Genomic DNA, 57671 nt, shown 5'->3' on the forward strand with positions numbered 1-57671 from the left:
AGCCGTTTGGTGACCGCCCGCGCCGCGATGGTGAGGGTGACCGTCGTGGTTTCGGTGGCGGTGCCGGTGACCGTGACCGCAAACCCTACGGCGAGCGTGATCGTAAGCCGTTTGGTGACCGCCCGCGTCGTGATGGTGAGGGTGACCGTCGTGGTTTCAGTGGCGGTGAGAACCGCAAGCCCTACGGCGACCGGCAGGACCGGGCGCCACGCAGCTTCGATCGCAGTGACTCCCGCGCCGAGTCCGGCCGTGGCGGTTCGGGTCCGCGCAGCTTTGGGCGTGACCGCCAGGAGGATCGCCCCGTCCGCGTGCCCAACGCCGCCGACCTTCGGAGCGCCAACCGGCCGGACCGGGAGCGTTCACCGGAGATCGATGAGGACGTCACAGGCAAGGAACTGGACCGCGCTACGCAGCACCAGATCAAGACCCTCGAGCCCAAGAGCTCGGAGTGGGTGGCCCGCCACCTGGTCATGGCCGGACGCCTCATCGACGACGAGCCCGAACTTGCCTTCCAGCACGCACTTGCTGCAAGCCGTCGCGGCGGCAGGCTCGCGGCCGTCCGCGAAGCGGTTGGGCTTACTGCCTACTCTGCCGGCCACTACGGTGAGGCGCTTCGCGAGTTCCGCACCTTCCGCCGGATCAGCGGCTCCAACGTGCACCTCCCCGTGATGGCTGATTGCGAGCGTGGCCTGGGACGTCCCGACCGGGCTCTTGACGTGGCCCGCTCGGAGGAAGCCCAGGACCTTGACGCTCCCGGAAAGGTTGAACTGGCCATCGTGGCTGCCGGCGCGCGCACCGACCTCGGCCAGCTGGACGCGGCCGTAGCCGAACTTGAGATCGCGCAGCTGGACATCAACCGTGCGTTCTCCTACAGCCCCCGCCTCTTCCGTGCATACGCGGACGCCCTTGCAGCGGTAGGACGCCAGGAAGAGTCGGAAAAGTGGAACCGCCAGGCGGTCGTGGCAGAAAACGCCCTGGGCCAGGGTGTGGACCAGGAACCCGAAATCATCGACCTCGGCTGGGACGAGGAAGAGGAGGCCCGGGAAGAGGCCGAACGCCGCAGGACACTCGACCACGCCTCCAAGGCCTCGGCAACCGAATCCCCGGCAGGGGCGTCGATAGAGGCTTCGGCGGAGGGCGCGCGCGCCATTGAAGCAGAGGCTTCCCAGGGGAGCAGCATCGACGACCAGGACGGTGACTACTTCGTCTCCGACGACGCAGAATCGGACCAGGACTCTGTGGAACATGACGAGCTCGATGCGTCAGCTGCAGGCGACGCCCGCGCAGAGGACGCCGTCGCTGAGGACTTCCGCGCCGGGGACAACGGGGAACACCGGCACGACGAAGAACGCCGGGAAGACTGAAGCATGATGAGCGACGTTTCCCTGGTCTCCCGTTTCGATGCGCTCCTCGCCGACCTGGACGGTGTGGTCTACGCCGGTCCGCACGCCATTCCCGGAGCTGTTGACTCGCTGAAGCAGCTCTCCGGGCTGGGCATCGGCTTGGGTTATGTAACGAACAACGCCTCGCGGTCTCCCGCGGAGGTGGCAGCACACCTCCGCGAGCTCGGCGCGCCCGCAGAGGACAACCAGGTGGTCAGTTCCTCCCAGGCCGCAGCGGACCTGCTGGCCTCGCTGCTGGCACCCGGTTCGAGGGTCCTCATCACGGGCAGCCCCGCCCTGGCACGGGAAATCGAGCTGGCAGGCCTGGTCCCTGTAGGCAGCCAGGACGACGAACCGGTGGCCGTGGTCCAGGGCTTCAGCCCCGCTATCGGCTGGAAGGACCTGGCGGAAGCCACGTACGTAGTCTCCGCGGGAGCGCTCTGGGTAGCCACCAACACGGACATGACCATTCCGCAAGCGCGCGGCATCGCCCCTGGGAACGGCACCTTGGTGGCCGCCGTCGCCGCGGCCACCGGGCAGCAGCCCAAGGTTGCGGGAAAACCCGAGGCGCCACTGTTCCATTCGGCCGCCAAACGCCTCGGGGCTGAACGCCCCCTGGTGGTGGGCGACCGGCTGGACACGGACATCCTGGGCGGCAACAACGCCGGCTTTGCCACTGTGGCCGTCCTGACCGGCGTCGACACGCGTGAAACCATCCTTGCGGCGCGCTCTGCGGAACGGCCCAACTACATCATCGACAACCTGGCGGACCTGCACCGTCCATACCCGGAAATAACGCACGACGACGGCACCTACACGTGCGGCCAGGCAACGGCACGCGTCGCCAACGGGGCAGTAGGCGTCATTGGCAGCCGGGACGACCTCAACTCCTGGCGCGCGGCGTGCGCGGCGTGGTGGGCCGCGACGCCGGAAGCCGCCGCCGCCAAGGCGCCCAAACTGGCATGGCTGGATCACTAGACTGGTTGCATGACTGAGCTGACCGAACCGGACAACGTGCCAGCCCAGCCCGCCCCGGATTGGCCGGAGGCGCGCGGCCAGGACATCACGGATCCACAGGTGGCGCAGGCCGTGGCGCGGCTGTTGGATGTCCCGCGGCTCCCAACAGCGGACCACGAAGCCGTCTACAACGGGCTTCACGACGACCTGCTGGCCGCCCTCAACGGTGACCCCGCAGATGGGGGTCCCTCAGGTGCTGCCCCCGCCGGCGGTGAAGCCTGATGCCGGTGCGCCTGGACCAGGCACTGGTAGCCCGTGGATTGGCAAGGTCCCGGACGCATGCGGCGTCCCTCATCGCCGAAGGCAAGGTCAGTTCCGCCGGCCAGGTCCTCGCCAAGGCCTCCCTGCAGGTTGACGACACCCGGGCCCTGACCGTCGAGCACGACGACCAGGACACCTACGCCAGCCGGGCAGGCCATAAACTGGCCGGCGCGCTTGACGCCTTCCCGGAAGTTTCGGCCCAGGGCAAAAGGTGCCTTGACGCCGGTGCCTCCACCGGCGGCTTCACCGACGTCCTCCTTCGGCGCGGCGCCTCGCACGTGGTGGCGGTCGACGTCGGGCACGGCCAGTTGGTGCCGCACCTGCGCAGCGACCAGCGCGTCGACGTTCACGAAGGAATGAACGTCAGGTACATGGCGCCGGCGGACATCGGCGGCCCGGCCGCGCTGACCGTCGCCGACCTCTCCTTCATCTCCCTCACCCTCGTGGTGCAGCCGCTGGCGGACTGCACCGAACCCGGCGGCGACCTGGTACTGATGGTCAAGCCGCAGTTCGAAATCGGCAAGGACCGCCTGGGCCGCACCGGCGTCGTCACGTCGGAGCGCGAACGCCGGATGGCCGTGGAGAAGGTGGCCAGGGCAGCGCTCGACGCCGGCCTGGACCTTTGCGGCCTGGCGGTCAGTCCGTTGCCCGGACAGGACGGAAACGTCGAATACTTCCTGTGGATAAAACGCAGGATCACCAAAGATTTGCCTAAGATCGAAGAGCGGGAGGCAGCAGCCGCTGCCTTGCTCGGACAAATCTGGCAGAACCACTAGAGAGCGGAACCTGATGAGCAGGCGTGTACTGGTCCTTGCCCACACCGGCCGCGAGGAGTCACTGAAAGCCGCCTGGGAAGCCTGCGCCCTGCTGCATGCCTCGGGCATGGTCCCCGTAATGCAGGAATCCGAGCTGGGGGACATGGAACGGTTCTTCGGCCACCTGGCGCAGCCGGTGGAGGTGCTCCACGACCACGTCCAGCTGCCGGATGTTGAGCTGGTCATGGTCCTCGGCGGTGACGGAACCATCCTCCGGGCAGCGGAACTGGTCCGCGAGGTGGACGTGCCGCTGCTGGGCGTCAACCTGGGCCACGTGGGCTTCCTGGCCGAAAGCGAGCGGGCGGACCTTGCCCAAACCGTCGAATGGATCGCCAGCCGCGAGTACACGGTCGAAGAGCGGATGACCATCGATGTCCAGGTCTGGGTCCGCGGCCAGAAGATTTGGCACACCTGGGCTTTGAACGAGGCCGCCATCGAAAAGGCCAACCGCGAACGGATGCTCGAGGTGGTGACCGAAGTGGATGAGCGGCCGCTGACCTCCTTCGGCTCGGACGGCATCGTGCTGGCCACCCCCACAGGGTCCACGGCCTACGCGTTCTCGGCCGGTGGACCGGTGGTCTGGCCGGAGGTGGAGGCCCTGGTGATCGTGCCCATCAGCGCCCATGCGCTCTTCGCCAAGCCCTTGGTCGTCTCGCCCCGGTCCCGGCTCGCCGTCGAGGTGCTGGGCCGCACCGATGCCCTGGGCGTGCTCTGGTGCGACGGCCGGCGCTCCGTGGACCTGCCGCCCGGTGCCCGCGTGGAAGTCACCAAGTCTGCCACTCCGGTCCGGCTTGCACGGACCCACCAGACACCGTTCTCCGCCCGCCTGGTCCGCAAATTCCAGCTGCCCATCCACGGATGGCGCGGCCCGGTGCCCAAATCCGATGCCGTGCATACCGGACCGATTCCCATTGTGCGGACGCCACGGCCCATGCCGCCGCTGCCGGTGACACATGCGGAAAACCCAGGCAGCGATCCCGAACCGTCGACTGCAAAGTGAATCCATGCTTGAAGAACTGAGAATCCGCGATCTGGGCGTCATCACCGAGGCAACGCTTCCGCTCGGCCCGGGGCTGAGCGTCGTCACCGGCGAAACCGGTGCGGGCAAGACCATGGTGGTCACCGCCGTCGGGCTGCTGCTGGGTGCGCGTTCCGACGCCGGAGCCGTCCGCAGCGGCGCCAAAAGCGCCACCGCTGAGGCGGTTTTGAAGCTCGACGCCGGGCACCCCGCCGTCGCCCGTGCCATCGACGCCGGCGCCGAAGCCGAAGAGTTCGACGGCGGCGCCGAGCTCATCCTCGCCCGTCGCCTGGGTGCGGACGGCCGCAGCCGTGCCTTCCTGGGCGGCCGGGCAGCGCCCGTGGGCGTCCTGGCGGAGATCGGCGAATCCCTGGTGGTGGTGCACGGACAATCGGACCAGATCCGGCTCAAAAGCGCCACGGCGCAGCGGGAGGCCCTGGACAAGTTCGCGGGGGAAAGCGTGGCCGGCCCGCTGACTGCGTACCAGGAGCTGTACAGCCGGTGGAAGTCCAGCCAGGCGGAACTGGACAGCCTGCGGAGCGCCGCGCGGGACAGGCTCCGCGAAGCCGAATCCCTGGAAGCAGCCCTCGCAGAAATAGACGAAGTCGACCCACAGGCGGGGGAGGACGAGCTGCTGAAGGCCGAGGCCGTGAAGCTCGCCAACGTGGAGGAACTCCGGATCGCCGCCAGCACCGCGCACCAGGCCCTCATCGCCGAGGACTTCGCCGAATCCGGTGATGCCACCACCCTGGTGGACTCCGCCAAACGCACCCTGGAGCACGTGGCCGAGCATGACGCCGAACTGGGGTCTGCGGCCGCGCGGCTGGCAGAGGTGTGCTTCCTGCTCAACGACATCGCTACGGAACTGGCCAGCTACCAGGCCGGCCTGGACTCGGAGGGGCCGGAACGGCTCGCCGAGATCGAGGACCGGCGGGCAGCCCTGGCCAAGCTGGTCCGCAAATATGCCCCCACCATCGATGAAGTGCTGGAGTGGGCGGAAACGGCGCGCGTCCGGTACGACGAGCTGCAGGACGACTCCTCCCGCATTGAGGCGCTGGACGCAGAGGTGGTCCGTGCCGAAGCGGAGCTGAAAAAGCAGTCCGCGGCCATCGGCAAGATCCGGGCGAAGGCAGCCAAGGAACTGTCCACCCGCGTCAGCGCGGAGCTGAAAGCCCTGGCCATGGCAGACGCCACCCTGGTGATCAACCTCGAGCCTGCCGGGCAGCTGGGCCCGCACGGCGCGGATGAGATCAGCTTCCTGCTCCGGCCGCATTCCGGCGCTCCGGCCCGGCCACTGGGCAAGGGTGCATCCGGCGGTGAACTGTCCCGCGTGATGCTGGCCATCGAAGTGGTGCTCGCCGCCGTCGATCCCGTCCCCACCTTCGTCTTCGACGAGGTGGACGCCGGCGTGGGCGGCCGGGCCGCCGTCGAGATCGGCCGCCGGCTGGCCATGCTGGCGCGCCACGTCCAGGTGTTGGTGGTCACGCACCTGCCGCAGGTGGCCGCGTTCGCGGACCAGCACATCACCGTGACCAAAACCTCCGTCAGGGGTGCCGACGGCGGCACCGCCACCGGGTTCACCTCCAGTGACGTCCGCCTGCTGGACGGCCAGGAGCGGGTGCGTGAGCTCGCCCGCATGCTGGCCGGCCAGGAGGACTCCGAATCGGCGCAGGCGCACGCCCAGGAGCTGCTGGATGACGCTAAACTCCTGCCCCAGCGCGCCTGACCGGACAACCGCGGGAAGACTGAATTGATGATAGGCTCGAATTCCGTGGTGCAGCGATCAAATTCCCGTGTAAATTCCCGGTTCCCGGGCTCCTCCAAGACGACCAAGCACATCTTCGTCACCGGTGGTGTGGCGTCCTCGCTCGGCAAGGGACTGACGGCGTCCAGCCTTGGTCATCTGCTGCGGGCGCGCGGACTCTCCGTAACGATGCAGAAGCTCGATCCCTACCTGAACGTGGATCCGGGCACGATGAACCCCTTCCAGCACGGCGAGGTCTTCGTCACAGATGATGGCGCCGAGACGGACCTGGACATCGGGCACTACGAGCGCTTCCTCGACGAGAACCTCGAAGGTTCAGCGAACGTGACCACGGGCCAGGTGTACTCCACCGTGATCGCCAAGGAACGCCGCGGCGAGTACCTCGGTGACACGGTCCAGGTCATCCCCCACATCACGGATGAAATCAAGCGCCGCATGCGCTTGCCCGCTGAGGGCAAGAACGCCCCGGACGTCATCATCACGGAAATCGGCGGAACTGTTGGCGACATCGAGTCCCAGCCCTTCCTTGAATCCGCGCGCCAGGTCCGCCAGGACGTCGGGCGCGGCAACGTGTTTTTCCTCCACGTTTCCCTGGTGCCCTACATCGGCCCTTCCCAGGAACTGAAGACCAAGCCCACGCAGCACTCCGTTGCCGCCCTGCGCTCCATCGGCATCCAGCCCGAGGCGATCGTCATCCGCTCCGACCGCGAAGTGCCGGACGCCATGCGGGAGAAGATCGGCCGCATGTGCGACGTCGATATCGACGCCGTGGTGAACGCCGCCGACGCCCCGAGCATCTACGACATCCCCAAGACCCTGCACGGGCAGGGCCTGGACTCCTACATCGTCCGTGCCCTGGACCTGCCGTTCAAGGACGTGGACTGGACCAGCTGGGACCGTCTCCTGGAGGCCGTCCACAACCCGAAGCACCAGGTCGAAATCGCCTTGGTGGGCAAGTACATCGACCTTCCGGATGCCTACCTCTCGGTCACCGAAGCGCTGCGCGCCGGCGGCTTCGCCAACGAGGCAAAGGTCAAGATCCGCTGGGTCCCGTCGGACGAGTGCGACACCCGTGAGGGCGCCATTAAGGCGCTCGACGGCGTGGACGCCATCTGCGTCCCCGGCGGCTTCGGCATCCGCGGCCTCGAAGGCAAGCTCGGCGCCCTGAAGTTCGCCCGCGAAACCAAGCTGCCAGTCCTGGGCCTCTGCCTGGGCCTGCAGTGCATTGTCATCGAGTACGCACGCAACGTGGTGGGCCTGGAGGGCGCCTCCTCCAGCGAGTTCGACCCGGATTCCAAGTACCCCGTGATCGCCACCATGGAGGAGCAGCTGGAGTTTGTCGAGGGCCGCGGCGACCTCGGCGGCACCATGCGCCTGGGCCTTTACGAAGCCAAGCTCGACGAAGGCTCCGTCATCGCGGGGACCTACGGCAAGACCGCCGTCAGCGAACGCCACCGGCACCGCTATGAGGTCAACAACAAGTACCGCCAGCAGATTGCGGACAAGGGCCTGGTCTTTTCCGGCACGTCCCCGGACGGCAAGCTGGTGGAGTTCGTTGAACTGCCCGCTGAAGTCCACCCGTACTACGTGGCCACCCAGGCGCACCCCGAGCTGAGCTCGCGGCCCACGCGCCCGCACCCGCTGTTCGCCGGCCTGGTCAAGGCGGCACTGGACCACCAGGAGGCCGGCCACCAGGGCGCCGGCGCGGCTGCAGCCGACACGGCCGTGCCAGCGGCCGGGGAGCCTGCAGCATCCGGTACCGTTACCGCTAAGTAGTCAATAGAACAAAAGGACGGTGCGATGCCTGGTACACCTGAAGCCACCCCTGCCAAACAGGTTTCGGATGCACCAAGCCCGCGCCGTCTTTTGTCTACCGAGAAGGTTTACCAGGGCCGCATCTGGGACGTCGTCAGCGACACGTTCCAGCTCTCCGAGTCCGGGGACGCCCTCACCCGCGATTACATCGACCACCCCGGCGCCGTCGCCGTCCTTCCCATGAATGACGAGGGCCGGATCCTCCTCCTGAAGCAGTACCGGCATCCGGTGGGCATGGACCTCTGGGAGGTCCCCGCCGGCCTCCTGGATATCGAGGGCGAAGACTTCGTGGTGGGGGCAGCACGCGAACTGGCTGAGGAAGCGGACCTGGCCGCCGCAACCTGGAATGTCCTGGCCGATGTCTTCAATTCCCCAGGGTCCTCCAGTGAGGCCATCCGCATCTACCTCGCCCGGGACCTCACGGAAGTGCCGCACCACGAGCGCCACGAGCGGACGGACGAGGAAGCGGAGATCGAGTTCCACTGGATCAGCCTGGACGACGCCGTGGCCTCCGTACTCGCCGGCCGCCTGCACAACCCGTCCGCCGTCGTCGGCATCCTTGCCGCCGCGGCAGCCAAGGCCGACAACTATGAAGGACTGCGCCCCGCCGACGCTCCCTGGCCCGCCCACCCCAGCCAGCGCTGATGGCTCCGGCTCCCTCGGCTGAAGCTGCACCTGCACCCCCGGTCGTACAGGCTCCGAATCCGGACGCGGCAGGCGCTGCCCCGGCGGCAATTCCGGCGGCCGTGGACCGGGGAATCACCGATTACCTCCAGCACATGGGGGTGGAACGGGGACTGGCGGCAAATACCCTGGCAGCCTACCGCCGGGACCTGGCCCGCTACGCCCGCTACCTCGCCGCCGCGGGCTGCACGCGCCCGGAGGACATCACCCGGCATCACGTGACCGGATACGTCCGGGCCCTCTCCGACGGGTCCGACGGCGGGTCCACCCTGGGCGTACGATCGGCGGCGCGCACGGTGGTGGCAGTACGCGGACTGCACAAGTTCTGGGCCCTGGAAGGTTACACACCCGCGGACCCCGCCAGCGAAGTCCATCCGCCAATGGCCGGCAAGCGGCTGCCCAAAGCCATCACCGTTGATGAGGTAACCCGCATCCTCGAGGCGGCGGGAACTGACACCGCCACGGGGCTGCGCGACCGCGCCCTGCTCGAATTCCTCTACTCCACCGGCGCCAGGATCAGTGAAGCAGTGGGACTGGACGTTGACGATCTCTCCCTCGCGGAGCCGGAATCCGGGCCCGCCATTGTCCGGCTGTTCGGCAAGGGATCGAAGGAACGGCTGGTGCCGCTTGGCTCCTACGGCGCCCGGGCGCTCGATGCCTACCTGGTCCGCGGGCGGCCGCTGCTTGCCGCGAAAGGGAAGGGCACACCGGCGCTGTTCCTCAATGCCCGCGGCGGAAGGATCAGCCGGCAGAGCGCCTGGACCATCCTGAAGGCGGCAGCGGAGAAGGCCAACATCACCCGGGACGTTTCGCCGCACACGCTGCGTCACTCGTTCGCCACCCACCTGCTTGAAGGCGGCGCCGACGTGCGTGTGGTCCAGGAACTGCTGGGCCACGCGTCCGTGACCACCACCCAGGTGTACACCCTGGTCACGGCTGACACCCTGCGCGAGATCTACGCCGCGGCCCACCCCAGGGCGTTGGGTTAAGGGGTTGGGATGAGCGCAGCCGCTGTGACCCTGTGCTTCCTGATCCGCGACGGGGCCAACGGGGCGGAAGTGCTCCTGGGGCTCAAGCAAACCGGGTTTGGCAAAGGCAAGATCGTGGGCATCGGCGGCCACGTGGAACGCGGGGAGACCGACGCCCAGGCGGTGATCCGTGAGGTGCTTGAAGAAACTGGCGTGGTGCTGCGCCACGAAGATCTGGCCGATGCCGGAACCGTCCGTTTCGTCTTCCCCGCGAGGCCGGAATGGAACATGGCCACCCGGATCTTCACCGCGCGCACGTGGCACGGCGAGCCGGTGCCAAGCGATGAGATCCTGCCTGAATGGTTCAGCGTGGAGGCCTTGCCGGTAGACCGGATGTGGCAGGACGCCGACCACTGGCTGCCGGTGGTGCTCGAAGGCGGCCGGGTCAATGTGGTGGTCACCATGCACACCGATAACGAATCCGTCGCGTCATCTGAGAGCCGCTTGGACTGAGCGTTAAAGGCCGACGGCGGCCCGGGCACCAAAGTCCCGGGCCGCCGTCGGACGTTCCTGCCTTAAGCGGGGAAACGCTAGGGGAGGTGCCGCTCCTCGTGGCCGTTGTATTCGCTCAGGGGCCTGATCAGCGAGTTGGCGTCAAGCTGCTCCATGATGTGCGCGGTCCAGCCCGTGATCCGGCTGGCCACGAACAGGGGAGTGAACGTGGGTGTGTCGAAGCCCATCAGGTGGTACGTCGGCCCCGCTGGGTAGTCGAGGTTCGGCTTGATGGCCTTTGCCTCGTCCATGGCCGTTTCCAGGCCGTTGTACAGCCCCAGCAGCTCGGGTCGGCCGTAATGGGCGATCATCTTGTCCAGGGCGGCCTTCATGGTGGGCACCCGGGAGTCGCCATGCTTGTAGACGCGGTGGCCGAAGCCCATGACCTTCTTCTTCTTCGCCAGGGCATCCTCCATCCAGGCCTTCGCCCGGGCTGCGGCCTCCTCGAGGGACTCCTCCTGCCGGATGCCGATCTCGTCGAAGGTGTGCATGACGGCTTCGTTCGCACCGCCGTGCAGCGGACCCTTCAGGGCGCCGATGGCTCCTGTCACCGCCGAGTGCAGGTCCGAGAGTGTCGAGGTGATGACGCGCGCGGTGAAGGTGGACGCGTTGAAGGAGTGCTCGGCGTAGAGGATCATCGAGACGTTGAAGGCGTCCACCACCTCGGGCACCTGTTCCTCGCCGAAGGCCATCCACAGGAAGTTGGCCGAGTAGCCAAGGTCTTCGCGGGGCTCCACGAGCTCCTGGCCGTGGCGGCGGCGCTGGTCGTAGGCCACAACGGCCGGCATGGCGGCGAACAGGTCCACGGCCTTGGCCATGTTGGCTTCCCGTGAGGAGTCTTCCGCCAGCGGGTGGCGGGCGCCCATCACGGAGGCAGCGGTCCTGCAGACATCCATCGGGTGCGAGGTCACCGGCAAGGCATCGATGACCTGCTTGACTACCGGATCAAGGGCGCGCCCGGCGCGCTCCCTTGCGGTGAATTCCGCCAACTGCTCCTTGGTGGGCAGTTCGCCGTTCCAGAGCAGGTAGGCCACTTCCTCGAAGCTGCACCTGGCTGCCAGTTCCTGGACCGGATAGCCCCGGTACAGCAGGGAGTTTGTGTCAGGGTTGACCTTGGAGACCGCGGTGTAGTCAACCACGACGCCGGCAAGGCCCTTTTTGATCTCATTTTCAGCCATGCTGAAACTCCTTTGTTCCTAAAGCCTGTTATCCGGCCGGGGCCGGCATTCCGGGGATATTAGATGCCGGGGATCTGGAAGTTGAACACCCCGGTGTCGAAGCGGTTGTAAGCCTCGTAATCGACGAGGTCGTAGAGCCGGGCACGGGTCAGCATGCTTGGAACCTGTGCCTCCTGGGTGCCGTCGGATTTGATCGATTCCAGAGTACGCTCAGCAGCGCCCATGGCACTACGGAGCAGCGTTACCGGATAGATGACCATGTTCACGCCGACGCCGGCCAGCTCATCCACAGTGAACAGTGCGCTCTTGCCGAACTCGGTCATGTTCGCCAGGATCGGCACGTCCACCGCGTCCCGGATGGCCTGGAACTCGCTGAGGTCCTTCATGGCCTCAGGGAATATCGCGTCCGCCCCGGCTTCAACCAGGGCCTTGGCCCGCTGCTGCGCGGCTTCCAGGCCATCGGTGGCCCGGATATCGGTGCGGGCCATGATCAGGAAGTTCGGGTCGCGCCGTGCGTCGGCGGCGGCACGGATCCGCTTGGTGGCTGTGTCCAGGTCCACCACGTTCTTCCCGTCGAGGTGGCCGCAGCGCTTCGGGTTGAACTGGTCCTCGATGTGGCAGCCGGCCAGGCCAGCGTTCTCGAGTTCCTGCACGGTGCGGGCCACGTTCATGGGCTCGCCGAAGCCGGTGTCGGCGTCCACGATCGAAGGCAGGTCCGTCATGCGCGCAATCTGCCCGGCCCGGGTGGCAACTTCGGTGAGGGTTGTGAGTCCGATGTCGGGCAGGCCGAGGTCGTTGGCCAGCACGGCGCCGGAGATGTAGACGCCGGCGAAGCCTTTTTCCTCGATCAGCCTGGCCGAGAGCGGGTTGAACGCGCCCGGGAACTGCTGGACGGTCCCGGAAGACAGCAGTTCCCGGAAGCGGAGCCGTTTCTGCTCCGGCGTGGTCTTCGAGTACAGCATCAGAAGAGTCCCTTCGGTGCCGCCGCCAGGTCGATGACGCCGGGGGCGGCGGTGATGTTGAGCTGGTCCAGTTCGCCTGCCGCGAGTTCGGGGAGGCGTTCGACGGCGGCGAGGAACCTCTCGATTTCGGCCTCCTCCACAAGCCCTGCGGCGAGGGTGCGGAACTTGTTGACGTACTGTTCGCGGGCGAAGGGCCGGGCGCCCAGGGGATGCGCGTCAGCGACGGCGATCTGGTCGGTGATGACGGTGCCGTCCTTGAGCGTGATTTCCACTGAACCGCCGAAGGCCTTCTCCGCGATGTCCAGGGAGTGGTAGCGGCGGGTCCATTCCGGATCTTCCACCGTGGCCACCTTGTGCCACAGTTCCACGGTGTCCGGGCGTGCAGCACGCTGCGGGGCGTAGGAGTCCACGTGGTGCCAGGCTCCGTCCTGCAGGGCGACGGTGAAGATGTAAGGGATGGAGTGGTCCAGGGTTTCCCGGCTGGCTGTGGGGCTGTATTTTTGGGGATCGTTGGCGCCGGAGCCGATCACGTAGTGGGTGTGGTGGCTGGTCTTGATCAGTACGGATTCGACATTGGCCGGGTCCGTGACTTCGGGGTGTTCGCGGTTCAGCTTGCGGGCCAGGTCGATCCAGGCCTGCGCCTGGTATTCGGCGGAGTGTTCCTTGGTGTAGGTGTCCAGGATGGCGCGCTTGGCTTCGCCGGGCGTGGGGAGCGGGACCATGTAGGACGCGTCCGGGCCGTCGAGCATCCAGGCGATGACGCCGTCTTCGCCTTCGTAGATCGGCACGGGCGAGGTCTGGCCGCGCATGGCACGGTCGGCGGACTCGATGGCCATCTTGCCGGCAAACGCCGGGGCGTGCGCCTTCCAGGTGGAGATCTCGCCCTTGCGGGACTGCCGGGTTGCGGTGGTGGTGTGCAGTGCCTGCCCCACGGACTGGAAGATGGTTTCGACGTCGAGGCCCAGCAGTGTGCCGATCCCGGCGGCGGCGGAGGGGCCCAGATGGGCTACGTGGTCGATCTTGTGCTTGTGCAGGCAGATGGCCTTGACCAGGTTGACCTGGATCTCGTAGCCGGTGGCAATGCCGCGGACCAGGTCCTGGCCGCTGGCGCCCACGTGCTGGGCGACGGCGAGGATCGGCGGGATATTGTCCCCGGGGTGGGAGTAGTCGGCCGCGAGGAAGGTGTCGTGGTAGTCCAGCTCGCGGACGGCCACACCGTTGGCCCACGCAGCCCATTCCGGTGCCACCCGCTCTTCGATGCCGAAGACCTTGGACCCCTGGCCGCCGGTGCTGGGGCCATGGGTGAGCGCCTGCGCGCGGGCGGCGACGATGGGCGCGCGGTTAAGGGAGGCGATGGCAACCGAGGCGTTGTCGATGACCCGGTTGATCACCATGTCGGTCACCTCGGGGGAGACGGCGACGGGGTCCGCCGCGACCTGGGCGATCTTGTACGCGAGCTGGTCCTCGCGGGGCAGGTACTCTTCGCTCTTGTAGACGCGGACGTGGTGTTCCTTAACCATGGTGCTCCTTCGGGTGGGATGCGTGGGTTGCTTTGACGTGGGAGAGGCTGCGGTGCAGGTGGACGACGGTGGCCGCCTCTGCGAGTTTCGGGTTGCCGGCCGCTATGGCCTCTGCGATGGCGGCATGCTCGGCGGCCGCAGCGGTCAGGCGGCAGGCGTCGTCGGCCGCAAGCCTGCGGATCCGGACCAGGTGCACGCGCAGGCTTCGCATGGCCTGGGCCAGGTAGGAGTTGGAGATAGCTGCATCGATGGCTGTGTCCAGCCTGCCCACCAGCTCGTAGTAGTCGTGCAGGGCGGGATCATCGCCGCTGATCAGCTCCGGAGCCTGGAGCAGTTCGCGCTGCAGGCGCTCGAACGTTGCGGCGTCGCCGCGCCGTGCGGCCAACGCTGCGGCCCTGCCCTCGAGGGTTTCCCGGAGTTCGAAAAGTTCGTCGATGTCCTCAAGGGAGATGTCGGTGACGACGACGCCGCGGCCGCCCGCCGTCGTCAGTCCTTCCGCTGTGAGTCTCCCCAGTGCTTCGCGCAGCGGCGTCCGTGAGACACCGAGGCGTTCGGACTGCTCCACCTCGGCAAGAACCGTGCCGGGCGCCAGCCGCCATTCGACGATGTCCTCCCGCAGGGCGGCATAGGCCTTGTCACTGGCGCGCATGGTGGTCTCCTTCCTCGCTGACTGGATCAGTGTATACATAGCGGCCGCTGGAATACAGCAAATAAGGAAAAATCCGACTTTCTGTATACAGAACCCTTGTGGGTGTCGCAGGCCTGCAGCTACGATGAGCTGCATCACAATGTCGTGGACGGGATTACCTCATGGTCATCAACAGCTACCGGGACAGCTACCGGCGCAGCGTGGAACAACCCGAAGAATTCTGGCTGGAAGCAGCGGAAAAGATTTCCTGGAACACCCCGCCGGGCCGGGCCCTGGACTCCAGCCGGGCGCCCTTGTACAGCTGGTTTCCCGAGGGGACGCTGAACACCTGCTACAACGCCCTGGACCGTCACGTTGCCGCGGGCCGTGGAGGCCAGGACGCCCTGATCTACGACTCCGCCATGCTCGGCTCGCAGCAGCGCTTCAGCTACGCAGAGCTCACCGAACTCGTCGCCCGCTTCGCCGGGGTGCTGCGCAGCCACGGCGTGCGCAAAGGGGACCGCGTGGTGATCTACATGCCGATGATCCCGGAAGCCGCCATCGCCATGCTCGCCACCGCCAGGCTGGGGGCGGTCCACTCGGTGGTCTTTGGGGGATTTGCGCCCAAGGAGCTCGCCGCACGGATCCGCGATGCAGCCCCGGCTGCGGTGGTCACCGCCTCGGGTGGGATCGAACCTTCACGACGCATCGAGTACCTGCCGGCGGTCGCGGAGGCGCTCGAGTTGGCCGGCGCGCCGGACATCCCCGTGCTGGTCAAGGCGCGCGACGGTTTCGCCTCCGCCGTGTCGGACCACACCGGCTGGCTCGACTGGGACACGGAAGCGGCAGCCGCGGACCCGGCCGCCCCGGTGGACGTGAAGGCCACGGACCCGCTCTACATCCTTTACACGTCGGGCACCACCGGAACGCCCAAGGGCGTGGTGCGTGACAACGGCGGCCACGCCGTCGCCCTGCGCTGGACGCTGGAGAACATCTACGACGTCGGACCCGGCGACGTCCTGTGGACCGCCTCTGACGTCGGCTGGGTGGTGGGGCACTCGTACATCGTCTACGGTCCGCTGCTGGCCGGTGCCACGACAGTGATGTACGAAGGCAAGCCGGTGGGCACCCCGGACGCGGGCGCATTCTGGCGCGTAGTCCAGGACCACAGGGTCAACGTGCTGTTCACTGCCCCCACGGCGCTGCGGGCCATCCGCAAAGCCGACCCCGAGGCGAAGCTGCTGGATAAATACGACATCTCCAGCCTGCGCACGCTGTTCGCGGCCGGCGAGCGGCTGGACACGGACACGTTCCACTGGGCATCCCGGGTCCTCGGCGTGCCGGTGGTGGACCACTGGTGGCAGACCGAGACCGGCTGGGCCATCTGCGCCAACCCGCGGGGCCTGGACGGGCTCCCGATCAAGGCTGGTTCGCCCAGCGTCCCCATGCCGGGCTTCAGGCTGCGGATCCTTGACGGTGCGGGCGGGGAAGTCGAGCCGGGAACCGAAGGCAACATCGTCCTGGGGCTGCCGCTGCCGCCGGGTACCCTGACTACGCTGTGGGGAAACGACGAACGCTACATCTCCTCCTACCTGACGGCCTTCGAGGGCTCCTATGCCACGGGCGATTCCGGATACCGCGATGAGGACGGGTATCTCTTCGTCATGGGCCGCACCGACGACATCATCAACGTTGCCGGCCACCGGCTCTCCACGGGCGCCATGGAACAGGTGATCGGCCAGCACCCCGCCATTGCCGAGTGCGCGGTGATCGGCCTGGCCGATCCGCTGAAGGGCCAACGCCCAAGCGGCTACGTGGTGCTCAAATCAGGGGTAGACATCCCCGGAGACGTGTTGGCCAGGGACCTGGTGGCACTGGTCCGGCGCGATATTGGTGCGGTTGCGGACTTCAAGCACGTGACCGTGGTGGAGGCCCTGCCCAAGACCCGTTCGGGGAAGATCCTCCGCAAGACCATGCGCCAAATAGCAGACGGCGAGGAGTACACGGTGCCGTCCACCATCGAAGATCCGGGGGTCATCGACCAGCTGATCGGCATTCTCCGGGCGGGCGGGGCCCAAGCTGGCTGAGGGCTGGCCTGGGGTCCGCCCTCCCACTCCTCAGCGGGCGTTCCAGCGGTATTCGTTTTCCGGCCTGCCGGGGGTGCCGTAGCGGGCGGTCCGGGAAACCGTGCCGGCGTCGGCAAGGTACTCCAGGTAGCGCCGCGCCGTCACGCGGGACATGCCCAAGGCATCCATGACCTCGGTGGCGGACACCGCTTCCGGCTGCCGGCGGAGGAATTCCTGGACTGAGCCGAGCGTCGAGGTGGAGAGGCCCTTGGGGAGCGGGAGCTCGGACGGCGCCCGGAGGCTGGCGAAGGCCTGGTCCACCTCGCTTTGCGATGCACCCCCCTTGCCGGGTCCACCGCCGGAGCCGGCCAGCTGCTGCCGGAACTGGCGGTAGTTCTCCAGCTTGTCCGAGAAGGTGGCGAACGTGAAGGGCTTGATCAAGTACTGGACCACGCCGATGGCCACAGCGCTCCGGACGATCGCCAGCTCGCGCACAGCGGTGATGGCGATGATGTCCGCGAGTATCCCGGCTGAACGCATCCGCCGGGCGATGTCCAGGCCATGCAGGTCGGGCAGGTTCATGTCCAGCAGGACAAGTTCCACCGGCTCTCCCGCAGCCACGAATTCGTTCATCAGCCGCAGGGCGGACTGGCCGTCGGGTGCGGTTCCGGCGAGCTCGAATCCTTCCACCCGCCCCACGTACGCGGCGTGGGCTGCCGAAGCGATGGCCTCGTCTTCGACGACGAGGACCCGGATGTTGCTCACTGTCTGTGCTCCTTCTCCGCGGACACCGCTGCGGGCAGGAAAACTTCGAACTTGGCGCCGCGCCGGCCGTTAATGGCCAGCGTACCGCCCAAACGCTGCACCGCCTGCCGGACCAGTGCCAGGCCAATGCCCCGGCCCCCTGACCCCGCGGGCTTCGTGCTGAATCCGTGCCGGAGGATCTTTTCCGAGTCCGCGGGGTCGATGGGTTTCCCGGAATCATTGACTGCCAGGTCCAGTCCTTCCTCGTCGGCCTCCAGCGTCAGTTCCACCCGCCGGGGCGGGGGCGCGTCCGCAGCGGCATCAATGGCGTTGTCCAGCAGGTTGCCCAGGATTGTCACCAGGTCCTGGACGGCGACTCCCGGCGCCGCGCCGGAACCCAGGGTGGAGAGCTCCAGCTGGACGCCGCGCTCGTGGGCCTCGGCCACCTTGCCCATGACCAGGGCGGCCAGCACCGGCTCATTGATCGAGTTCACCATGTCGTCCGTCAACTGCTGGCTCAGTGCCAAATCCTGGGTGGCGTAGTCCAGGGCTTCCCCGGTCCGGCCGAGTTCGAGGAGGGAAACCATCGTGTGGAGCCGGTTGGCGTGCTCATGGGTCTGGGCCCGCAGTGCGTCGGACAAAGTCTGCATGGTCTGCAATTCGTTGCCCAGCGCTTCGATTTCGGTCCGGTCCCGGAGGGTTGCCACTGTTCCGTACACCGGAATCTTGCCGCGAGTGCCCGGGGATTCCGGGCCTTTTGCGGGCCCTTGGTTGACTACCAGCACGCGGGAGCCCGTGAGCACCATCTCGTCCTTGGTGGTGCGTCCGGAATCAAACAGGCTGCGTAGTTCGCTGTCGAGCGGGAGTTCGGCCAGCGACGGCGGCCTGGTGGGATCGTTGCTGCCGGTTTCGCGCAGGCCCAGCAACTCGGCAGCCTGGTCGTTGTACATGACCACGCGCTTCCGGGCATCAATAAGGATCAGCCCCTCGCGGACGGAGTGGAGTACAGACTCGTAGTAGGCAAACAGCTGGGCCAACTGTTCCGGTCCCCAGCCGAGGGTCACCCGGCGGAGGTACCTGCCCAGCAGCCAGGACGCCAGGGAGCCGCCGGCCAGCAGCGCCATGCCGAGCGCCAGCAGGACAGGCAGCCGCCCTTCGAAGGCGACGTCCACGCTGCGGACGGTGACGCCCACTGCCACCAGCGCCTTCACTGCTCCCGCCCCATCCTTCACCGGAACGATGGTCCGCACGGACGGCCCCAGGGTGCCGGCAGTGACTTCCGTGAAGGTCCGTCCCTGCAGGGCAGCATCGATGGAACCGATATACGGGCGGCCCAGTTCCTCGTCCCGCGGATGCGTCCAGCGGGTCCGGTCCGGGGCCATGATGGTGATGAAGTCGACGCCGGCCGCGGCGGTTACGTCCTTGGCGTAAGGCTGCAGGAGGGCCGAAGGGTTGGATGTGGCTGCGGCCTGGAGCACCAGGGGATTGGCGGCGATCGAAGCCGCTACGCCCTGCATCCGGCGGCCGGCTTCTTCATAGGTGCGGTCCCGCGCGTCGACGTAGGCAGCAGTTCCCCCGATCGCGATGAAGGACACCACGATGAGCAGGTTCGCCACGAAGAGCCTGCGGGCGATACTCCAGCGGTGGATCATGCGTACCTCCAAGGGCGCTTTGCGGGTGCCGCGACCAATATGAACGCAACGGTGAGCTGGATCACGGCGTGGCCAATGATGGATATCACACCGCTAGGACGTGTCGAGCCCAGAGACTGTGCCGCAGCGTCTATCAGAATATCCACAAGGAGACACATCATGGCTTCTCAAAGAGGAGAGTCCACCGGCACCGCGACAACGCGGCGCAAGGGCCTGGACAAGTCGCACTACCTCTACATCGCCGTTATCGCGGCCGTCGTCCTGGGTGCGGTGGTGGGCCTGCTCTTTCCGGAGGTCGGCAAGTCGCTCAAGCCCCTGGGCGACGGTTTCGTCAAGCTCATCAAGATGATGATCGCGCCGGTCATCTTCTGCACCATCGTCCTTGGCATCGGCTCGATTGCCAAGGCAGCGACCGTCGGCAAGGTCGGCGGCCTGGCGCTGCTGTACTTCATCATCATGTCCACGTTCGCCCTGGCCATCGGCCTGGTGGTGGGAAACCTCATCCACCCCGGTGAAGGCCTGAAGCTCACGCCTTACGACCCCAACAAGAAGGCCGCCACAGACAGCACGGTCGACTTCCTCATGGGAATCATCCCCAGCGACGTACCTGTCCTGCCCACGCTGCTGGCCGCCATCCTGGTGGGCTTCGCACTCCAGAAGATGGGCGCCCAGGGCGCCCCGATCCTCAGGGCCGTCGGCTACGGCCAGGCGCTGGTCTTCCGTATCCTCATCATGATCATGTGGCTCGCTCCCGTGGGTGCCTTCGGTGCGATCGCCGCCGTCGTCGGCGCCACCGGCGTCCAGGCCATCGTGAGCATGTTCACCCTCATGGTCGCCTTCTATATCACCTGCGCGCTCTTCATCGTGGTCATCCTCGGTGGCATGCTCCAGGTTGTGGCGGGCGTCAACATCTTCAAGCTGATGAAGTACCTGGCCCGTGAGTACCTCATCATCTTCTCCACCTCGTCCTCTGAAGCCGCTCTGCCGCGCCTCATCGCCAAGATGGAACACCTGGGTGTTTCCAAGCCCGTTGTTGGCGTCACCGTCCCCACCGGCTACTCCTTCAACCTTGACGGAACCGCCATCTACCTGACGATGGCCTCGCTCTTCGTCGCCAACGCCATGGGAACCCCGCTGGACCTCGGCGCCCAGATCTCGCTCCTGGTCTTCATGATCATCGCCTCCAAGGGCGCTGCCGGTGTCACCGGTGCAGGCCTGGCCACCCTCGCAGCAGGGCTGCAGGCACACCGGCCGGAACTGCTCGGTGGTGTGGGCATCATCGTCGGCATCGACCGCTTCATGTCCGAAGCCCGGGCCCTGACCAACTTCACCGGCAATGCCGTGGCCACGGTACTGATCGGGACCTGGGTCAAGGAGATCGACGGCGAACAGGTCAGCCGCGTCCTCTCCGGCGAGACACCCTTCGATGAGCAGACCATGATCGCCGGCCACGGCGAGATGGCGCCGAAGGAAGAAGGCGCCCGGACGGTCGCCGCCTCCGCCTGACCCTGATGGTCGCAGAATGAAAAACCGCCCCCGCAGCCGTGCTGCGGGGGCGGTTTTCTGCTTCAACGCAAACCAACCTTCGACCTCAACTAGAGGGTCAAGGCTCAACATCCGCGGAAAGTCAAGTTCCCTCGAATGCCGTGTCGGGCGCTGTAACCTAGGGAGCAGAACGAACGGCGCTGCGAGCCAGCGGCAGGAAACCATCGTCATCGAAAGTGTGGATAGATACGTGAGCAGCGAACAGGGTTCAGCAACTCTGGAGGGCACGGAATTCGACCTGGAAAACGCGGTGATGGGCCCCACTGGGCGCCCGTACCGCGAGTTCCCGGAACCTGCGCCGCTGTCCTCCCACGGTCCGGCCCGCGTCATCGCCATGGTCAACCAGAAGGGTGGCGTCGGGAAGACCACCTCCACCATCAACCTTGCCGCGGCGCTCGCCGAATACGGCCGCCGTGTCCTGCTGGTGGACTTCGACCCCCAAGGCGCGTTGTCCGCCGGCCTGGGCGTCAACCCGCATGAACTGGACCTGACCGTCTACAACGTCCTGATGGACCGCAAGGTGGACATCCGCGACGCCATCCACCAGACCGGTGTCGAGAACGTGGACCTGCTGCCGGCCAACATCGACCTCTCCGCCGCGGAAGTGCAGCTGGTCAACGAGGTGGCGCGTGAGCAGGTCCTGGACCGTGCGCTCAAGAAGGTCGAAGACGATTACGATGTCGTCCTCATCGACTGCCAGCCTTCCCTGGGACTCCTGACCGTCAACGCCCTCACGGCGTCCCACGGCGTCATCATCCCGCTCATTTGCGAGTTCTTCGCCCTCCGCGCCGTGGCGCTCCTGGTGGAAACCATCGACAAGGTCCAGGACCGGCTGAACCCGCGCCTGCAGGTGGACGGCGTGCTGGCCACCATGTATGACGCCCGGACACTGCACAGCCGCGAAGTCATCACCCGGCTCGTGGAGGCGTTCGGCGACAAGGTGTTCGAAACCGTCATCAAGCGCTCCATCAAGTTCGCAGATGCCACCGTGGCCGCGGAGCCCATCACCAGCTACGCCGGAAACCACGTGGGTGCGGACGCCTACCGCCGGCTCGCCAAGGAGCTGATCTCCCGCGGCGGCGCACCCTAGCCACGCCGTGGCCGAATCCAAACCTGGCTTTGAGGTGCGGCTGGCCAACTTTACAGGGCCGTTCGACCTCCTCCTGGGACTGATCGCCAAGCACCAGTTGGACATCACCGAAGTGGCCATCGCCACCGTCACCGATGAGTTCATCAAGTACATCCGGAAGCTGCAGCGGCTCGGTGAAGAGTGGGCCCTGGACGAGGCGAGCGAGTTCCTGGTAATTGCCGCCACCCTGCTTGACCTTAAAGCGGCACGGCTCCTCCCGGCCGGTGAAGTCGAGGACGACGAGGACATCGCCCTGCTGGAAGCCCGGGACCTCCTCTTTGCCCGGCTGCTCCAGTACAAGGCGTTCAAACAGGTGGCAGGCATCCTGGGCGAAACCCTGCACCTGGAAGGCCTGCGGTTTCCACGGCAGGTGGCGCTTGAGGAACACTTCGCGGCCATGCTTCCCGAACTGGTCTGGAAACATACGCCACAACAGTTCGCTGCGCTGGCTGAGGCCGCGCTCCGGCCCAAGGCGCCTGCGCAACCACCCCAGGTGGCTCTTGGCCACCTGCACGGCAGCAATGTCAGTGTCAAGGAACAGGCCGAAGTGTTGGGAAGCCGGCTGCAGTACGAGTCGCCGCTGACCTTCCGTTCCCTGATTGCCGACGCCGAATCCACCTTGGTGGTGGTGGCCCGGTTCCTGGCCCTCCTGGAACTGTTCCGGGATAGGGCCGTCTCCTTCGACCAGCTGTCCCCGCTGGCGGAGCTTGCCGTCCACTGGACGGCCGAAGGCCAGGGCTGGTCGGCGGAAAACCTGAGCGAAGAATATGAGGAGCAACTGTGAACCCACAAACCCAGGACAGGGAGCGGGATGACGTGGAGCCGCAGGACGACTTCGGCCACGGCCGGGATTTCGCCGATCTCCCCGGCGGCGCAAAGGCTGCCCTTGAGGCGGTGCTCATGGTCCTGGACGAACCCGCCACGGAGGAGGAGCTGGGCGCAGGGGTTGGCCTGACGGTCGGTGCTGTCCGCTCCCTGCTGGCAGAACTGCAGCGTGATTATAACGGCTATACTGTTAACGCCCCGGAGATGGAGAGTGCCAGCAATGCTGGCATCGGTTCCAGCCCCCGGGGTTTTGAATTGCGGAACATCGCCGGTGGCTGGCGGATCTACTCGCGCGCCGAGTTTGCCGACATTGTTGGCAAGTACGTGCTTGAGGGGCAGACTGCCAGGCTCACCCAGGCGGCGTTGGAAACACTGGCAGTCATCGCGTACCGCCAGCCGGTTTCCCGGGCGCGTGTGTCTGCAATTCGCGGGGTCAATGTTGATTCCGTCGTACGGACGCTGGCCCAGCGCGGGCTGATCGAGGACGCGGGAACAGATCCCGAGTCAGGCGCGATCCTGTACCGGACTACTTCGTATTTCCTCGAACGGATGGGAATCGGGTCGGTGGGGGACTTGCCCCAACTGTCGCCGCACCTTCCGGGGCTCGACGGGATCGCAGAGTTCTACGACGCCGGGACTATGTAGGCAGGGCCCCTGCCGGCACCGGTCCACGCAGCAGGTTTATTTATCAGGGCAGACGAAAGTCTGCACGGCTGGCTAGGGTTGTCCTTGGACACCTCTGCCGGCCAAAACACATTGAAGGACGGGTCATGACACAGGCGGGACGCCAGGGTTCACCACGTAACGGTTCAGGACGCGGCGGGAACGAACGCAACAATTCCCAGCAGCGCAATTCACAGGGCGGCAGCTTCGGCGCAGGCTCCCGCGGCGGGACAGGGAACCGCACCGCAGGGTTCGGCGGGGACCGTCCGCACCGCGCGCCCAAGCCGCGCGAGGAACGCTTCGTCGACCCCGATCTCGCAGGGGACCAGCCCGGACGTGGAGCTGAGGGCGCCAGGGGTGCCAAGCCGTCGTCGCGCAAGCCTGCTGCCCGCAAGCCCGGTGCCAAGAAGGCCCCCGGAACTCCCGGGGCCCCCAAGGCCAAGCCGCGTACAGGCGCGCCCGGCGCAGCAGCTTCGCGCGCCTTCGGCAGCGAACGCTTCGGCCAGAACCTGGGTCCGGTCCGCAAACCGGCCCGGAAAAAGGGCCCCCGCGGCAACGTTCCCCAGTCCGAACTGCACGACGCCGACGGCGTGCGCCTCCAAAAAGTGATGGCGTCGGCAGGAGTCGCGTCCCGGCGCGTCTGCGAGGAGATGATCGCAGAGGGCCGCGTTGAGGTGGACGGGCAGGTTGTCACCGAGCTCGGTGTCCGCGTCGATCCCAAGACCGCCGTCATCCACGTTGACGGCCTGCGGATCCAGCTGGATGAGAACCTGGTCTACATGGTGTTCAACAAGCCCAAGGGCGTGGTGTCCACCATGGAGGACCCCGAAGGCCGGCCCTGCATCAGCGATTTCCTGAAAAGCAACAAGAACACCGGCGAACGCCTCTTCCACGTGGGGCGGCTGGACGTCGCCACCGAAGGCCTGCTGCTGCTGACCAACGACGGCGAACTGGCCAACCGGCTGACGCACCCGTCCTACGAAGTTCCCAAGACCTACCTGGTCCAGGTCCGCGGACCGTTCCCGCAGGGTGTCGGCGCCCAGTTGAAGTCCGGTGTTGAACTGGAGGACGGCTTCGCTTCCGTTGACTCCTTCCGCCTGGTGGACTCCACCCCGGGCCACGTGCTGATCGAGGTTGTGCTCCACTCGGGCAAGAACCGGATCGTCCGCCGCCTCTTCGATGCTGTCGGCTTCCCGGTCCAGCGGCTGGTCCGCGTCAAGGTGGGCCCCATCGGCCTCGGGGACCAGCGCCAGGGCAGCATCCGCAACCTGGGCAAGCAGGAAGTCGGCCACCTGCTGGCATCCGTAGGGCTCTGACGCATGTCCGCGTTCAAAAGCCAGGGCCGCGGCCATCTGGATGGCCCGGTGGTGGTCATCGGTACCGGCCTGCTGGGCACCAGCATCGGACTGGGCCTGCGGGGGCGCGGCGTACCGGTCTTCCTTTCCGATCCGTCTCCCACCAACCAGGCGGTGGCGGTGGACATCGGTGCCGGGCGTCCCTTGCCGGAGCTGGGCAGCGGCAAGCCCCAGCTCGTGGTGGTTGCCGCTCCGCCGGACGTTACTGCCGACGTCGTGTGCCAGTCGCTGGCTGACTACCCCGACGCCGTCGTAGTGGACATCGCCAGCGTGAAGTCGGACATCCTGTCCCGGCTCCGCGGCCTCGGCGCGGACCTCTCGCGCTACGTCGGCACCCACCCCATGGCCGGCCGGGAGAAATCCGGTCCCGTGGCGGCGCGCGGTGAGCTGTTTACCTCCATGCCCTGGGTGCTCTGCCCGTCGGAGGAGACTTCGGGCCCTGCCCTGCAAGTGGCCCGTTCGCTCGCCTCGGACCTGGGGGCGGTGGTTTCACAGTTCAGCGCGGACGAACACGATGAAGCCGTCGCGCTGGTTTCGCACCTGCCCCAGATCATGTCGTCCCTGCTGGCCAGCCGCCTTCAGGGGACGCCGCTGCATGCCTTGTCCCTGGCCGGCAACGGCCTGCGCGACGTCACCCGGATCGCCGCCAGCGACCCGAAGCTGTGGGTGCAGATCCTGGGTAGCAACGCGGCCAAGGTCGTCCAGATCCTTTACGGTGTCCGCGAGGACCTGAACCGCCTCATCGCCACCCTTGAACAGCCCACCGCACCAGGAGCCCGGCTGGATCTGGCCCAGCTCATCAGTGAAGGCAACGCCGGCCAGGCCCGGATCCCCGGCAAGCACGGCGGGCCGCCGCAGGCATACTCCTGGCTCACCATCCTGGTGGATGACAAGCCGGGCCAGATCGCGCAGCTACTGACCGAAATCGGTGAAATCGGTGTGAACGTCGAGGATCTCCGGCTGGACCATTCCTCCGGACAGAACGTCGGCATGGTGGAATTGTCCGTGTTGCCCAGTAAGCACGACCACCTGATCGAAGCTCTCAACGACCGTGGATGGCGGGTACTTCAGTAATGACACAGGAACTTCTCGACACTTTGCCCGCGCTTCGCGTCGGACGGCCGTTGGTGGTTGCCATCGATGGGCCGTCCGGTTCCGGCAAGTCCAGCGTCAGCAAGGAAGTCGCGCGCCGGCTCCGGCTTGCCTACCTGGACACGGGTGCCATGTACCGCGCCCTCACGTGGCACTGCGTCACCAGCGGCATCGACCTCGAAGACGGTGCCGCGGTGGAGCAGGCGTCCCGGGATTTGGTCCTGGAACTGAGCACCAGTCCGCAGGAGGAATACGTCCGGGTGGGCGGGGTGGACGTCACCGACGCCATCCGTGAACCCGCCATCTCCTCGGCCGTCAGCGCCGTCGCCACCACCCTCGGTGCGCGGACTGAACTGATCCGGCGGCAGCGGGACCTGATCGAAAAGCACCACCGCCGAATGGTGGTGGAGGGCCGGGACATCACCACCGTCGTCGCGCCCGGGGCTGAGGTGCGCATGCTCCTCACCGCCAGCGAGGAAGCCCGCCTGCGCCGGCGCGGCATCCAGCTGGGCGGGACGCAGGACGCCGAGCAGCTGGCAGCCCAGGTGACGCACAGGGACGCGAAGGACTCAACGGTGGTGAATTTCACCCAGGCCGCCTCCGGTGTGGTGACGTTGGACTCCTCCAACCTGGACTTCGAACAGACCGTGGACGCTGCCCTTGTGATCGTCACCAAGGTCCTCAACCGTGACTGACGCCGCGGCCGGCCTGCCGTCCGGGCTGACTATGGCCTGGAGCAGGCCGGTGGGCTGTGTCCTGGACCACCTGGTCTACCGGACCACCGTGACCGGCCGGAGCAACGTTCCCACCGGCGGCCCGGTGATCTTCGCCGGCAACCACATCAGCTTCCTGGACGGGCCGGTGATGTTCGGTGCGGCACCGCGGCCCATGCACATCCTGGTGAAGCAGGAAATGTTCAAGGGTTTCCTGGGCCGCGTGCTCACCGCCTCCGGGCAGCTTCCCGTGGACCGGCGCGGCGACCGGGCAGCGCTGCAGCGCTGCAAGGACGTGCTCGACGCCGGACGTTGCGTTGGGATTCTTCCCGAGGGGACGCGGGGGAGCGGGGCAGCCGCGGACATCAACGGCGGCGTGGCCTGGCTGGCGCTCAACTCCGGGGCGCCGGTGGTTCCGGTCGCCATCCTGGGCACCCGGCAGGGCGACGAGCACCTGGACTTCGTTCCGCGGCCCGGGCGGCGCTTCCACGTCAGCTTCGGATCAGCCCTTACCCTGGCCCGCCGGGCCGGAGAAAGCGGCCGTGCTTCAATGGACAGGGCGGCGCAGGAAATCCGTGCAGCACTGGCAGGGCACGTCCAGGACTCCATCCAATTCAGCGGACAGCCCCTGCCCTTCACGGACCACAAAGACTTGACAGCAGTAGCCGGGGACGCCGGCAGATGACCACTAAGGACAATGCAATGAGCGACACGACCCAGTCTTCCGGGCATTCCGGCGCCGACGACGAATACACACCCACAGGCACCGACCAGGTTGCCGAACGGCTGGCAGCGATTGGCGACGACGAAGCGGAGCTGCGTGCGGCCTCGCTCCGGGCCGGCCTGGAAGACTACGAGCTTGACGAGGACGACGCCGCCCTGCTGAGCGGCGAGTACGCCGACGAGGACTTCGAAGGTCCCCTCAAGCTGGATCCCGTCCTGGCAATCATCGGCCGGCCAAACGTGGGAAAGTCCACCCTGGTAAACCGCATCCTGGGCCGCCGCGAAGCCGTGGTGGAGGACACTCCCGGCGTCACCCGTGACCGCGTGATGTACTCGGCACACTGGAACGGGCGCAACTTCACCCTGGTGGACACCGGTGGGTGGGAACACGACGCCCGCGGGATCCATGCCCGCGTGGCTGAGCAGGCCGAGATGGCTGTTGAACTGGCGGACGCCGTGCTGTTCGTCGTGGACTCCGCCGTCGGCGCCACAGCCACTGATGAAGGCGTCATGAAGATGCTCCGCCGCAGCAAGAAGCCGGTCATCATGGTGGCCAACAAGGTGGACGACTTTGCCCAGGAAGCCGACAGCGCCGCACTGTGGGGCCTCGGCTTCGGCGAGCCCTACCCGGTGTCCGCCCTGCATGGCCGGGGCGTGGCCGACCTCCTGGACCATGTCATGGACGTCCTGCCCGAGTTCTCCACCATCGAAGGCGTGGAGCGCTCCGGCGGCCCCCGCCGCATAGCCCTGATCGGGCGGCCCAACGTGGGCAAGTCCTCCCTGCTGAACAAGCTGGCCGGATCAGAACGCGTGGTGGTGGACAACACCGCCGGCACCACCCGTGACCCCGTGGACGAATTTATCGAACTCGGCGGCCGCACCTGGCGCTTCGTGGACACCGCCGGTATCCGGCGCCGCCAGCACATGGCCCAGGGCGCCGACTTCTATGCCTCCCTCCGGACACAGGCCGCGCTCGAGAAGGCGGAGGTCGCCGTCGTGCTCCTCGCCGTGGACGAGGTCCTCAGCGAGCAGGACGTCCGCATCCTGCAGCTGGCCATCGAGTCCGGCCGTGCCCTGGTCCTGGCGTTCAACAAGTGGGACCTGCTCGACGACGAACGCCGCCGCTACCTGGAGCGTGAAATCGAGCAGGACCTGGCCCACGTCGAATGGGCGCCGCGCGTCAATATCTCGGCTAAGACCGGCTGGCACAAGGACCGCCTGGTCCCCGCCCTGGACCTGGCGCTGGAGAACTGGGACAGGCGGATCCCCACCGGACGCCTCAACGCCTTCCTGGGCGAGCTCGTAGCCGCCCACCCGCACCCGGTCCGTGGCGGCAAGCAGCCCCGCATCCTCTTCGGCACCCAGGCCTCCAGCCGCCCGCCGAAGTTCGTGCTGTTCACCACGGGGTTCCTGGATCCCGGGTACCGCCGGTTCATCACCCGCCGGCTGCGCGAAACCTTCGGGTTCGAGGGCACGCCGATCGAGGTCAGCATGCGCGTGCGCGAGAAGCGTGGCCGGAAGCGTTAATTGAGACACACCTTGGGACTGATCACCGGAAAGTGTCACTGGCACCCCTCCGGATCGTGTAAGCTCTTCTAGGTGGTTCGGCCGGACTGCTGATGAAAACCCTCGGGTTTGAGTTCAGCGGAGAACGGCGGAACCAGCGGGCTGTAGCGCAGCTTGGTAGCGCACTTGACTGGGGGTCAAGGGGTCGCAGGTTCAAATCCTGTCAGCCCGACCCGAAAGCGGAAAGCGCCGGAGAATCTCTCCGGCGCTTTCCGCTTTTTTGGCTGCCTGCGTTGGTTTGGGGCCAGCCCCTATTTCAGGAACTTCGAGGTCCTGCGGTCCGCCAGGATCTTGCCCTTTGTCTGGCAGGTGGGACAATACTGCAGCGCCGTGTCCGCAAACGAAACCTCGCGTACGGTGTCACCGCACACCGGGCACGGCTGGCCGGTGCGGGCGTGAACCCGCATGTGGCTGCGTTTGACGTCCTTCAGGTCCTTCGGCGGCTTGCCGGCCGCCTCTGCCAGCGCTTCGCCCAACACGCTGTGGATGGCGTCGTACAGCACCTGTACCGTTTCCCGGTCCAGGGATTTTGCGATGGCGAACGGCGAGATCCGCGCGGCGTGCAGGATCTCGTCGCTGTACGCGTTGCCGATGCCCGCGATAACGCCCTGGCTGCGCAGGAGCCCCTTGACCTGCTGCGAACTGCCGCCCAGGATCTCCGCCAGCATGTCGGCGTCGAACGCCTCGGTGAAGGGATCCGGACCCAGCGTGGCGATGCCGGGCACTTCCTGCGGATCGCGCACTACGTAAACGGCCAGGCTCTTCTTGGTGCCCGCTTCCGTCAGGTCCAGGCCGCGCGGCCCGTCCGGGCCGGAGAACGCGCACCGGACCGCGATCATGCCCTTTCCCATCCGGAGTTGGCTGCCGGCGGGGGAGTCCGTGAAGCGAACCCAGCCGGCGCGCGCCAGGTGGAACACCAGGGAGATGCCGTCCGTATCGATGCTGATGAACTTTCCGAACCGGCGGACGCCGGACACCGTGCGGCCCTCGAGGGCGCTGAAGGGCGGGTCGGCCGTCTTGAGCACGGCAAAGGAGACGATCTGCAGTTTGGTGACCATACAGCCCCGCAGCTGTTCGCCAAGGAACCCGGCCAGGCCGGCGACTTCAGGCAGTTCCGGCATGGCCTACCCGCCCTCACCCAAGGATGCTGCACCGGTGCTTGGATTCATGGGCTCCATCTTGTCAGAAACGCCCGCGCCCGCCCCGGCAGTTATGCCTATACTTTCAGCGGCGGCCCGATTTCCGGGTCCCTTGTGACAGTGGCGTGTAGCCCCGATGAAAGGCCCCCCATGAGCAACATTCCCGAAGACCTGTCCTACACCGCCGAACATGAATGGGTCACCGCCCCGAATGCCGAAGGCGTGGTCCGCGTGGGAATCACGGATTTTGCCCAGGACGCCCTTGGGGATGTCGTCTACGCCCAGATGCCCGAAGTCGGCACCAAGATTACGGCAAACGAAGTGGTGGGCGAGGTCGAGTCCACGAAGAGCGTGAGCGACATCTACGCACCCGTTTCCGGTGAAGTGGTGGCCCGCAACGACTCCCTGGACAGCGATTCGGCCCTGATCAACACCGATCCGTACGGCGACGGCTGGCTCATCGAGGTCAAACTCGCCGAACCCGACGCCGTTGAGTCTTTGCTCAGTGCATCCGAGTACGAACAACAGGTAGGCTAAAGCTAACCGGTATTTCCGGTCCGGCCCCGGGTCGCAGGCAAGGCGTCTTCGCACGTCAGCCCCGGATCGGGAGCCGGTGCCGGACCTGCCGGACAGGGCCGGAGAGTAAACGTTGGTTGCGGGTTTGAGGCCCGCAACGTCAAAGAGGAGGAATCCATGGCTGGCCACAGACACAACCCTGCCGATGGGGATCACGGCACGGGTGCGGCTAGGGCGTCGGAGACCACCTCGATCCATCTCACCCCCGTGAACGTCGAACCCACCATCGCCCCCAAGCTCTCCATGGATGAGCGCAACTCGGTGGAGGCGCTGCCTGCCGGTTCGGCGCTGCTCGTGGCCCACAGTGGCCCGAATGCCGGTGCCCGGTTCCTGCTGGATTCGGACGTGACCACCGCGGGCCGCCACCCGGACGCGGATATCTTCCTGGACGACGTCACGGTGTCCCGCCGCCACGTCGAGTTCCGGCGCACCGCACGCAGCTTTGAAGTCGTTGACAAGAACAGCCTCAATGGCACCTACGTCAACCATGACCGAGTGGACAGCGTGGAGCTGAAGTCCGGCAGTGAAGTCCAGATCGGCAAGTTTCGCCTCACCTTCTACCTGAGCCCTGCCACGGCTGCAGGCCGCGGCTGAACCGGGGACCGCTGCCTGTGGCAATGGCACAACCGGAACGCCGGGGGCCCCAGGTCCTCAACATTGGTGAGGTCCTCGCCCAGCTGAGCGCCGACTTCCCGGGCATGACCGCATCGAAAATCAGGTTCCTGGAGGAAAAGGGGCTGATCAATCCCCGACGCACCCCAGCCGGCTACCGCCAGTATTCCGACGGCGATGTGGAGCGGTTGCGCTTCGTGCTGGCCCTGCAGCGGGACCAGTACCTGCCGCTGAAAGTCATTAAGGACTACCTTGACGCCATCGACAGGGGAGAGCGGCCGGAGAACCTGCCGCCCGGCGTCGTCGTTTCCCCGCGCATTGTCTCGGATGAGCTGGCCGCAGAGTTGCAGCACCGCGGCCGCAAACTGAGTGAGGAACAGCTTCGCACCGAATCCGGCGCCAGCGTTCCCTTGCTGGAGTCACTCCTGAGTTTCGGCCTCATCAGCCACAGCAACGGCCAGTTCGACGAGCACGCCCTCCAGGTTGCCCGCGCCTGCGTCCAGCTGGAAAGCCATGGCCTGGAACCCCGGCACCTGAGGCCCTTCCAGGCAGCGGCCGAACGGGAATTCGGCCTGGTGGAACGCGCTGTCGCGCCGCTTGCCTCGCGCAAGGACTCGGCATCACAGGCGCGGGCAGCGGAGGCCGCCCGCGAGATCAGCGACCTCTGCCTCACCCTGCACCGTGCCCTGGTGCAGGACCACATCTCACGCATGGACATCTGATGATCGAAGTCGAGATTGTAGGCGTTCGCATCGAACTGCCTTCCAACCAGCCGCTGGTCCTGCTCAAGGAGATGCACGGCGAACGCCACGTCCCCATCTGGATCGGCACCCCGGAAGCCAGCGCCATAGCCTTGGCCCAGCAGGGCGTCGTTCCACCCCGGCCCATGACGCACGATCTCCTCGTGGACGTGGTGGAGTCCCTGGGCCATTCCGTGGTCAGCGTGAACATCGTTGCCGTCGAGGACAACATCTTCTACGGGCAGCTGCAGTTCGAAAACGGAACCACGGTGAGTTCCCGCGCTTCGGACGCGCTTGCGGTTGCGCTGCGCGCCAAGTGCCGGATCTGGTGCGCCGACTCCGTCATGGATGAGGCCGGAGTCCGCATCACCGAGCACGATGAGGGCGAGGACGCCGAGCCCGGCCCCACCGTGGATGAGGAACGCGAACTGCGCCGCTTCCGCGAATTCCTCGACGACGTGGAACCCGAGGATTTCGACGGCTAAGGTCACGTTAAGGTTAAAGTTAAGGCTGAAAGTTTCGACACGCCTTTTCCAAGCCACGAAGGTCTTTGACCTCGGGACCCGCCGGGCCTAACGTCGAAGTATCAAGTTCCCTTGCTTACGGAAGCCGCGCAAGTCACACTGGAAAGTGCGCCCCGCGGAAAAATTACACCCATGGCCTTCATGCCAAGGCTGCCGTAGCGGTTCCAAGGGAGCGTACGACAAGGAGGATCCAGGTGAGTCCCAAAGGCGAAGCAGGTGGGCTGAAGCAGCCCACGGCTGGTGTTGCTGTGCCCGTGAGCGGTGCCCAGGGCCTCCTGTTCACCGAGGACCTGCCGGTACTGGATGAGGATGCCGGCTATCGTGGACCGACTGCGTGCAAGGCCGCAGGCATCACCTACCGCCAGCTCGATTACTGGGCCCGCACCGGCCTCGTTGAGCCGGCCGTCCGCGGTGCCGCCGGCTCCGGCTCGCAACGGCTGTACGGTTTCCGCGACATCCTGGTGCTCAAGGTGGTCAAGCGGCTCCTGGATACCGGCGTGTCCCTGCAGCAGATCCGCACCGCCGTTGAACACCTGCGGGAGCGCGGGGTTGAAGATCTTGCCCAGATCACCCTCATGAGCGATGGCGCCAGCGTCTACGAGTGCACGTCCGCCGATGAAGTCATTGACCTGGTGCAGGGCGGCCAGGGTGTTTTCGGCATCGCCGTGGGACGTGTTTGGCGCGAGGTCGAGGGTAGCCTCGCTTCGCTGCCCAGTGAACATGCCGCCGAGCAGTCCTTTCCCGACGACGAACTGAGCAAGCGGCGGGCCGCGCGGAAGATCAGCTGACCCACATAGCACGCGAACAAACAGGGCTGCCCTCCATGTGGAGGGCAGCCCTGTTTCGTTAGATCGTTTGGCGCGCCTGTGGGCGGTTTGACCACCCGGTTCAGCGGGCGCGGCTGCGCAGGCCGCTGCCGGCGGCCATCAGGTTGGACAACAGGTCGTCAAACAGGCCTGCTGCCGACTTGGCCGAGTCCCCGGGCCAGTGGTGGACGGGGTGGGCTGCGCCCTGGATCTGTTGCCAGTTGGCCTGTTCCGGAATGCGCGGGGTCAGCAGGAGCTCGCCGAACATGGATTCCATTTCGGCCAGTCGGTAAGTGTGCTCGGAGGAACCGCTCCGGACGCGGTTTGCCACGATTCCTGCGGGTGAAAGATTCGGTGCAAACTCCTGCCTGAACAGCTGGATGGCCCGCATGGTGCGTTCCGTTCCGGCTACCGAGAACAGGCCAGGCTCGGCAACCAGGGCAACCTTGTCGCTTGCCGCCCAAGCCATGCGCGTCAGGCCGTTGAGGGACGGCGGGCAATCGATCAGGACCAGCTGGTAATCGCCGGCGGCGGCGAGTACTGCGGACAGCCTGCGGAGGTCGCGGCGGCCGAGGTCCGGCCGGTCATAGATTCCGGTGTAGGCGGAGCCGACGGCGACATCCAGCACAGCGCGTCCGGAACCATTGGAGGGGGTGCGGTCGGCCCAGCTGCTGCGCACCACGTTCTCGGCCAGTTTCGCCCTGCGCGGGCTCTTCAACATCCTGCCAATATCCAACTGGTCGTCCGGCTGTACGCCGAGTGCAGTGGTGGCGTCGGCATGCGGATCGAGGTCCACCACCAGCGTGGGCACTCCTGCGGCCAGCGCCGCAGACGCCAATCCTGTGGTGACGGAAGTCTTGCCGACTCCACCCTTGAGGCTGCTGATGCTGACTACTTGCACTTGAGAGACCAAAACCTAACGCCGGATGCCGTGTTGGGGGTAATGTTTGCCTCGGCAGAGCCGAAGCCGGACGGTCCTGCCGCCCCACTCATCATATGTTGATGCGTCGGCGAATCCTGCTTTATCGGGCGTCGGCATGGCACCGACTGTGCTGCCGGGGCGGTTTCCGCGAGCCAGGCTGAAAGCGTTCGGGAGATGACGGGGAAATCTGTGACCGTGGCCACAAAGATTTGTGTTTGTCCTTGCAGGTCCTAGACACTGTGACCACTCATCGATCCACCCGCAATGATGCAGGAGAAGTATGTTTTCCAAAGTTCTGGTGGCCAACCGCGGTGAAATCGCGATCAGGGCCTTCCGCGCCGGCTACGAGCTCGGCGCCAAGACCGTTGCCGTTTTTCCCCAAGAGGACCGTAATTCGATCCACCGCCAGAAAGCGGACGAGGCCTACCTGATTGGCGAGGAAGGACATCCCGTCCGGGCATACCTGGACGTGGCTGAAGTGGTACGGGTCGCGAAGGAGGCCGGCGCGGACGCCATCTACCCTGGCTACGGTTTCCTTTCCGAAAACCCCGAGTTGGCCCGTGCGGCAAAAGAAGCCGGCATCACTTTCGTCGGTCCGCCGGCCGAGGTGCTGGAGCTCGCCGGCAACAAGGTGGCGGCGCTGAAGGCAGCCCGCGCGGCGGGTGTCCCGGTGCTCATGTCCAGCGAGCCGTCCAAGGACCTGGATGAGCTCCTGGCTGCGGCCGACGACATTGGATTCCCCATCTTCGCCAAGGCCGTGGCCGGCGGCGGCGGCCGCGGCATGCGCCGGGTGGATACCCGCGAGGCCCTGCCCGAGGCCCTGAAAGCGGCCATGCGCGAGGCGGATGCCGCGTTCGGTGACCCCACCATGTTCCTGGAGCAGGCGGTCCTCCGTCCCCGGCACATCGAGGTGCAGATCCTCGCCGATGCCGAGGGCAATGTCATGCACCTCTTCGAGCGCGACTGTTCCATCCAGCGGCGGCACCAGAAGGTCATCGAGATCGCCCCTGCCCCTAACCTGGACGACAACATCCGCCAGGCCCTGTACCGGGATGCGGTGAAGTTCGCCACGGCGCTGAATTACGTCAACGCCGGTACGGTCGAGTTCCTGGTAGACACCGAGGGTGAGCGGGCAGGCCAGCACGTCTTCATTGAAATGAACCCGCGCATCCAGGTGGAGCACACCGTCACCGAGGAAGTCACGGACGTGGACCTGGTCCAGGCCCAGATGCGGATCGCAGCCGGCGAAACACTCGCCGATCTCGGCCTCTCCCAGGAGACCGTAAAACTTCGCGGTGCGGCGCTCCAGAGCCGCATCACCACGGAGGATCCGGCCAACGGGTTCCGGCCCGACGTCGGAAAGATCACCGGTTACCGCTCCGCCGGTGGCGCCGGTGTGCGGCTGGACGGCGGCACGGTCTACTCCGGTGCCGAGATCAGCCCCCACTTCGACTCCATGCTGGTCAAGCTCACCTGCCGGGGCAGGGACTACCCCGCCGCCGTCGCCCGTGCCCGCCGCGCCCTGGCGGAGTTCCGTATCCGCGGTGTCTCCACGAACATCCCATTCCTCCAGGCCGTGCTGGATGACCCTGACTTCATTGCCGGGGATGTGGCCACGAACTTTATCGACCAGCGCCCGGAACTGCTCAAGGCCCGCGTCTCGGCTGACCGTGGCACCAAGCTCCTCACCTGGCTCGCGGACGTCACCGTCAACAAGCCCAACGGCGAGCTGGCGGTGCACTCCGATCCCGCCCACAAGTTGCCCGACGTCAAGGGCAAGGAGGCGGCACCCGGTTCACGGCAGAAACTCCTTGAATTGGGCCCGGAGGGGTTCGCGAAGGCACTGCGGGAACAAACCGCCGTCGCCGTCACGGATACCACCTTCCGGGACGCACACCAGTCCCTGCTGGCCACCCGGGTCCGCACCCGCGACCTCGTGGCCGCCGGTCCTGCCGTCAGCGCGCTCACGCCGCAACTGCTGTCCGTCGAGGCATGGGGCGGCGCCACGTATGATGTAGCCCTGCGGTTCCTTGGCGAGGATCCGTGGGAAAGGCTCGCGGCCCTGCGCGAGGCCATGCCGAACGTTTGCATCCAGATGCTGCTGCGCGGCCGCAACACCGTCGGCTACACGCCCTACCCCGAAGAGGTCACCGAAGCCTTCGTCAACGAGGCCGCCGCAACCGGCATCGACATCTTCCGGATCTTCGACGCCCTTAATGATGTCAACCAGATGGCTCCCGCCATCCGCGCAGTCCGGGCCACCGGCACCGCCGTGGCCGAGGTGGCCCTCTGCTACACCGGAGACCTGCTGGATCCTGCCGAGAAGCTTTACACGCTGGACTACTACCTGGAGCTGGCGCAGAAGATCGTTGACGCCGGAGCCCACATCCTGGCCATCAAGGACATGGCGGGACTGCTGCGTCCTGCAGCGGCGGCCAAGCTGGTCGCGGCCCTGCGCGAACGCTTCGACCTGCCGGTCCACCTGCACACGCATGATACGGCCGGCGGCCAGCTCGCCACCCTGCTGGCGGCAGTCGACGCCGGCGTGGACGCCGTGGACGTGGCATCCGCGTCCCTGGCGGGCACCACCAGCCAGGTCTCGGCGTCGGCCCTTGTTGCTGCCCTGGCCCACACGCCGCGGGATACCGGCCTCAGCCTGGACGCCGTCAGTTCCCTGGAGCCGTACTGGGAAGCGGTCCGCCGCGTCTACGCGCCGTTCGAGTCCGGACTGCCCGGCCCCACCGGCCGCGTCTACAAGCACGAGATCCCCGGCGGCCAGCTGTCCAACCTGCGCCAGCAGGCCATGGCCCTGGGCCTGGGCGAGCGGTTCGAGGCGATCGAGGACATGTACACCGCGGCGGACCGCATCCTGGGCCATCTGGTGAAGGTGACCCCGTCCTCCAAGGTGGTGGGCGACCTTGCCCTGCACCTGGTGGGCCTCAACGCCGACCCCGCGGACTTTGAAGCCAACCCGCAGAACTACGACATCCCCGACTCCGTCATCGGCTTCCTGTCCGGCGAGCTTGGTGATCCTCCCGGAGGCTGGCCCGAGCCCTTCCGCACCAAGGCCCTGCAGGGCAGGAGCGTGAAGGTCCGCGACGTCGAGCTCAGCACCGAGGACAGCGCAGCGCTCAAGTCCGACTCCAAGACCCGCCAGCACACGCTGAACCGCCTCCTGTTCGACGGACCCACCAAGGACTACCTGAAGAGCGTCGAGACGTACGGCAACATTTCGGTCCTGGATACCCGTGACTACCTCTACGGGCTCCAGCGCGGCACCGAGCACGAGATCCAGCTGGAACGCGGTGTCCGCCTGATCGCCTCCCTGGAGGCCGTCTCTGAGCCCGACGAAAAGGGCATGCGCACGGTCATGTGCACCCTGAACGGCCAGTCCCGGCCCGTCGTGGTGCGGGACCGCTCTGTGGTCAGCAACGTCAAGGCCGCAGAAAAGGCCGATCCCGCCCAGCCCGGCCAGGTGGCCGCTCCCTTCGCCGGCGCCGTCACCGTGACGGTCAAGCCCGGCGACACGGTCACCGCAGGAGACACCGTCGCAACCATCGAGGCCATGAAGATGGAAGCATCCATTACGACGCCGGTGGGCGGCAAGGTGTCCCGCCTCGCCATCTCCGCCGTCGAGCAGGTCCAGGGCGGAGACCTGCTGCTGGTCATCGAGCAGTAAGCAGGGCTGAGCAACACAAAAGGGTCCTCCCGGCATTTGCGGGGAGGACCCTTTGCATGCGTGCGTCTACGGTCGGGCGGGGCCCGATCCTCTGCGTGCTATTCCCCGCACCCCCGCTAAGGCCGCTTCGCGGCGAGCGGGGGGTGGGGGGCCCCTTTTACGCACGCTGCCGGACCGCGCGCCGCCCTCCAGGGCATGTCACCGGAGCAGGGATGGCCGCGCTGAGTAGAGGACCGGGGATCGCTTGTTCCAGGCTTGAGTCAGGAGCGTGGGGCCGAGTACATCTCTTCGATGATCGTTTCGAAGTCCTTCATGACCTGGGCTCTTTTTACCTTCATTGACGGCGTGAGGTGGCCGGAGGCTTCCGTGAAGTCGGCCGGGACAATGCGGAAGGACTTGATGGCCTCTGCCTGGGAGACGGACGTGTTGGCTGCAGTGACCAGGTCCTGGACTGCAGCCTTGACCACCGGGTTTTGTGCCGCGTCGTCGAGGGTGGTGTCCGCCGGAAGTCCGTGGCGCTGGAGCCAGCCCGGCAGTGCCTCCTGGTCGAGGGTCACCAGGGCGCCGATGAAGGGCCTGTTGTCGCCCACCACCAGCACCTGCGATACCAGGGCGTCGGCGCGGATCTGGTCCTCAAGCAGGGCCGGGATGACGTTCTTGCCGCCGGCGGTGACGATGATCTCCTTCTTGCGGCCGGTAATCCAGACGAACCCTTCCTCGTCCAACCGGCCAATGTCCCCCGTGTGGAACCAGCCGTCAGTGAACGCATCCGCCGTGAGGTCTTCCCGCCTGAAGTAGCCCCGCATGACGCAGACGCCCTTCGCCAGGATCTCGCCGTCGTCGGCAATCTTTACGGCGTTCCCCGGCAGGGGCTTGCCCACCGAGCCGATCTTGATCCGTGAGGGGGTGTTCACCGTGATGGGGGCGGTGGTCTCGGTCAGGCCGTACCCTTCGAGTACCTGCAGCCCGATGCCCTGGAAGAAGTGTCCCAGCCGCTCGCCAAGGGGGCCGCCGCCGGACACCGCGTGGGCAACGTGCCCACCCATGGCTGCCCGCAGCTTGCCGTAGACCAGTTTGTCGAACAAGGCATGCCGGAGCTTCAGGCCCAGCCCCACCCGTCCGTCCTGGCGGGCTTTGGAGAACGCGATGGCAGTGTCGGCGGCACGGTGGAAGATGGCACCCTTGCCGCCGTCCTCCGCCTTAGTCAGCGCGGAGTTGTAGACCTTTTCGAAGACCCTGGGCACCGCGAGGATGAACGTCGGCTCGTAGCTCTGCAGATCGGCAAGGAGGTTCTTGATGTCGGGGGTGTGGGCAACGGTGGTTCCCGCAGCCATTGCCAGCACCGAGATGAAGCGGGCAAACACATGCGCCAGCGGCAGGAACATGATGGTCTTGGCGTTTTCGTGGACGATTTCGCCGATGATGGCCAGGGCGTTGTCCGAGAGCTCCACGAAGTTGCCGTGGGTGAGTTCGCAGCCCTTGGGACGTCCAGTGGTTCCGGAGGTGTAGATGATGGTGGCCACGTCCCGGAGTCCGGCGGCGCTGCGGCGGGATTCGAGTTCCTCGTCGCTGACGTCCAGGCCTGCTTCGCGGAGGCCGTTGAGGCCCTCGCCCTCAAGTTGCCACACGTGCTGCACCGCCGTGAGCCCCTCGGCCGTGACCGCCTGGCGGATGACGTTCTCGTGGTGCGCGGACTCGCCGAAGGCGGCAACGGCGCCGGAGTCCCCGAGGTTCCAGGCAACCTGGGAGGGGGAGGAGGTCTCATAAATGGGAACGGACACCGCACCGGCGAACCAGATGGAGAAGTCCACGAGTGCCCACTCGTAGCGGGTCCGGGACATGATGCCTACGCGGTCACCTGCGCCGACTCCGCTGGCGATCAGCCCTTTGGCGAGGGCCTTCACGTCGGCCAGGAACTCGGTGGCGGGCACATCGCGCCACGAGCCCGCGGAGTCCAGGCGCGAAAACAGTGCCGGGTTGCTGGGCTTGGCCGCCTGCCGCAACACCAGGTCGGTGATGTTGGTTTCGGGTGGGACAACAACCAGGGGCGGAACACTGAATTCGCGCACTATAGCTCCTTTGATATCCGAAGTCCCGCGCAGGGGTTTGCCTAAAAGACTAGTACCCCCGGCGGGACCGTGCAGTACACAAACCTACTGGCGAGTAACTTAGCCGTCAATGGACGCGGCCTGCGGCGTTATATGTCAAGACAATCCTGCCGCCCGCCTAGAATGGTGGACTATGTACGGACCGTTGCCCGGCGATCAGGCCGGACCCCTTGGAAGACCGGCTCCCTGGCGCCGCCGCCCCGCCTCCTACCGGGCAGGACAGCTGCATGGGGGCGTCGGCGGCCACCTTCGCCTGGGCCGCAAGGGACTGGCCATTGGGATCGATATCGGGGGAACCAAGGTAGCCGCAGGCGTGGTGGACGCCGAAGGCCGGATCCTCAGCGAAGCACGCCGCTCCACCCCGGGCACTGATCCAAGGGCGGTGGAGCACGTCATCGTGGAGCTGGTCGAGGAGCTGAGCCAGGGGCACCGGATCTGGTCAGTGGGCATCGGTGCTGCCGGCTGGATGGACCTGGCAGGTGGAACCGTGCTCTTCAGCCCGCACTTGGCGTGGCGCAACGAGCCGCTGCGCGAGAACCTCCAGCGGCTCCTTCGGCGCCCGGTACTCCTCACCAACGACGCCGACGCTGCAGCCTGGGCCGAGTGGCGATTCGGCGCGGGCCAAGGGGAGGACCGGCTGGTCTGCATCACACTGGGCACCGGGATCGGCGGCGCCATGGTGATGGACGGCCGGGTGGAACGCGGCCGGTTCGGCGTGGCAGGGGAGTTCGGCCACCAGATCATCATGCCGGGCGGCCACCGTTGTGAGTGCGGCAACCGCGGATGCTGGGAGCAATATGCCTCCGGGAACGCCCTGGGCCGGGAGGCGAGGCTCCTGGCCCGGTCCAATTCACCTGTGGCCCACGATCTGCTCGCAGCCGTGGACGGATACCCCGAAGCCATCACCGGAGCCATCGTGACCGAACTGGCGCTGGCCGGCGACCCCGCTTCCCAGGAGCTGATCGAGGAAGTCGGAGAATGGCTCGGGCTCGGGCTCGCCAACCTGGCAGCGGCACTGGATCCGGGCCTTTTCGTTATCGGCGGCGGTTTGTGCTCAGCGGGGGACCTGCTGGTGGAACCGGCCCGCAAGGCGTTCGCGCGCAACCTGACGGGACGCGGCTTCCGCCCTGCCGCAGGAATCGAGTTGGCAGCCCTCGGCCCCAACGCCGGCCTAATTGGTGCTGCGGACCTTTCGCGCGTCAGCAGCCGCGTTCGCAGTTGACGACGGCGGCGGGTCGGCTGGCAAGGAGCTAGACCCTTGCGCCGTCGTCGTCCCCGTTCTTTTCCTGCGGAAGCTTCATGATCAGGTACACCGTCCCAAGCACGAACACCGCAACAATGCCGACAATGGCCAGCAGGGGCGCCGACCGCCAGAACATCGCCGACAGCAGCAGTGCCACGGGTCCGCCCACGGCTCCGAGCCATGCCAGCATGGTCAGGGGCTCAGTCCCGGCCAGGCTTGGTGGTTCCTCCGGCACGAACTCCTCATCGCCGTCGTCCACCTCGTAGTCCCGGGGACCCCCAGTGGACCCGCCCGCCCCAGGGCCATCCTGCCCGCCGCGCACTTCCGGCTGGCGTTCCGCGGCCGACATCCCGGCAGGCGGCGTCCCCGCCAAGCCCAAGGGATCGAAGTCCTGGAAGGAGGGCGGCTCCGGTGTTTCCGGCGCCGCCGCCGGACTGGTGGGCAGTTCCTGACCGGGTTCCGGGGAATCGGGGCGGATCGCCACGGTATCCGATTCGAGCCGTGCCACCAGGTCCAGCCAGACGGCGTCGTCCTGGTTGGCGCCCTGGTCTGGCTGTTCGGAGTCAGGCCTGTTCACTGCGGACCTCCTGTCCCGGTCCCGCGGGTTTGTCCTGCCTGGCCTGCAGTACCCGCTGGATGAAGCCGACCGACCCCTCGAAGATGCGGTTGGCGTCGTTATCCAAAGTGGCGACGTGGTAGCTGTTTTCCAATGGGACCACTTCCAGGGGAGCATGTGCCAGTCCGTGCCGGAGGGCGGCCATGCTGGAATCGGACACCACGTGGTCCACGGTGGAGCGGTAGACCTGGACCGGTGCGGTGACCCGGGGAAGGAGCCGGACCGTGTCCTTGAACATCTTGTTGAGTTCATGGGCCGCGGCCACAGGCGTCCGCACGTAGGCGCCTTCATCGACACCGGCCTTGAGGATGTCATTGCCAATGGAGGGGGTGCTCTTGAGCACCAGCTTGAGGATTCCGGCCAGCGGCGCTCGGGGATCGTCGATCACCAGGCCGGGATTCACCAGGAGCACTCCTGCCACGGGACGCGTCGCGGCAAGGCGCAGGGCCAAGGCCCCGCCCATGCTCAGGCCGGCCACGAAAACCTGGTCGCACTCGGCGTCCAGTTCCAGGAAGGCATCATCCAGGGCGCCGTGCCATTGCTGCCACCGGGTGCGGGCCAGGTCCTGCCACGTGGTCCCGTGGCCCGGCAGCAGCGGCATCCGGACGGCGAAACCGGCTGCGGCGAATGCCGTGGCCCAGGCCCGCAGGCCGTGGGGGCTGCCCGTGAAGCCGTGGGAAAGGACCACCCCCGTGCGGGGCCCTTCGCCACTGAAGGCACTGGTGAACGGGCTGTGGTCCGGACCGGAGGTCATGGCGTCTCCAACGTACTGATGCGGGTGGCGTGGGCGGCGACGAATTCTCCCGACCTGGCAAAGATTGCGGGGGCGTCAACGTCCAGAGTAGCCACATGTCCGCTGCTGGCAAGGTCCACCACCTCGGCAAGGTTTTGGCCCAGCCCTGTTCGGAGGAGGGCCAGCGAGGTAGGTGGAACCACGGTATCGGCGCGCGATTTGAATACCTGGACGGGAGCGTCGACACTGGGCAGTCCCCGCAAAGCTGCACCGAACAGCTTCTTGAGTTCATGCACTGCTGCCAACGGAGTAAGTGAGTAATCGCCGTCATGCGTGGCTGCCGCGGTGGGCTGGTCTTCCTGGACGGGAACCGTGGTCCGCTGGAAGTACTTAAGGAGGCCGACGATCCGTACCCGCCGGTCATAGAAACTCAGCCCGGGATTGACCACGCTGACGCCGGCCACGGGATGGCGGGAGGCCGTGAGCAGGGCAACGGCGCCCCCCATGGACAGCCCTGCGGTGAAGCAGGCGTCGGTCCGTGCCGACAGGTCCAGGAAGGCCGCCTCGTAGCTGCGGTACCAGTCCTTCCAACCTGTAAGTGCCAGTTGGCGCCAGTCCGTTCCGTGCCCGGGCAGCAGGGGAACGGATACGGCATACCCGAGCTCCGCCAGGTGCTGTGCCCACGGCATGATGCTCAGCGGACTCCCCGTGAACCCATGGCAAATGGCCACGCCTATGCGGGCATTGGCGCCGTGCCCTGGATAGCTGAAAGCGGCCGGCCGGGGCGGAATGCTGCTTTCAGTCATGACTCCATCGTGTCACTGTTCCAGCCAAATCTCACTAGAGTAGGGTTGCATTGAATCGCTGGCCAGGCCCGATGCGGGGCCTGGGTGCTGCCTTCCGGAGAGGTTCACCACGTGTTCTATTGGGTCATGAAAAGGATCTTCCTCGGTCCGGTGATCAAGCTGCTTTTCCGGCCCTGGGTCAAGGGCCTGGACAACATCCCGGCCCAGGGGGCCGCCATCATCGCTTCCAACCACCTGTCATTCTCCGATTCCATCTTCATGCCCCTCATGGTGAAGCGCCCCGTCGTCTTCCTCGCCAAATCGGAATACTTCACCGGCACGGGCATCAAAGGCAGGCTGACGGCTGCGTTCTTCCGCCTCACCAACCAGTTGCCCATGGACCGGTCCGGAGGCGCGGCCTCTGCCGCGTCCCTGAACGCCGGGATGGAAGTACTCAACGCAGGCGGCCTGCTGGGCATCTATCCCGAGGGCACGCGAAGCCCGGATGGGCGGTTGTACCGTGGCAAGGTGGGCGTGGCCAGGCTGGCGCTGCAGGCCGGCGTCCCTGTCATACCCGTTGCCATGATCGGTACTGACAAAGTCCAGCCCATCGGCAAGCGGCTGCCCAACATCCGCAGGATCGGGATGATCTTCGGCGAACCGCTGGACTTCAGCCAGTACCGGGAGCAGGCCGAGGACAGGTCGGTCCAGCGCAAGGTCACGGATGAGATCATGTCCCAACTGCTCCGGCTTTCGGGGCAGGAATACGTGGACGAATACGCGGCTGTGGTGAAGCTCCGGCTCGCCGGCAAGCCCGAGGAACCGCAGGCGGCAGCCGAGCCCCTGGTCGCCCCGGTGGCCACCGACGGTGAATTCGTCAGGGACAGCGGCCCCCACCGCCCGGCCGCCCGGCACCCAGGCGTGGAGGACGACGCCGGCACACCAGCTGCGGGGTAGCGGAACCTTCCGGCGGACGCGCCGGGGGTTGTGACGGGGGCAGCGGGCAGCGTGACGTACCGGTGCCCGCCGCGGCCACCCTGCCGCTAGTCTTAGAGGGTGACTGAGCTATCTGCAAAACCTGCCTTTTCGCTGTCCAGCACCGCCCAGAGCGGAGCGGCCAACTATCCCGGACTGGACCACTGGCGGGACCTTCCCATCTCTCAGCAGCCCAGCTGGCAGGACCGGGACGTCTTTGAGGCCTCGGTAAGGGAACTGTCCGTCCTTCCGCCGCTGGTGTTCGCAGGCGAAGTGGACGTGCTGCGGGAACGGCTGGCTGCTGCCGCCCAGGGCAAGGCATTCCTGCTGCAGGGCGGGGACTGCGCCGAAACCTTCGAGGCCGCCACTGCGGACAAGATCAGCGCCCGCGTCAAGACCATTCTCCAAATGGCCGTGGTGCTCACCTACGGCGCCGCAATGCCGGTCATCAAGATGGGCCGCATGGCAGGCCAGTTCGCCAAGCCGCGCTCGTCGAATGATGAAACCCGCGACGGCGTCACCTTACCCGCCTACCGCGGCGACATCGTCAACGGTTACGACTTCACCCCTGAGTCCCGCGGCCACGACGCCGCCCGCATGCTGCGTGCGTACCACACGTCCGCCTCCACGCTTAACCTCATCAGGGCATTCACCCAGGGCGGGTTCGCGGACCTCCGCTCCGTGCACCAGTGGAACAAGGGCTTTACCGAGAACCCGGCACACGCCCGCTACGAATCCCTGGCCCGCGATATCGACCGTGCCATCAAATTCATGGCGTCCTGCGGCGCCGACTTCGAAGCACTCAAGCGCGTGGAGTTCTTCGCAAGCCACGAGGCCCTGCTGCTTGACTACGAGCGCGCGCTGACCCGCATCGATTCCCGTACCGGCTTCCCCTATGACACCTCGGCCCACTTCCTGTGGATCGGGGAGCGTACCCGCGGACTTGAGGACGCCCACGTCGACTTCCTCTCACGGGTACGCAACCCCATCGGCGTGAAGCTGGGCCCGTCCACCACCGGCGATGACGCACTGCGCCTGATCGACAAGCTGGACCCGGACCGCGAGCCGGGCCGCCTCACGTTCATCACCCGCATGGGCGCCGGCAACATCCGCGAAAAACTGCCGGCCGTCGTCGAGAAGGTCACCGCGTCCGGGGCGCAGGTCCTGTGGGTCACCGACCCCATGCACGGCAACACGGTCACGTCGCCCAACGGGTACAAGACGCGCAATTTCGACGACGTCATCGACGAAGTGCGCGGCTTCTTCGAGGTGCACCACGGCCTGGGGACGGTGCCGGGCGGCCTGCACGTTGAGATGACCGGCGACGACGTGGCCGAATGCCTTGGCGGCGCGGATCCGATCGACCAGGAGGCCTTCCTGGACCGCTACGAGTCTGTCTGCGATCCGCGCCTGAACCACATGCAGTCGCTTGAGATGGCCTTCCTGGTGGCCGGCGCCCTCGCCAAACACTAGGACTGAAGCCAACACGTGGGCCTGGAAGGTGGGCCCGGCACCGGCCAGCCCACCTTTCGGCTACACCACGGTGATGGTGATGATGGAACCCTCCGGGACTTCCCGGTTCACCGGCGACTGGTCCCGCACCGTGCCGAAGAAACCGCCCAGGATGTTGTTCACCCGGACTTGGAAGCCCAGGGCCTCCAGGGCCTTGCGCGCCTCCGACGCCTGCTTGCCGATGTAGCTGGGGACGTCCACCATTCTGGGGCCCTTGGAAATGGTCAAGGTGACCGTGCCGCCCCGGGTCAGCGTCCCGTTGGCGGGGGACTGGGTGACGACGGCGCCCTCCGGAACGTTCCGGTCGAACACCTCGTCCGGGGCCACTTCGGCCGTCAGGCCTGCCTTCTCCACCGCGGCCACGGCGTCGTTTTCGGCCTTCCCGACAACTGATGGAACGGGAATGGGCTGCGGCCCCTTGGAAACCACAATCGCCACCGGCGTGCCGTGGCGGGCAGGGGTGCCCGCAGCAGGATCCTGCGACAGGACGGTTCCGGCTGCTGCTTCTTCATCGAACTGTTCGGTTGCCGTGCCCAACGCCATCTCAGCCGCGTTGAGGGCGCCCTTGGCTTCTGCCAGCGTCCCGCCGGTGAGTATCGGCAGGGGGAAAAGCTGCGGGCCCTTTGAAACCAGCAGGGACACGGGCTGGAACTTCCGGATTTCCGTCCCCGCGGCGGGCTCGCTGCCCACCACCAGCCCCGTGGGCACCTCGTCGTCGAAGACATCGCTCGTGGTTGACCGGAACCCCACCCCGCTCAGCAACTGCTGGGCCTGGACCACTGTTTTGTTGGCCACTGCAGGGACCGCGGCAGCAGCCCCCGGTCCCATTCCGAAGAACCATCCCGCGCCCGTGGCCAGCAGTGCCGCGATGATGAGGACCAGGACCCAGAGGAACCCGCGGCGTCGCGGATTGCCCTCCCGAAGCGTACGCACCGGGGTGGCGGCGGCCAGTGCCCGGTGTTTCTCGCTTTCCCTGTCCGCACGGCGTTGGGCCCGCTTGCCCAGCCGCGGCGGCGGGGGGGACCATCCGCTGTCGGCCTCGTCGTCGTCGGGCAGTGTGAGCCCGGGCCGCAAGGGGTAGGGCACGTGGGTGGTTGCGGCGGGCCCCTGGCCCGCGTGGCCGTGTGCCTGCGGGTGCTCTCCGGGCGGGTAGGCGGGTGCAGCGGGCCGGGATGGAGGCATGAAGGTTGTCGGATTGCTGGCGCGGGCCAGGACCTCGGTCTGGTGCTGGGATGCGGCGGTCGCTGCTGCGGGTGGCTGGAGGTCCAGTTCTGCGTCGGTGAGGTTAGTCCGGATGTGGCGCAGTTCCTGGAGCAGCGCATTGCCGTCCACCGGCCGGTTCTCCGGATCATTGGCGGTGCACCACTGCACCAGTTCGTCCACTTCGCCGGCCAGGTGCGGCACCAGGTCCGACGGCGGCCCAACCCTACCGTTGACGTGCTGGTAGGCCACCTGGACCGGGACTTCGCCCTCGAACGGCTGCCGGCCCGTCAGCATTTCGTACAGCATGATTCCCACGGAATAGACGTCGCTGCGCGCGTCCGCCGGCTTGCCCAGCACCAGCTCCGGCGAGATGTACGCCACTGTTCCAATCAGCGCCCCTGTACTGGTTGAGCTGGTTACGGCGCGGGCCAAGCCAAAGTCACCGATTTTGATCCTGCCATCGTCGGCGATCAGGACGTTTTCGGGTTTCACGTCACGGTGGATGAAGCCGGCGGCGTGGGCCGCGCCCAGCCCTTCCACCACTGGATCAATCAGTGCCAGTGCCAGCCGGGGCGGCAAGGCGCCCCTGTCCCTGAGGACGTCCCTGAGCGTGTGGCCTTTGATGTACTCCATGACCAGGTAGGCGGTGTTGCCGTCGTTGCCCTGGTCCAAGACACCCACGACGTGCGGATGGGAGAGGCGGGCAGCCGCCTTTGCCTCCCGCCCCAGCCGGCCCAGGAAGTTATCATCGGCTGCCAGGTGGGGGTGCAGCACCTTCAGCGCCACCTCGCGGTCCAGCCTTTCGTCCACGGCCAGGTAGACAGTGGACATCCCGCCGCGGGCAAGCCTGGAAATGACTGCATAGCGGTTGTCCACCAGCGTCCCTACAACTGGGTCTGACACGTGTTCCTGCACCTTACGATCCTAATCCCGCAGCAAAACGGGACCGACACGAAAACGGGTCCGAACCGATAACGGTTCGGACCCGCACCCACGCACCGGGCGGTGGCAGCAGCTCAGCTGAAGTTCTTCTGGTGCGCCTTGATGGCTGCCAGGTATGCCTTGGTGTCGTCGTACATGCCGTACTTGCTCACCGAGTACTGGCCCTGGTAATAGCCGGCAATAGCGGTGTCCTGGTCCTTGCTGGTGGCCAGCAGTTGCCGGATGATGGCCACGCCGGCTGTGGCGTTGTCGTAAGGGTCCAGCAGGTTCAGCTTCCGTCCAACAAGGTCCGATGCCCACTGGCCGGAGCTGGGAACCACCTGCATGGTGCCGATCGCATTGGCCGGCGATACGGCCCGCTGGTTGAAGCCTGATTCCTGGAAGGCGAAAGCAAGGGCCAGGGAGGGATTGACGCCCATACGGCGTGCCGTGTCGGCGACGATGTTCTTCATTTCGTCCCGTGAGGGAACGGGGGAAGCATTCAGCAGGGCCTTGTTCTCGTTGGCGGAGCTGACAACAGCGGCCGGGTAGCTGAACCCAAGGAAGGAACTGGGCACCAGGGGAGCGGCAGCTGGCTGCGGTGCTGCGCCAGCGGGCTGCACAGCCGGCTGGCCGGAGCCGCCCGGAATCACCAGCTTGCTGCCGGGGTAGATCACCGTGGTCATGCCCAGCTTGTTGGCTGAGAGCAGGTCGGAGAGCTTCACCCCGTTCCGGGAGGCAATGGCCGAGAGCGTGTCGCCCGCCTTGATGGTGTAGGAGCCTGTTGCCGGAGCCGAGGTGGCTGCCAGAGCGGGTGCGGGCGCAGGTGCGGCCGGCGCAGGGGCCGCCGGGGCAGGCGTGGAGTCGCCGGCTCCCACCTTGATCTTCTGGCCCGGATAGATGATGGAGCGCATGGAGAGGTTGTTCCAGGAGAAGACATCGGATAGCGCCACGTTGTGCTTTGCTGCGATGGCACCCAAGGTGTCACCTGGCTTCACCGTGTACGTTGCCCCACCCGCAGTGGCCGGTGCTGCGGGGGCGGCGGCAGGTGCAGGAGCCGCGGGCGCGGCGGAGCCGGACAGCTTGAGTTTCTGGCCGGGGTAAATGATGGTGTTGCCCTGCAGGTTGTTCAGCTTGAGGACTTCCCCGGTGTCCAGGCCGAAACGGCCCGCGATGGCGCTCACGGTATCGCCGCGCACGATCGTGTACTCAGCAGGTGTGGCCGGCTGCGCGGGCTGGAAAGCTGCCGGAATGGTGGTGGAGACAACCGCTGCAGGGATCACTGTGCCGGCCGCCTTGGCCGCGGCCTGGGCTTTCATTGCTGCCGCCAGGCTGCTGGGAATATTCCGTGCGGGCTGCTGGGCGGTGGCGGGCTGGGCGAGGGCCAAGGATGACAATACGACCGCTGGGAGTGCCGCAGTGGTGGCGGCAATCATCGGCAGACTCGGCTTGGGGGGCTGCTTGGGCGAGCGGGACATCGTCATCGGAAAGGATCCTCTTCTCAACTGCGGGTGCGGATGCGGACGGGGATGCCGCTGTCAATCTTGATACTACTGTGACTTAAGTTATTAGTGTTACAACTGTGATGGAAGTGAATCTCTCACGAATTTGCGATTAGCACAAGAAGTTACGGATTCCCTGCAATGCCTTCTTTTGGGAGTGTCCGCAGGCCAGGGGCGGATTGAATTGACTCGACTAGGCGCCGGGGTGGGCAGCGTGGCAACCTTGATCCGTGAGTAATGTAGAAAACCTGGTGGGCGAGTGGTTGCCCCTGCCCGATGTCGCCCGTTTATTGGATGTTTCAGTCACCAAGGTCCACAGCCTGATCGACGAACGTGCCTTGGCGGCATTGCGGGTTGGGGACCGGAAAATCCGCTCAGTTCCCGCGGAGTTCATCCAGGACGGACAGGTGGTGGACAGCCTCAAGGGCACCATCGTGGTGCTGGCAGACGCCGGTTACTCTGACGAGGATCTCATTGTGTGGCTGTTCACGGAGGATGAGTCACTGCGTGGCCGCCCCATTGATGCCTTGCGCGAAGGCCGCAAAACGGAAATCAGGCGCAGGGCGCAGACACTGGCCTGGTAATCCGCCCCTGTCAGGAGGCTCGGCTGACGGTTGCCTCAGCCAGCCTCCGCAAGGCCGTTTTGGGCAAATCCTCCAATGCAAGCCCGTCGAGTGCATCGAATGCCGCAGCGCCGAATTCATCGATAAGGACTTCGGTGGCCTGCAACGCTCCGGATTCTTCGATAATCCGCCTGATCTCCCTGATGTCGGCGTCGGAAAGATCCGGGCTGCCCAGGCTGGCATCGATGAATGCCGACTCTTCCGGCGAAGCCTGGTCAAGGGCGAGGGCCACCAGGACAGTCCGTTTTCCTTCGCGCAAATCGTCGCCTGCCGGCTTGCCGGTGGTCAGCGGGTCGCCGAACACGCCAAGGACGTCGTCGCGGAGCTGGAAGGCTTCGCCGAGCGGAAGGGCGAACGCCGAATAGCCGCGGAGCAACTCATTGGAAGCTCCAGCCAGGGCTCCGCCCAGGGCCAGCGGGTGCTCCGTGGAGTACTTGGCGCTCTTGAACCGGATGATCGACTGTGCCCTGCCGACCGCACCGGCCCGGTCCCTGACCGGACCCGCTACTTCTTCCAGGATGTCCAGGTACTGCCCGGCCATAACCTCTGCCCGCATGAGGTTGAAAATCAGCCTGGCCCGGCTTCCCGACGCGGCCCGCTCGCCGATGTCCGTGAATGCCTCCTCGCTGAAGGACAGGCAAAGGTCACCCGCAAGGATGGCCGCCGCCTGCCCGAACCGCTCGCTGTCCAGTGCCCAGCCCTGCGAGGTGTGCAGCTGGCTGAAACGCCGGTGCACGCTGGGGCCGCCGCGCCGGGTGTCTGAACGGTCGATGATGTCGTCGTGGATCAGGGCGGCAGCCTGGAACAGCTCGAGCGCAGCGCCTGCCGTGACCACCTGGCTGGCCCCGGCCTCGCCGCCTGCACCCCGCCAACCCCAGTAACACATCAGGGCACGGAGGCGCTTGCCACCGGTGACCAAATTGGAGATCGACCCCATGATGGGTTCGATGTCCGGCGAGATGCCGGACATCACGGACTGCCGCGCAGTCAGGAAACCTGTCAGCTCGCCGGCCACCCCCGCCACGAAGTCGGCTTGTTCATTCCTCAGTTGCTCCGCGGCCGTCACTTTGCTGACTCAGCTGCCACATTGGCACCGATGGTGAAAGTGGAAACGCCGGCAGCCTCAACCACGGAGAGGTTGACCGTCTCGTTGTCTTTGCGGACGAAATCCTTGGAAGCCACTCCGCCCACGTTATCGCCGGGAACGGCCTTGAAACCCTGGCCTTCCAGGGCCTTGGTATAGAAGTCGATGACGGAGGCGGTGGGGGCGGTGACAGTTCCCACAAGGGCGGCTGTGGCAGGGGCGGAAGCCTTGTCGAAGCTGCTGGAGACGACCGTTGCCCCGGTCATCAGGGGGAGGAGTTGCTGCGGGAAACCCTCCACCATGGCGCCCACGGTTGCGGAGGTGTTGGGCGACGCCGAGGGGCTGGGGGAAGCCGTGAGCGTGGACTGTGTGGCGGCAGAGGAAGCCGGCTGGGATGGCTCCGACTGTCCAGAGGGGGTCGGGCTGCATGCGGCGAGGGCCAGTGCCCCGACGGCTGCAAGCGCGGCCAGGCCAGCTGGCTTGAAGTTTCCAATAGCCGTCACAGAGACTTTCCTCCTGGTGTTGTTGGCGGAACCAGCCTCCAGTTTAGCCAGCCTCCTCTGCAGTCCTGACAAACCGATAGGATTGCAGCCGTGGGGCCCGCAGGTATGAACCAGACATCCGCCGCGCGCCTTCCAGGCGGCCGGCGCAGGTGCATCATGCATGTGGACATGGATGCTTTCTTTGTTTCCGTGGAACTCCGGACGCGCCCTGAACTTCGCGGCAAGCCGGTGATCGTCGGCTTCCCGGGGGAGCGATCAGTGGTCCTTTCGGGGTCATACGAGGCCCGCGCCTTCGGCGTCAAGTCTGCGATGCCAATGGCCGTGGCAATGCGCATGTGTCCGCAGGCGGTGGTTATCGAACCGCGGCATAAGCTCTACTACGAGGTCTCCGGGCAGTTAATGGCCATCTTTGAATCCATCACGGGACTCGTCGAGCCGCTCAGTGTTGACGAAGCCTTCCTGGACGTGACCGGAGCACTCCGGCGGCTGGGGCCGCCCAGGGGGATCGGTGAGCTCATCCGGCGCCGGGTGGCGGCAGAACTGGGCATCACCGCCTCCGTGGGAATCGCGGAAACCAAGTTCGTGGCGAAGATCGCTTCCACCCGGTGCAAACCGGACGGGTTGCTGATCATAGGGCCGGACGAAACCGTCCCTTATCTTCACAGCCTCCCTGTGGGCGCTCTCTGGGGTGTGGGGGCCAAGACCGGGGAGGTCCTGGCAAAGATGGGAATCAGGACCGTGGCGGACGTGGCGGCAACTCCGGTGTCCTCGTTGAAGAAGGTCCTGGGGGCTACGGGCGAGCATGTCCACCAGCTTGCATGGGGCCTCGATCCCCGCCCCGTTACCCCGGTGCGGCTGGAAAAGAGCATTGGGGCCGAAGAAACCTTTGCGGAGGATACGGCGGACGACTTACTCCTTCGCCGGGAACTGCTGCGGCTTTCCCACCGGACCGCAGCCCGCTTGCGGAGCTCCGGAATGGTGGCCCGGACCGTGGCGCTGAAGCTGCGCTTCGCCGACTTTTCCACCATCACCCGCAGCAGGACCGTCCAGACTCCGGTGGACAGTGCCCAGCTGATCTACGCAGTGGCAATCCAGCTCCTGGAGTCGCTTGGAGCCAGGGCCATGGCCGTTCGACTGGTGGGCGTGAGGGCCGAGCAGCTTGAGGAAGCGGCCCGGACGTCGCTCCAGCTGAGCATTGACCGCAGGGATGAGAACTGGCGGGCGGCTGAACAGGCCCTGGATGAGGTGGCGCGCAAATTCGGCAACAAGTCCGTCCTTCCAGCCCGCCTGATGGAGCCCGAAAGCCGGCCCGGAGACGGCACGCAGAGGCCCGCCTGAAAGATCCGCCCAAGTCATTGCCGTCTTTCAGATCAGCCCTCAACAATCTATCCTTAGAGATACATAGTTTCGAGTGAATGGACTTACTGCCGGACCCTCTTGGACGTGCTTCCGCTCCCGCGACCGCATGCTGCGTTCCCGTTTTGCCACCGCTGGCGAAACGGGAACTTTCCAGCAATGGCAAGCGTTCTCGGAGTAGAAGTAGTGGCTGGGATCAGCCCGGACGTTCGCCTACAAAAGGAGGTCGTGATGCCGCTGTCGGAGCACGAACAGAAGCTGCTTGAGCAGCTTGAAAAGCAGCTTCACGAGGACGACCCGAAGTTTGCGAACTCAATGGGTTCGGACCCGGGACGTTCATGGTCCACAAGGCATGTGGTCATTGGTGTCCTTTGCGCGCTTGCCGGCGTCTTCCTGCTGCTGGTCGGAGTCACCCTCCAGAACATCTTTGTTGGGGTGCTGGGCTTCGTGGTCATGGGCGGCGGAGTCTACTTTGCCACCATGCGAAGTTCCCGGGGCAGGGCCGGGTCCAAGGCCGCTGGGGGGAAAGTCGGGCAAGCAACGGAGCTCGTTCATGAGCAGCCTCGAAGAGCGCTGGGACGAGCGCCGCAGGGGTGAACCCTAGGCAGTTCGAGGCAGTCCGGTATCCCCCCGGAACCAGGCTCCTCCATTCCGCTCCCCTGACGCCAGGGGCGGCACGAAAAGACCCGCTATTGCGGGTCTTTTCGCATTTAATCGCAAATTCCGCCGTACGCGGCCAATCCTGGTGCCCTGACGGAATTGGGCCGCCCCGTGGAAGCGAAAAGTCCTCCACTTTCCACCACGGCCCTGGATCCGCGGCATTTCAAGAGTCTTTTCCCATAATTCGATCCCCGCCAGGGCCGTTTTGCGTTGACTGTGGTGGAAAGTGGAGTAATGTGGAGGACATAAGAGGGTGGTTGCAACATAGGGGATGTGCAGTTCCTGACGGCGGACAGGCGGTGGGCCAGTGTTTCTGGGCACTCACTCGCCGCGTCTGGATGAAAAGGGACGGATCATTCTCCCCGCCAAGTTCCGTGAGGAGCTTGCCAGCGGCCTGGTGCTCACACGGGGCCAGGAGCGTTGCATCTACGTCTTCAGCGAGAAGGAATTTGCGCGGGTCCACGAGCAGATGCGGGAGGCACCAATCTCCTCCAAGCAGGCACGTGACTATATCCGCGTATTTCTCTCTGGAGCCTCGGACGAGGTACCTGACAAGCAGGGGCGCGTGACCATTCCACCGGCGCTCCGGGAGTACGCAGGACTCGGAAGGGAACTTGCCGTCATCGGCGCAGGTACCCGCGCCGAGATCTGGGACGCCCAGGCTTGGAATGAATACCTTGCGGAAAAGGAGACGGCCTTTTCCGAAACTGACGATCCCATTCCCGGCATTCTCTGAATTCCGGAGCTGGGCAGCAAGTGGTTTCTTGGACGAGATCTCCAGCCGGCCCATCGGCTGCCAACCTGGCTCACCTTCCCCGGAGCCAGGCGGGCGGAACGGTAGGCGCGGATGGGGATCTGGTCCCAGAAACATCAGGTGACAACGACGGCGGGAAAGGACCAGGCATGAACGATCACCCCAAGCCCACGTCCGAACGCCATGTGCCGGTCCTTCGCGACCGGTGCATCAATTTGTTGGCGCCGGGATTCGAAGCAGCAAGGCTCCGCGGTGAGACACCCATTGCAGTGGACGCGACGCTGGGGATGGGTGGACACTCCGAAGCCATGCTCCAGCGGTTTCCCGACCTCCACCTCATCGGCATTGACCGGGATGAGGAGGCGCTGGCCCTTGCCGGGGAGCGGCTGGCCCCCTTCTCCGCACGGACTGACCTGGTCCACGCCGTCTATGACGAAATCCAGGAGGTCCTGGCAGACCTCGGCGTGACCGCAGTGCATGGGATCCTGATGGACCTGGGTGTCTCCTCCCTGCAACTGGACGAGCGTGAGCGCGGATTCGCCTACTCATTCGATGCGCCGCTGGACATGCGCATGGACACCAGCAGGGGACAGACCGCAGCGGACGTAGTCAATACCTACAGCGAAGAGGACCTGGTCCGGATCATCCGCAAGTGGGGCGAGGAAAAATTCGCCGGACGGATCGCCAACAGGATCGTCGCGGCACGTGCAGTCAAGGAATTCACCACCACGGGCGAACTCGTGCAGCAGATCCGTTCCGTGGTTCCCGCCTCCGCTGCGAAGTCCGGTGGACATCCTGCCAAGCGGACCTTCCAGGCCCTCAGGATCGAGGTCAACGAAGAACTCGATGTCCTTGAACGCGCCGTTCCCGCCGCCGTCGACTCCCTGGCCCTCGGCGGCCGCATCGTGGTCATGTCCTACCACTCCCTGGAAGACAAGATCGTCAAAGGCGTCCTCCAGGCCCGGTCCAAGTCTTCCGCCCCCCTTGGCTTCCCGGTGGAGCTGGAAGAACACAAGCCCGAACTCAAGACCCTGACCAAAGGCACCGAGGTGCCCACCGCCGCCGAAATCGCCGAAAATCCGCGTGCTGCCTCCGCCAGGCTTCGCGCGGCCGAAAGAATCAGAGCCAGGAGAGCTGCATGAGCACCGCCGCCGTCAAGAACTTTCCCATCGATTCCGGAAGTTTGGCGGCCGACACCAGGCCTGCAGGTGAACCGGGCGGGGGACGGAAGGGCCGTACTCCGCTCTCCGTTGTCCGCACCGCGCCGCGGAAGCGCCGGGCCCCTTTTGTGGTGCTTTGCTTCGCCATGCTCGCCGTGGCCTTGGTTGCGGTGCTGGTCCTGAACATCTCGGTCTCCACCGCCCAGTACCAGCTGGTGGAACTGCGTGCCAAACAGAACACCCTGACCAAGACGAACCAGGATCTTACCCAGCAGGTGCAGAACTTCGAGGCCCCGCAGAACCTGGCGGCCAAGGCTACGGAGCTCGGAATGGTGGCATCCACCGTGAAAGGCCAGATTGACCTGTCCACGCTGTCAGTGTCAGGAAAGGCCACCCCTGCGGTCAAGGGCGCAGCAGCAGGAGCCGTGATCCCGTCGCCGGCGGTGCCGGGCCAGCTCATCGTGCCGGGCGCCTCCACGGGTGCAGCTGCTGATAAGGGCACCACGCCGGACGCCGGCAAGGCTGCTGCCGCGGCTCCCTCCGCGGATGCGGCCCAGGCTGCTGCGCAGGCGGCCGCTGCCCAGGCCGCCGCCGCAGCCGCTGCGGCGCCGGCCCCCGAACTTCACGGCGGCTCCGTTCCGGCGCCCCAGCAGAAGACCCCGGGGCATTAAACCAGCAGTCAGGACAGGCAGCAGCGTCGAGCAGCAAGGAATATCACGGTGGCGGAGACGACCGGCAAGGCAGCAAAAAGCAAGGCACCCAACGCCACGAAGCGCTTGCGCCTGGGACTGGGCATCATGCTTACGCTCCTGCTGGTGGTGGGCGGAAAGCTCTTCCTGGTCCAGGGGCTCGACGTCGGCGGCATGGCCGAAGCGGCACTCAACAGCAGGATGACATCTGCCATCCTGCCGGCTGAGCGGGGCAGCATCCTGGATTCACGCGGCACCGTTCTGGCCAACAGCGTGATCCGCTACAACATCGTGGTTGACCAGCGGGTCAACACCAAAACCGAGTCCTACAAGCGGCTGGAGCAGACCGAGGGCCACGAGAAACTGGTGGACGTCAGCCGCGATCAGGCCATCTCCGAACTTGCCGCGGCCCTTGGCATGGATACCAATGCTGTTCGGGACGCAGTCACCGGCCAGCAGCCGTATCACATCGTGGCCAAGGACGTGAAGCCTGATGTGGAGGACCGCATTTCCAAGCTCCAGGTCCCGGGCATCGTTGCCGAAGGCGTCAGCAAGCGCGTCTACCCGAACGGCGCTGTCGCGGGGGGAGTGGTGGGCTTCCTCCAGGACGGCACCAGCGGGCAGGCCGGCATCGAGCAGACACAGGACGACAAACTCCAGGGCACGGACGGCAAGCGCCTGTTCGAGATCGGCGCCGACGGGCTCCGCATCCCCGTAGGCCTTGACGAACTGACCCCTCCCCAGAACGGCAAGGACGTCAAGCTCACCCTCAACTCCGATCTGCAGTACTTCGCCCAGCAGGCAATCCAGAGCCAGGCGGACAAACTCAGCGCCGAATGGGGCGTCATCATTGTGATGGACGCCAAGACCGGAAACCTGCTTGCCCTCGCGGACACCAACTCACCCGACCCCAACAACCCCGGGTTGGTGGCAGCCAAGGACCGCGGCGTGCGCTCCGTGACTGCGGCCTATGAACCCGGTTCGGTGGAGAAGATGATGACGGCGGCTGCCGTCATCGATGAAGGCCTGGCCAGCCCGCTGGACAAGTTCACCATTCCTCCCACCTATACCGTGGACGGCCAGACGTTCAGCGACGCGTTTACGCACGGCACCGAGGAGCGGACGCTGGCGGGAATCATCGGTTATTCCATGAACACCGGAACGGTGATGGCCGGCCAGCGGCTCAGCAAGGAACAGCGCTACGACTGGCTGAAGAAGTTCGGCATCGGGGATGCGCCGGACATCGGGCTGCCCGCCACGGCATCCGGCATCCTGACACCCCCGGACCAGTGGGACGGACGCCAGCAATACACCGTGCTGTTCGGGCAGGGCGTTTCCCAGTCCACGCTCCAGACCGTCCGGGCCTACCAAAGCATCGCCAATAACGGCGTCATGCTGCAGCCGCGGCTGATCGATTCGTACATTTCCCATGACGGCACCGAGGAGAAAGTGCCCGCGCAGCCGTCCCGGCAGGTTGTCTCGGACAGCACCGCGCATAAGGTCCAGAACATCCTGGAAAGCGCCGTCACAGAAGGCGAAATCAAGGACGCCGGCATCGACGGCTACCGGGTAGGGGCCAAGACCGGAACATCCGAATCGCCCTGCGAC

At 66.1% G+C, this 57671-nt stretch carries 50 protein-coding genes, 1 tRNA gene and 2 pseudogenes (1 of these 53 running past the window's edge); 37 read left to right on the forward strand and 16 right to left on the reverse strand.

Annotated features, from left to right (window positions below):
• From IEW19_RS13535 to IEW19_RS13580, 10 genes are all read left to right on the forward strand, one after another.
• Window positions 1–1364, forward strand: a 1364-nt coding sequence (locus IEW19_RS13535) for a splicing factor U2AF large subunit (RefSeq protein ID WP_188572150.1), incomplete at its 5' end; no start/stop codon positions are given.
• A 6-nt stretch (window positions 1365–1370) separates the two neighbouring features.
• Window positions 1371–2360 carry an HAD-IIA family hydrolase gene (locus IEW19_RS13540; protein ID WP_188572231.1) on the forward strand — a complete coding sequence of 330 codons (990 nt, stop codon included), beginning with the start codon at window positions 1371–1373 and terminating at the stop codon, window positions 2358–2360.
• Between the two features lie 9 nt (window positions 2361–2369).
• Window positions 2370–2621 carry a hypothetical protein gene (locus tag IEW19_RS13545; RefSeq protein ID WP_188572151.1) on the forward strand — a complete coding sequence of 84 codons (252 nt, stop codon included), beginning with the start codon at window positions 2370–2372 and terminating at the stop codon, window positions 2619–2621.
• Window positions 2621–3436: a TlyA family RNA methyltransferase gene (locus IEW19_RS13550; protein WP_188572152.1), complete on the forward strand. Its 816-nt coding sequence runs from the start codon at window positions 2621–2623 to the stop codon at window positions 3434–3436. The genes IEW19_RS13545 and IEW19_RS13550 overlap by 1 nt, the downstream gene beginning before the upstream one ends.
• Before the next feature lie 13 nt (window positions 3437–3449).
• On the forward strand, window positions 3450–4475 hold the full coding sequence (locus tag IEW19_RS13555) for an NAD kinase (protein WP_188572153.1): 1026 nt from the start codon (window positions 3450–3452) through the stop codon (window positions 4473–4475).
• A 4-nt stretch (window positions 4476–4479) separates the two neighbouring features.
• Window positions 4480–6219 (forward strand): DNA repair protein RecN, encoded by a 1740-nt coding sequence (gene recN, locus IEW19_RS13560; protein WP_188572154.1) that lies wholly within the window; start codon window positions 4480–4482, stop codon window positions 6217–6219.
• 27 nt (window positions 6220–6246) lie between these two features.
• Entirely contained in the window at window positions 6247–8034 is a 1788-nt protein-coding gene (gene pyrG, locus IEW19_RS13565) for a CTP synthase (protein WP_188572155.1), read from the forward strand.
• Window positions 8035–8058: 24 nt separating this feature from the next.
• The gene (locus IEW19_RS13570; RefSeq protein WP_188572156.1) at window positions 8059–8718 is read left to right on the forward strand and encodes an NUDIX domain-containing protein; all 660 of its coding nucleotides are present in this window, start codon (window positions 8059–8061) and stop codon (window positions 8716–8718) included.
• A complete protein-coding gene (gene xerD / locus IEW19_RS13575; RefSeq protein WP_188572157.1) occupies window positions 8718–9746 on the forward strand; it encodes a site-specific tyrosine recombinase XerD in 1029 nt (342 codons plus the stop codon). Before IEW19_RS13570 ends, xerD begins: the two co-directional genes overlap by 1 nt.
• A 9-nt stretch (window positions 9747–9755) precedes the next feature.
• Entirely contained in the window at window positions 9756–10238 is a 483-nt protein-coding gene (locus IEW19_RS13580; RefSeq protein ID WP_188572158.1) for an 8-oxo-dGTP diphosphatase, read from the forward strand.
• Window positions 10239–10315: 77 nt separating this feature from the next.
• Here IEW19_RS13580 and IEW19_RS13585 read toward each other — a convergent pair whose 3' ends face one another.
• Genes IEW19_RS13585 through IEW19_RS13600 form a run of 4 tightly spaced genes read right to left on the reverse strand, consistent with a single transcriptional unit; the run spans window position 10316 to window position 14586 of the window.
• Window positions 10316–11455, reverse strand: a complete 1140-nt coding sequence (locus tag IEW19_RS13585; RefSeq protein ID WP_188572159.1) for a bifunctional 2-methylcitrate synthase/citrate synthase — start codon at window positions 11453–11455, stop codon at window positions 10316–10318.
• Between the two features lie 59 nt (window positions 11456–11514).
• Window positions 11515–12417 carry a methylisocitrate lyase gene (prpB, locus tag IEW19_RS13590; protein ID WP_188572160.1) on the reverse strand — a complete coding sequence of 301 codons (903 nt, stop codon included), beginning with the start codon at window positions 12415–12417 and terminating at the stop codon, window positions 11515–11517.
• A complete protein-coding gene (locus IEW19_RS13595; RefSeq protein WP_188572161.1) occupies window positions 12417–13937 on the reverse strand; it encodes an MmgE/PrpD family protein in 1521 nt (506 codons plus the stop codon). Before IEW19_RS13595 ends, prpB begins: the two co-directional genes overlap by 1 nt.
• The gene (locus IEW19_RS13600) at window positions 13930–14586 is read right to left on the reverse strand and encodes a GntR family transcriptional regulator (RefSeq protein ID WP_188572162.1); all 657 of its coding nucleotides are present in this window, start codon (window positions 14584–14586) and stop codon (window positions 13930–13932) included. The genes IEW19_RS13595 and IEW19_RS13600 overlap by 8 nt, the downstream gene beginning before the upstream one ends.
• Before the next feature lie 161 nt (window positions 14587–14747).
• On the opposite strand from IEW19_RS13600, the gene IEW19_RS13605 reads away from it, so the two are divergent.
• Window positions 14748–16652: an AMP-binding protein gene (locus tag IEW19_RS13605; RefSeq protein ID WP_188572163.1), complete on the forward strand. Its 1905-nt coding sequence runs from the start codon at window positions 14748–14750 to the stop codon at window positions 16650–16652.
• A gap of 30 nt (window positions 16653–16682) precedes the next feature.
• Here IEW19_RS13605 and IEW19_RS13610 read toward each other — a convergent pair whose 3' ends face one another.
• Both IEW19_RS13610 and IEW19_RS13615 read right to left on the reverse strand, forming a co-directional pair.
• On the reverse strand, window positions 16683–17396 hold the full coding sequence (locus IEW19_RS13610; protein ID WP_188572164.1) for a response regulator: 714 nt from the start codon (window positions 17394–17396) through the stop codon (window positions 16683–16685).
• Window positions 17393–19027 carry a sensor histidine kinase gene (locus IEW19_RS13615; RefSeq protein ID WP_188572165.1) on the reverse strand — a complete coding sequence of 545 codons (1635 nt, stop codon included), beginning with the start codon at window positions 19025–19027 and terminating at the stop codon, window positions 17393–17395. Before IEW19_RS13615 ends, IEW19_RS13610 begins: the two co-directional genes overlap by 4 nt.
• Before the next feature lie 159 nt (window positions 19028–19186).
• On the opposite strand from IEW19_RS13615, the gene IEW19_RS13620 reads away from it, so the two are divergent.
• The 10 genes and pseudogenes from IEW19_RS13620 (at window position 19187) to IEW19_RS13665 (ending at window position 28810) form a co-directional block, all read left to right on the forward strand.
• Window positions 19187–20533, forward strand: coding sequence for a cation:dicarboxylate symporter family transporter (locus tag IEW19_RS13620; RefSeq protein WP_188572166.1), 1347 nt, complete (start codon window positions 19187–19189; stop codon window positions 20531–20533).
• A gap of 229 nt (window positions 20534–20762) precedes the next feature.
• Entirely contained in the window at window positions 20763–21662 is a 900-nt protein-coding gene (locus IEW19_RS13625; protein ID WP_188572167.1) for a ParA family protein, read from the forward strand.
• Window positions 21663–21669: 7 nt separating this feature from the next.
• On the forward strand, window positions 21670–22485 hold the full coding sequence (locus IEW19_RS13630) for a segregation and condensation protein A (protein WP_188572168.1): 816 nt from the start codon (window positions 21670–21672) through the stop codon (window positions 22483–22485).
• A gap of 32 nt (window positions 22486–22517) precedes the next feature.
• Window positions 22518–23171 (forward strand): SMC-Scp complex subunit ScpB, encoded by a 654-nt coding sequence (gene scpB, locus IEW19_RS13635; RefSeq protein WP_188572232.1) that lies wholly within the window; start codon window positions 22518–22520, stop codon window positions 23169–23171.
• Window positions 23172–23296: 125 nt separating this feature from the next.
• Window positions 23297–24505 carry a pseudouridine synthase gene (locus IEW19_RS13640; RefSeq protein WP_188572169.1) on the forward strand — a complete coding sequence of 403 codons (1209 nt, stop codon included), beginning with the start codon at window positions 23297–23299 and terminating at the stop codon, window positions 24503–24505.
• Window positions 24506–24508: 3 nt separating this feature from the next.
• A complete protein-coding gene (locus tag IEW19_RS13645) occupies window positions 24509–25618 on the forward strand; it encodes a prephenate dehydrogenase (protein WP_188572170.1) in 1110 nt (369 codons plus the stop codon).
• The gene (gene cmk, locus IEW19_RS13650; RefSeq protein WP_188572171.1) at window positions 25618–26331 is read left to right on the forward strand and encodes a (d)CMP kinase; all 714 of its coding nucleotides are present in this window, start codon (window positions 25618–25620) and stop codon (window positions 26329–26331) included. Before IEW19_RS13645 ends, cmk begins: the two co-directional genes overlap by 1 nt.
• 31 nt (window positions 26332–26362) lie before the next feature.
• Window positions 26363–27041 (forward strand): annotated as a pseudogene (locus IEW19_RS13655) (lysophospholipid acyltransferase family protein).
• Between the two features lie 10 nt (window positions 27042–27051).
• Window positions 27052–28599 carry a ribosome biogenesis GTPase Der gene (gene der, locus IEW19_RS13660; RefSeq protein WP_188572172.1) on the forward strand — a complete coding sequence of 516 codons (1548 nt, stop codon included), beginning with the start codon at window positions 27052–27054 and terminating at the stop codon, window positions 28597–28599.
• A gap of 137 nt (window positions 28600–28736) precedes the next feature.
• A tRNA-Pro gene (locus IEW19_RS13665) sits at window positions 28737–28810 on the forward strand.
• A 79-nt stretch (window positions 28811–28889) separates the two neighbouring features.
• Here the strand turns inward: IEW19_RS13665 and IEW19_RS13670 are convergent.
• Window positions 28890–29759: an Fpg/Nei family DNA glycosylase gene (locus IEW19_RS13670; RefSeq protein ID WP_188572173.1), complete on the reverse strand. Its 870-nt coding sequence runs from the start codon at window positions 29757–29759 to the stop codon at window positions 28890–28892.
• Between the two features lie 168 nt (window positions 29760–29927).
• Between IEW19_RS13670 and gcvH the strand changes: the two genes are divergently transcribed.
• The 5 genes from gcvH (at window position 29928) to IEW19_RS13695 (ending at window position 33017) form a co-directional block, all read left to right on the forward strand.
• A complete protein-coding gene (gene gcvH, locus IEW19_RS13675; RefSeq protein ID WP_188572174.1) occupies window positions 29928–30314 on the forward strand; it encodes a glycine cleavage system protein GcvH in 387 nt (128 codons plus the stop codon).
• 156 nt (window positions 30315–30470) lie between these two features.
• The gene (locus IEW19_RS13680) at window positions 30471–30947 is read left to right on the forward strand and encodes an FHA domain-containing protein (protein WP_188572175.1); all 477 of its coding nucleotides are present in this window, start codon (window positions 30471–30473) and stop codon (window positions 30945–30947) included.
• A 23-nt stretch (window positions 30948–30970) separates the two neighbouring features.
• Window positions 30971–31687, forward strand: a complete 717-nt coding sequence (ftsR, locus tag IEW19_RS13685; protein WP_188572176.1) for a transcriptional regulator FtsR — start codon at window positions 30971–30973, stop codon at window positions 31685–31687.
• Entirely contained in the window at window positions 31687–32190 is a 504-nt protein-coding gene (locus tag IEW19_RS13690) for a bifunctional nuclease family protein (protein WP_056331728.1), read from the forward strand. Before ftsR ends, IEW19_RS13690 begins: the two co-directional genes overlap by 1 nt.
• Before the next feature lie 233 nt (window positions 32191–32423).
• On the forward strand, window positions 32424–33017 hold the full coding sequence (locus tag IEW19_RS13695) for a MerR family transcriptional regulator (RefSeq protein ID WP_018763528.1): 594 nt from the start codon (window positions 32424–32426) through the stop codon (window positions 33015–33017).
• A gap of 100 nt (window positions 33018–33117) precedes the next feature.
• On the opposite strand, the gene IEW19_RS13700 is transcribed toward IEW19_RS13695, so the two are convergent.
• The gene (locus tag IEW19_RS13700; protein ID WP_188572177.1) at window positions 33118–33936 is read right to left on the reverse strand and encodes a ParA family protein; all 819 of its coding nucleotides are present in this window, start codon (window positions 33934–33936) and stop codon (window positions 33118–33120) included.
• Window positions 33937–34237: 301 nt separating this feature from the next.
• On the opposite strand from IEW19_RS13700, the gene IEW19_RS13705 reads away from it, so the two are divergent.
• Window positions 34238–37636 (forward strand): pyruvate carboxylase, encoded by a 3399-nt coding sequence (locus IEW19_RS13705; RefSeq protein ID WP_188572178.1) that lies wholly within the window; start codon window positions 34238–34240, stop codon window positions 37634–37636.
• 260 nt (window positions 37637–37896) lie between these two features.
• Here the strand turns inward: IEW19_RS13705 and IEW19_RS13710 are convergent, their stop codons facing one another.
• Window positions 37897–39705 carry an AMP-dependent synthetase/ligase gene (locus tag IEW19_RS13710; RefSeq protein ID WP_188572179.1) on the reverse strand — a complete coding sequence of 603 codons (1809 nt, stop codon included), beginning with the start codon at window positions 39703–39705 and terminating at the stop codon, window positions 37897–37899.
• Between the two features lie 172 nt (window positions 39706–39877).
• Here IEW19_RS13710 and IEW19_RS13715 point away from each other — a divergent pair, with 172 nt between their 5' ends.
• Window positions 39878–40966 carry an ROK family glucokinase gene (locus IEW19_RS13715; RefSeq protein ID WP_229748475.1) on the forward strand — a complete coding sequence of 363 codons (1089 nt, stop codon included), beginning with the start codon at window positions 39878–39880 and terminating at the stop codon, window positions 40964–40966.
• 28 nt (window positions 40967–40994) lie between these two features.
• On the opposite strand, the gene IEW19_RS13720 is transcribed toward IEW19_RS13715, so the two are convergent.
• Genes IEW19_RS13720 through IEW19_RS13730 form a run of 3 tightly spaced genes read right to left on the reverse strand, consistent with a single transcriptional unit; the run spans window position 40995 to window position 43142 of the window.
• Entirely contained in the window at window positions 40995–41564 is a 570-nt protein-coding gene (locus IEW19_RS13720) for a hypothetical protein (protein ID WP_188572180.1), read from the reverse strand.
• Entirely contained in the window at window positions 41551–42357 is an 807-nt protein-coding gene (locus IEW19_RS13725; RefSeq protein ID WP_188572181.1) for an alpha/beta hydrolase, read from the reverse strand. The genes IEW19_RS13720 and IEW19_RS13725 overlap by 14 nt, the downstream gene beginning before the upstream one ends.
• On the reverse strand, window positions 42354–43142 hold the full coding sequence (locus tag IEW19_RS13730; RefSeq protein ID WP_188572182.1) for an alpha/beta hydrolase: 789 nt from the start codon (window positions 43140–43142) through the stop codon (window positions 42354–42356). Before IEW19_RS13730 ends, IEW19_RS13725 begins: the two co-directional genes overlap by 4 nt.
• A gap of 111 nt (window positions 43143–43253) precedes the next feature.
• Here IEW19_RS13730 and IEW19_RS13735 point away from each other — a divergent pair, with 111 nt between their 5' ends.
• The gene (locus IEW19_RS13735; protein ID WP_188572183.1) at window positions 43254–44078 is read left to right on the forward strand and encodes a lysophospholipid acyltransferase family protein; all 825 of its coding nucleotides are present in this window, start codon (window positions 43254–43256) and stop codon (window positions 44076–44078) included.
• 99 nt (window positions 44079–44177) lie between these two features.
• Entirely contained in the window at window positions 44178–45569 is a 1392-nt protein-coding gene (locus IEW19_RS13740) for a class II 3-deoxy-7-phosphoheptulonate synthase (RefSeq protein WP_188572184.1), read from the forward strand.
• A gap of 60 nt (window positions 45570–45629) precedes the next feature.
• Here IEW19_RS13740 and pknB read toward each other — a convergent pair whose 3' ends face one another.
• Both pknB and IEW19_RS13750 read right to left on the reverse strand, forming a co-directional pair.
• Window positions 45630–47726, reverse strand: coding sequence for a Stk1 family PASTA domain-containing Ser/Thr kinase (pknB, locus tag IEW19_RS13745; protein WP_188572185.1), 2097 nt, complete (start codon window positions 47724–47726; stop codon window positions 45630–45632).
• A 101-nt stretch (window positions 47727–47827) separates the two neighbouring features.
• Window positions 47828–49216, reverse strand: coding sequence for a lytic transglycosylase domain-containing protein (locus IEW19_RS13750; RefSeq protein ID WP_188572186.1), 1389 nt, complete (start codon window positions 49214–49216; stop codon window positions 47828–47830).
• A 248-nt stretch (window positions 49217–49464) separates the two neighbouring features.
• Here IEW19_RS13750 and IEW19_RS13755 point away from each other — a divergent pair, with 248 nt between their 5' ends.
• A complete protein-coding gene (locus IEW19_RS13755; RefSeq protein ID WP_188572187.1) occupies window positions 49465–49818 on the forward strand; it encodes an Rv2175c family DNA-binding protein in 354 nt (117 codons plus the stop codon).
• Window positions 49819–49828: 10 nt separating this feature from the next.
• On the opposite strand, the gene IEW19_RS13760 is transcribed toward IEW19_RS13755, so the two are convergent.
• Window positions 49829–50923, reverse strand: a complete 1095-nt coding sequence (locus IEW19_RS13760) for a polyprenyl synthetase family protein (RefSeq protein ID WP_188572188.1) — start codon at window positions 50921–50923, stop codon at window positions 49829–49831.
• Window positions 50920–51444 carry a hypothetical protein gene (locus IEW19_RS13765; protein WP_188572189.1) on the reverse strand — a complete coding sequence of 175 codons (525 nt, stop codon included), beginning with the start codon at window positions 51442–51444 and terminating at the stop codon, window positions 50920–50922. Before IEW19_RS13765 ends, IEW19_RS13760 begins: the two co-directional genes overlap by 4 nt.
• Window positions 51445–51549: 105 nt before the next feature.
• On the opposite strand from IEW19_RS13765, the gene dinB reads away from it, so the two are divergent.
• The 6 genes and pseudogenes from dinB to IEW19_RS13795 all read left to right on the forward strand — a co-directional run.
• Window positions 51550–52782 carry a DNA polymerase IV gene (gene dinB / locus IEW19_RS13770; protein ID WP_188572235.1) on the forward strand — a complete coding sequence of 411 codons (1233 nt, stop codon included), beginning with the start codon at window positions 51550–51552 and terminating at the stop codon, window positions 52780–52782.
• Window positions 52783–53031: 249 nt separating this feature from the next.
• Window positions 53032–53404 (forward strand): annotated as a pseudogene (locus IEW19_RS13775) (SCO2097 family morphological protein).
• Between the two features lie 363 nt (window positions 53405–53767).
• Window positions 53768–54196 (forward strand): division/cell wall cluster transcriptional repressor MraZ, encoded by a 429-nt coding sequence (gene mraZ / locus IEW19_RS13780; RefSeq protein WP_018763545.1) that lies wholly within the window; start codon window positions 53768–53770, stop codon window positions 54194–54196.
• A 167-nt stretch (window positions 54197–54363) separates the two neighbouring features.
• Window positions 54364–55356 (forward strand): 16S rRNA (cytosine(1402)-N(4))-methyltransferase RsmH, encoded by a 993-nt coding sequence (gene rsmH / locus IEW19_RS13785; protein ID WP_188572190.1) that lies wholly within the window; start codon window positions 54364–54366, stop codon window positions 55354–55356.
• Window positions 55353–56045 carry a cell division protein FtsL gene (ftsL, locus tag IEW19_RS13790; protein ID WP_188572191.1) on the forward strand — a complete coding sequence of 231 codons (693 nt, stop codon included), beginning with the start codon at window positions 55353–55355 and terminating at the stop codon, window positions 56043–56045. The genes rsmH and ftsL overlap by 4 nt, the downstream gene beginning before the upstream one ends.
• A 48-nt stretch (window positions 56046–56093) precedes the next feature.
• Window positions 56094–57671: the 5' portion of a peptidoglycan D,D-transpeptidase FtsI family protein gene (locus IEW19_RS13795; protein WP_188572192.1), read on the forward strand. It continues 225 nt past the right edge of the window; 1578 of the gene's 1803 nt are visible here — the first part of the coding sequence; its start codon is at window positions 56094–56096; the stop codon falls past the right edge of the window.

The sequence above is a fragment of the Arthrobacter liuii genome (assembly GCF_014639275.1).
GTDB classification, from domain to species: Bacteria; Actinomycetota; Actinomycetes; order Actinomycetales; family Micrococcaceae; genus Arthrobacter; species Arthrobacter liuii.

Excerpts from the sequence above, each read along its gene's own strand:
- IEW19_RS13540 (WP_188572231.1), top strand. The coding sequence starts at position 1,371 with ATGAGCGACGTTTCCCTGGTCTCCCGTTTCGATGCGCTCCTCGCCGAC.
- IEW19_RS13545 (WP_188572151.1), top strand. The coding sequence starts at position 2,370 with ATGACTGAGCTGACCGAACCGGACAACGTGCCAGCCCAGCCCGCCCCG.
- IEW19_RS13550 (WP_188572152.1), top strand. The coding sequence starts at position 2,621 with ATGCCGGTGCGCCTGGACCAGGCACTGGTAGCCCGTGGATTGGCAAGG.
- IEW19_RS13555 (WP_188572153.1), top strand. The coding sequence starts at position 3,450 with ATGAGCAGGCGTGTACTGGTCCTTGCCCACACCGGCCGCGAGGAGTCA.
- recN (WP_188572154.1), top strand. The coding sequence starts at position 4,480 with ATGCTTGAAGAACTGAGAATCCGCGATCTGGGCGTCATCACCGAGGCA.
- pyrG (WP_188572155.1), top strand. The coding sequence starts at position 6,247 with ATGATAGGCTCGAATTCCGTGGTGCAGCGATCAAATTCCCGTGTAAAT.
- IEW19_RS13570 (WP_188572156.1), top strand. The coding sequence starts at position 8,059 with ATGCCTGGTACACCTGAAGCCACCCCTGCCAAACAGGTTTCGGATGCA.
- xerD (WP_188572157.1), top strand. The coding sequence starts at position 8,718 with ATGGCTCCGGCTCCCTCGGCTGAAGCTGCACCTGCACCCCCGGTCGTA.
- IEW19_RS13580 (WP_188572158.1), top strand. The coding sequence starts at position 9,756 with ATGAGCGCAGCCGCTGTGACCCTGTGCTTCCTGATCCGCGACGGGGCC.
- IEW19_RS13585 (WP_188572159.1), bottom strand. The coding sequence starts at position 11,455 with ATGGCTGAAAATGAGATCAAAAAGGGCCTTGCCGGCGTCGTGGTTGAC.
- prpB (WP_188572160.1), bottom strand. The coding sequence starts at position 12,417 with ATGCTGTACTCGAAGACCACGCCGGAGCAGAAACGGCTCCGCTTCCGG.
- IEW19_RS13595 (WP_188572161.1), bottom strand. The coding sequence starts at position 13,937 with ATGGTTAAGGAACACCACGTCCGCGTCTACAAGAGCGAAGAGTACCTG.
- IEW19_RS13600 (WP_188572162.1), bottom strand. The coding sequence starts at position 14,586 with ATGCGCGCCAGTGACAAGGCCTATGCCGCCCTGCGGGAGGACATCGTC.
- IEW19_RS13605 (WP_188572163.1), top strand. The coding sequence starts at position 14,748 with ATGGTCATCAACAGCTACCGGGACAGCTACCGGCGCAGCGTGGAACAA.
- IEW19_RS13615 (WP_188572165.1), bottom strand. The coding sequence starts at position 19,027 with ATGATCCACCGCTGGAGTATCGCCCGCAGGCTCTTCGTGGCGAACCTG.
- IEW19_RS13620 (WP_188572166.1), top strand. The coding sequence starts at position 19,187 with ATGGCTTCTCAAAGAGGAGAGTCCACCGGCACCGCGACAACGCGGCGC.
- IEW19_RS13640 (WP_188572169.1), top strand. The coding sequence starts at position 23,297 with ATGACACAGGCGGGACGCCAGGGTTCACCACGTAACGGTTCAGGACGC.
- IEW19_RS13645 (WP_188572170.1), top strand. The coding sequence starts at position 24,509 with ATGTCCGCGTTCAAAAGCCAGGGCCGCGGCCATCTGGATGGCCCGGTG.
- cmk (WP_188572171.1), top strand. The coding sequence starts at position 25,618 with ATGACACAGGAACTTCTCGACACTTTGCCCGCGCTTCGCGTCGGACGG.
- der (WP_188572172.1), top strand. The coding sequence starts at position 27,052 with ATGAGCGACACGACCCAGTCTTCCGGGCATTCCGGCGCCGACGACGAA.
- IEW19_RS13670 (WP_188572173.1), bottom strand. The coding sequence starts at position 29,759 with ATGCCGGAACTGCCTGAAGTCGCCGGCCTGGCCGGGTTCCTTGGCGAA.
- gcvH (WP_188572174.1), top strand. The coding sequence starts at position 29,928 with ATGAGCAACATTCCCGAAGACCTGTCCTACACCGCCGAACATGAATGG.
- IEW19_RS13680 (WP_188572175.1), top strand. The coding sequence starts at position 30,471 with ATGGCTGGCCACAGACACAACCCTGCCGATGGGGATCACGGCACGGGT.
- ftsR (WP_188572176.1), top strand. The coding sequence starts at position 30,971 with ATGGCACAACCGGAACGCCGGGGGCCCCAGGTCCTCAACATTGGTGAG.
- IEW19_RS13690 (WP_056331728.1), top strand. The coding sequence starts at position 31,687 with ATGATCGAAGTCGAGATTGTAGGCGTTCGCATCGAACTGCCTTCCAAC.
- IEW19_RS13705 (WP_188572178.1), top strand. The coding sequence starts at position 34,238 with ATGTTTTCCAAAGTTCTGGTGGCCAACCGCGGTGAAATCGCGATCAGG.
- IEW19_RS13715 (WP_229748475.1), top strand. The coding sequence starts at position 39,878 with ATGTACGGACCGTTGCCCGGCGATCAGGCCGGACCCCTTGGAAGACCG.
- IEW19_RS13725 (WP_188572181.1), bottom strand. The coding sequence starts at position 42,357 with ATGACCTCCGGTCCGGACCACAGCCCGTTCACCAGTGCCTTCAGTGGC.
- IEW19_RS13730 (WP_188572182.1), bottom strand. The coding sequence starts at position 43,142 with ATGACTGAAAGCAGCATTCCGCCCCGGCCGGCCGCTTTCAGCTATCCA.
- IEW19_RS13750 (WP_188572186.1), bottom strand. The coding sequence starts at position 49,216 with ATGACGATGTCCCGCTCGCCCAAGCAGCCCCCCAAGCCGAGTCTGCCG.
- dinB (WP_188572235.1), top strand. The coding sequence starts at position 51,550 with ATGAACCAGACATCCGCCGCGCGCCTTCCAGGCGGCCGGCGCAGGTGC.
- rsmH (WP_188572190.1), top strand. The coding sequence starts at position 54,364 with ATGAACGATCACCCCAAGCCCACGTCCGAACGCCATGTGCCGGTCCTT.
- ftsL (WP_188572191.1), top strand. The coding sequence starts at position 55,353 with ATGAGCACCGCCGCCGTCAAGAACTTTCCCATCGATTCCGGAAGTTTG.